Source organism: Chryseobacterium shigense (assembly GCF_014207845.1).
GTDB lineage: Bacteria > Bacteroidota > Bacteroidia > Flavobacteriales > Weeksellaceae > Chryseobacterium > Chryseobacterium shigense_A.
In genome coordinates this window covers 230,686-278,329 of the sequence record NZ_JACHLC010000004.1, presented here as the reverse complement: position 1 = coordinate 278,329, position 47,644 = coordinate 230,686, and the positions used below count along the sequence as shown (strand labels likewise).

Genomic DNA, 47,644 nt, shown 5'->3' with positions numbered 1-47,644 from the left:
TCCTTGTTGACATAACTTATTTGATGTTAAAATTAAACTTTTTTTTGCTAATTTCATATCTTAAATTACTGTCTTAATTTTGGGGAGTATTATAACTTACCTTTCTTCCTCATAGGATTTTTAGCCGCAGATATATATCTGGAATATAAAGACAGGATTAAAAACAGTTTATTCTTTGATGTTTTATGCGTTGTTTTCTTAATAGTGGCTTTCTTTATGTCAAATCCGGCATTGATATTATCGGGTAATTTTGTTTTGCTGGTTTTTTCTTCGAAATCATTATACTTTGTCAAGCTATTAGAAAAGAAGTTTTTATATATTATAGGAGGAATGTGCTACAGTATTTACATGCTGCATCAGAAAATCATTTACTACATTTCTCCATTGTTCTCCAAGTTGTTTTTTAATAATTATCTGCTGGATTTCTATTTAAAACTGTTTATTGCTCTTTTTGTTGTCCTTATCATTTCCGCACTGTTTTTTGTTTTTGTTGAAAGGCCAACCATGAAAAGAGAATGGTGGAAATATAAAAACTTAAAGAAGTTATTTTTTGAATAATCAAAGTAACCCTTAATAACGGCCTTGAATTCATCTTGTGCCTTATAATTGGGAAAAACATTAAAATATACTCAGAAATAGAAATTTAACTTTTATAGGATTTTATTTTTTTTTAAATGTAGTTGGAAAAAAATATTGGGAATTCTTTCTAAAAATCAGCACATTCCATTTGCTATTTCAAAAATATTTTATAATTTTGCAGTCCGAAAAGTAGATTTACTGTATGTGAGTCGGTAATCTGCTGAATAATAAATGCTTCCAAACTCATTAATTATTCAAACTAAAAAAATTAAAAATGGCTAAGAAAGTCTTTAAAATGGTAAAACTTCAGGTGAAAGGTGGCGCAGCTAACCCTTCTCCACCAGTAGGTCCGGCATTAGGTTCTGCAGGTGTGAACATCATGGAGTTTTGTAAGCAATTTAACGGGAGAACCCAAGATAAGCCAGGGCAAGTTTTACCTGTAGTAATTACAGTATACGAAGACAAATCTTTTGAATTCGTTATTAAAACTCCACCTGCAGCAATCCAGTTAATGGATGCGGCTAAGATCAAAGGAGGTTCCGGAGAACCAAACAGAAACAAAGTAGGTTCTGTATCTTGGGATCAGGTGAAGAAAATCGCTGAGGATAAAATGACTGACCTTAACTGCTTTACAATAGATTCTGCAGTTTCTATGGTTGCAGGTACTGCTAGATCTATGGGATTAAGAGTAACAGGAACTAAACCAACTTTTAACGCTTAAAACTATTAGAAATGGCAAAATTGACTAAAAAGCAAAAGGAAGCTTTAAGCAAAGTAGAAAAAGGAAGAATCTATAACCTTGAAGAAGGTTCTGCTCTTGTAAAAGAAGTAAACACTACAAAGTTTGATGCTTCTGTAGATATCGCTGTAAGATTGGGTGTAGATCCAAGAAAAGCAAACCAAATGGTAAGAGGTGTAGTATCTCTTCCTCACGGTACTGGTAAAGATGTTAAAGTTTTAGCACTTGTTACACCAGATAAAGAAGCTGAAGCAAAAGAAGCTGGAGCTGATTATGTAGGTCTTGACGAGTACCTGCAAAAAATAAAAGAAGGTTGGACAGATGTTGACGTTATCGTTACGATGCCGGCTGTTATGGGTAAATTAGGTCCGTTAGGTAGAGTATTAGGTCCAAGAGGTCTTATGCCTAACCCTAAATCAGGAACTGTAACGATGGAAATTGGTAAAGCAGTAGCTGAAGTAAAAGCAGGTAAAATTGACTTCAAAGTTGATAAATACGGTATTATCCACGCTGGTATTGGTAAAGTATCTTTCGATGCTGCTAAAATCAAGGAAAATGCTCAGGAATTGATCCAGACTTTGATCAAAATGAAACCAACTGCTGCTAAAGGTACTTATGTAAAAAGCATTTATTTGTCTTCTACAATGAGCCCGGGTATTGCAATTGATACTAAATCTGTTAACTAATATAAATCCTTAAGACAATGACAAAAGACCAAAAAGTTGTAGCAATACAAGAGATCAAAGATTTGCTTCAGGATGCTAAAGTAGTTTATGTAGCAGATCTGGAAGGTTTGAATGCTGCTAAATCTTCAGATTTCAGAAGACAGGCTTTCAAGCAGAATATCAAAGTGAAAGTGGTGAAAAATACACTTTTACAAAAAGCAATGGAGCAGATTGACGGAGTAGATTTCTCTGAAATGTTTGATACTTTCAAAGGAAACTCTGCTTTAATGATTGCTGAAACAGCTAATGCTCCTGCAAAATTAATCAAAGACTTTAGAAAGAAAGATGAAAAGCCGGCGTTGAAGTCTGCTTTCGTACAGGAAACTTTCTATGTTGGTGACAACAACCTTGATGCATTAGTAAGCATTAAGTCTAGAGAAGAAATGATAGGTGAAATCATCGGATTACTTCAGTCTCCAATTCAAAGAGTTGTTTCTGCTCTTCAAAACAAATCTGAAACAGGAGAAGCTAAAGCTGAAGAAGCTGCACCTGCTGTAGAAGAAACTCCTGCTGCTGAAGCTCCGGAAGCTCCTGTTGCAGAAAGCACTGACGAAACGCCAGCTGCTGAATAATTACTCTCAAAAAATTAAATAAATAATCAACAAAAACATTACAACAATGTCAGATTTAAAAAATTTAGCTGAAACGCTAGTAAACCTAACAGTAAAAGACGTAAATGAATTAGCTGCTATCCTTAAGGATGAGTACGGAATTGAGCCAGCTGCTGCTGCTGTAGTAGTTGCTGCAGGTGGTGCAGGAGGTGATGCTGCTGAAGAAAAGACTGAATTCGATGTAATTCTTAAGTCTGCAGGTGCTTCTAAATTGGCTATCGTTAAATTGGTAAAAGATTTAACTGGTGCTGGTCTTAAAGAAGCTAAAGATATCGTAGACGGTGCTCCTGCTCCAATCAAGCAAGGTGTATCTAAAGACGAAGCTGAAGCTCTTAAGAAGCAATTAGAAGAAGCTGGTGCTGAAGTAGAATTGAAATAATTCAATTTACTATAAAATAAGAAACCCGGACAGTAATGTTCGGGTTTTTTGTTTTTTATCAATTTTTTTCTATTTAAATTTTACAACATTATCCATATATGCTTGTGTAATGTTGTTTTATATTTAATTATTTTTATCTATTTGATAATTTTTTCGTAATTCATGTAACTATTATTTATAGTATAGTTTATTTTTCATTTAAATTTAATATTAAAAAGGTATTTTAATTGAAAATTTACTATATTTGTACCGAAAAAAAACACACATACATAAATTTGGAAAGAAGTTACTTTATCTTCTATGGCTTTGCTATAGCATGTTGTATTAATATGTTATTTGCGGGGCAGGTAGAAAATTACATTAATTCGTCACTAACAGTACAAAACCCTACTGTTGCACTCAACTGCTTTTATGAAACCTGCAGTTTTGATCTTAAAGCTGATGAATATTCAAAATACTCAGAAAAAGATAAAGTTCCTGCTGTTATTAATGTTTCTATGGAAATGGAAGAGTTGTTTGCTGATCTCAGAGAGATTCAGGATTCACTATGCGGAAATGTAGAAATTATTAAACAGCATAAACCCGATTCATATTATGTTGAAGACCCGAAAAGGTTGGGAGGTTTTGACTTTATAATTGAATTTCCGGATAAATTATCTTAATCATTTAAAGGCAGAAAGCTTCCATTTATCTTGACGAAAACTATTCCTTTCCACTTTCTTTTGGAAGTGAAAAAGGATTCCTATATCCTAAAAAAACAAAAAAACAACAAATATCTTATTAATGAAAAGCAAATTATTAACGATCGCGGCTATATCCTTTACCGGGTATCTGATGAACGCACAGGTTGGCTTTAATACAAATCAACCTCAGGCAACCATGGATGTTGTAGGATTTCCTACAGTTACAACTAAGCCTGATGGTATTATTGCGCCAAGACTTACGCTAAGTCAGTTGGCTGCTAAGACATATGCGGCAGCTCAAACAGGAGCTTTGGTATATGTTACAACAATCAATGCTACTCCAGCTGGTGTTACAATTAATGTAAATACCGCAGGATACTATTATTTTGATGGTACATTATGGCAAAAACAAACCGGGACAGAGTGGAAACTGAAAGGAAATGCAGATAATGAAATCAGTACTGCTGTAGCCCAGACTTTGGGTTCTGCTCCGGATGCAAATAATAATTATCTTGGAACTCAAGGAGCTACTGATGATTTAATTATTGTAACTGCCAATAAAACTCATGGAATTCTGAACAGTACAGGAACATTAGCAGGTGGGGGAGAGACAACATCCGGTTTATCATGGGGTAATACAAATACATTTAACACTGCACCGGGAGCTAATGCCAATAATTCAATTTTGTTAGGAGCAGGAAATAATGCAACCGGAAGTTATAATACCGTTGCAATAGGACAAAGTAATATTGTAAGTAACCCAAGAACAGGAAACCTTTTTGCCAACTATGCGATTGGTAGTGATAACCAGATAGCAGGAACAGCAGGAGGTGGAGCTAACTTTACTTTTGGAAAAGGAAACAGAGTAACAACCGGAGCTGTATTGGCTGCTAACTTTTTGATGGGTACCAATAATACATCCACTATAAGCTCAGCACTGATTTTTGGAGATGGAAATACAGTTTCAGCAGTAGGAGCAAGCCAGCCTATGATCTTTGGTGCTGGTAATAGCATGATAGGCCCTTCTAATCAGAGTTTAGGGAACCTTATTTTCGGATCTGGACTTACAACAGATGCTACAGGGGGTAATGTGAACAACAATGCACTTTTCGGGGCGGGATTTGTTTCCAATCATTCCAATAACGTATACCTTGGAGTTACTTCTCCAGGTGGTTCGGGTGTGATGGGTTCGCGCCAGGTAAATACATCAAACTATCAAAATTCAAATCATCTTTTTGTTGGTAATAATAATACAACTGTTAAACAGGGTACAAAGGTCTTTTTTGGAGGTACCTATACTCCTGAGACAGGGGCTGCTAACTGGAGTGTAATGAAATATCCTGAAATGGTAAATGTAGAAGGAGCTATTACCCTGGGAGATAGTCTTGGTGCTGTTTTAACAACTAATAACAACTCAAACTATCCGCAGGATTGTGGAGCAAACAATCAGGGTACTATAAGATACAGAGTAAACAGTACCGGAAAAGGAAATATAGAAGGATGTGTGAAGAACTCAGCCAGTCCGGTAAGTTACAGATGGGAAGTTCTGAACAATAGTGCTGCTATCACAAATTAAAAATTTCAAAACGCAAATAAATAAATAAAAAATGACACAAAAATTATTCGAGAAGTTGTCGTCAATGCTACTGGTATTCGTTATGTCAGCAGTAGCATTCGCACAACAAGGGTACGAGCCTATCAGAGGGATGGGGGTAGAAGCAAGACCTGTGAACAATTCAGGTATTTGTTTAGCATGTTATAATGGGAGCATGACTCCTGTTGTGGATGCCAATCTGGATAACAGTGTAAGCATGGGTAACTTTGCTTCTTTGGTAAGCGGAAACGGTATTTCTGTAAAGAACACAAACACTGTTTATCCGGCAGGATACATTACAGGTTTTAATATCGATTTAGGTACAAGCTTTATTACAGTAGACTTGTTAAGCTCATTGAGAATCAGTACTTATAAAAACGGAGTACTTCAGGAGTCTACTACAACCAGCACATTATTATCAGTGCCGGCATTTGGAGGAAGCAAAAACAGAATTTTCCTTCATTTCAAAACTACTAAAGACTTTAACGAGGTAAGATTGTATCAAACTAACGTATTGTCTATATTCAGTGCAATGAACGTATACTACGCGTTTGCATTTGATCCGGAAAAAATGCCGGTTGACAATAACGGAGCTTGTGATGATATTATTGCAGGAAGCGGTGTAGACGGTAATGTATCCGGAAGCAGCAGCTTTATTGCTCCTCTTTCTTATGTACAAAACAGAGAAAGAATTGGAGATGGAGATAAAAATTCTTACGGATCAATCGTATTGCCGGCAGGTCTTCTTGGATCATACTCAGTAGGAGTATTAGATAAAAACCAGGTATATCCTGCAGGAAACAGAGCTGGTTTTGTAATCTCTCCTGATGATGAAGGAAAACTTTTAAGTGCCGAGTTTTTAAAGAATATTACAATTGAAACTTACTTATATGGAAAACTTCAGGACTCCAGAGCATTATCTGATGGAGGAGGCTTGATTAACATAAAAGTTTTAGGTTTTGGAACCGGAAAACAAAAAGTAACAGTTGCTACAACAAAACCATTTAACGAAGTGCGTTTAAAAGTGACTCAGACTTTAGGAGTGAATTTAGGATCTTTAAAAGTGTATTATGCATTTGAAGAGCCAACAACATGTGAATGTGATGATAAAATTCAGACAAGCGGTTCTGCAATTCCGGGAAATATCGTAACAGGCGGAAGCTGGACATCTGGTCCTGGGTTATTTGGTCTTATTCTGGCTAAAATGACAAATCCTGAAGCCATTGTAGATACTAACAAAAATAACTATGCTACAGCAACTCTTCCGGTAGCATCATTCCTGAGTATTTTCTCATCGTATGCTACAGTAAGCACTAACTCTTTGCTTCCTGCAAATACATATGCCGGATTTACGTTGGAAAAAGCAGCTAACCTTATCGGAGTAAGCGTACTTGAAAATATTACAGTAACACTTTACAACGGAAATACTCAAACAGATTCTTTTACTAGTACAGGAAGTTTGATCAGTGGAAATTTCTTCACTACAGATTCAAACAAATTCTATGTAGGAGGTAAATCTACAAAACCTTTCAACCGTATTAAAGTTACTTTCTATAGCGGTACAGGAATACGTTTCCCTCAAAACTATAACATCTACAATGCTTTTGCCAGCAAAGATGATGATAATGACGGTGTACCAAACTGTTTCGACAGATGTCCTAACGGGGATGACAGCATTGACAATAATGGTAATGGTATTCCTGATTGTGCAGAAGGATGTTCAGCAGTGAATGACAAATCTCCAACTATTGATACAGACGGTGATGGTATTTCTGATGCTTGTGATTTTGACTCTGATAACGATGGTATTCCAGATGCGATTGAAGATCTTAACCACAATAATAAATTTGAAGATGATGATGTGGATGGAGTTACACCATTTGTTGAAGTGCCGGGAGACGGTATTGCAAACTACCTGGATCTGGATTCTGATAATGATGGTGTTTTAGACCTGTTTGAGTCTGGTATTCCAACTTCAATAATCAACCAGATCGATGCAGACCGTAACGGTATCATTGATAGCGGAGTTGCAGTAGGAGAAAATGGTTTAGCTGATATTTTAGAAACATCTCCTGATTCAGGAACTCTGAAATATACCCTTAAAAATACGGATGGTGACAATGAGCCTGACTTCATTGACATTACTTCCAACGGATCTGCTTATGATCTGCATGCAATTGGTAAAGACAATCTTGATGTATTAGGAGGTGGATTTATTTCTACAATTTCTGATAGCGATAGAGACGGTATCCAGGCTGTTGTAGATACAGATCTTGTGAAGAAAGGTGCGCCTAACTCTCCACTTTCACCTTACGCTGTATTTGCTAAAAATGGATCTGCAGCCAAAGGAATTGCTGATGCAGACATTACTTCAACTGCAACTGATATCAACGTATACCCTAACCCGGTAAAATCAGGTGAAAACCTTAACGTGAAATCTAAAGAAGAAGGAACTTATACATTGTTCTCTGCTCAGGGGCAATTGGTAAAATCTGGTAAATTCTCAGGTAATGCTGAAATCAATACAGCTTCACTACCGACAGGTGTTTATATTGTGAAAATAGAAACTAAGTCAACAGTGAAATCTTATAAGATCATTGTAAAATAATTTTTCAAGGTTCTATATAGCGGAAGGCCGTCCTTAGGGGCGGTCTTTTTTTATTTTGAATAATTTTAATAGTCTCAGAATGAAGAAGTTTTATTTGCTTGTGTGGATAGAATTTCGTACCTTTGTCCCTCTTTTGGCGCGAATAATTGTTTGTAAATCTATAAAATATTGAAAATCAGCTCTTTCATATGAGAAATGAAAGGGTCTTTCCGTATATAGATACTGCGGCAAATTCTGCCTTAAAAGTAAATAAAAATATTTTGCATTACGCTGTGAAAAGATATACCAGTGTTGCAGTTAGGAATAAGACTCTAAGAATAAAGAAAAAAGAATAAAGACTATTTCTAATAGCGCCAAACATTTGAAGTCTTTTATCTTTTCTCCATTTTCTTTCTTCTACTCCTGATATTTTTTAATAAATCAAAATATTTTTTAACCCTTTCTTAAAAGTTTTATGAGTAAAACAACAGCAACAACAAGGGGGAATCAGAGAATTAACTTCTCATCAGCTAAAGGAAAAATTATCACTCCTGACTTCCTGGACATCCAGCTTGAGTCTTTCAGAGATTTTTTCCAGCTTGATACCCTTCCAGAAGACAGAACAGACGAAGGTTTGTACAGAACCTTCCAGGAAAACTTTCCGATCACCGATTCCAGAAATCAGTTCGTATTGGAGTTTCTTGATTATCTGGTAGATTCTCCACGTTATTCAATTGACGAGTGTGTGGAAAGAGGATTGACGTATTCAGTGCCTCTTAAAGCAAGACTTAAATTGTATTGTACAGACCCTGAACACGAAGATTTCCAAACCGTAGTTCAGGATGTATATTTAGGCCCGGTTCCTTATATGACGCCTAGCGGATCTTTCATCATCAATGGTGCAGAGAGAGTTATTGTTACACAGTTACACCGTTCACCTGGTGTATTCTTCGGACAGACTTACCACGCAAACGGAACCAAACTGTACTATTCAAGAATCATCCCTTTCAAAGGATCTTGGATGGAATTTACAACCGATATCAACAGCGTAATGTACGCGTATATCGACCGTAAGAAAAAGTTACCGTTAACTACCCTTTTAAGAGCTATCGGTTACGAATCTGATAAAGATATCCTTCAGATCTTCGACCTTGCTGAAGAAGTGAAAGTTTCCAAAGCTGCCCTTAAAAAAGTAGAAGGAAGAACATTGGCTGCGAGAGTATTGAACACATGGTTTGAAGATTTCGTAGACGAAGATACAGGTGAAGTAGTTTCTATCGAAAGAAACGAAATCATCTTAGACAGAGAAACCATTCTTGAAAAAGAACACTTAGATCTTATTCTTGATGCTGGTGTGAAATCTATCCTGATTCACAAAGAAAACAGCAACGAATTCTCTATCATTCAGAATACATTACAGAAAGACCCTACCAACTCTGAAAAAGAAGCCGTAGAGTACATCTACCGTCAGTTAAGAAATGCAGATCCGCCAGATGAGGAAACAGCAAGAGGAATCATTGAAAAACTATTCTTCTCAGAGCAGAGATATTCATTGGGTGAAGTAGGACGTTACAGACTAAACAAAAAATTAGGACTTAACATCCCTACAACTACTGAAGTTCTTACAAAAGAAGATATCATTGCTATCGTAAGACACCTTATCGAGCTTGTAAACTCTAAGGCTGAGGTGGATGATATTGACCACTTATCAAACAGAAGAATTAAAACTGTTGGTGAGCAATTGGCAGGACAGTTCGGTGTAGGTCTTTCAAGAATTGCAAGAACAATCAAAGAAAGAATGAACGTTAGAGATAACGAAATCTTTACTCCGCTTGATCTTGTCAATGCTAAGACATTAACATCCGTAATTAACTCGTTCTTCGGTACCAACCAGCTTTCTCAGTTCATGGACCAGACCAACCCGTTATCAGAAATCACGCACAAGCGTAGACTTTCTGCACTAGGGCCTGGTGGTCTATCAAGAGAAAGAGCAGGTTTCGAGGTTCGTGACGTTCACCATACCCACTACGGAAGAATCTGTCCGATTGAAACTCCGGAAGGACCAAACATCGGTTTGATTTCATCTCTGGGTATCTATGCTAAGATCAATAGCCTTGGTTTCATCGAAACTCCATACAGAAAAGTAGAAGACAGTAAGATTGACCTTTCTGCCGATCCTATCTACCTGAATGCAGAAGATGAAGAAGACAAAGTAATTGCTCAGGCAAACGTAGAGCTGAACGATAACGGTGAATTCTTAACAGACAGGATTATTGCAAGATTGGATGGTGACTATCCGGTAGTTGAGCCTTCTCAGGTTAACCTTATCGACGTAGCGCCAAACCAGATTTCCGGTATCTCAGCTTCATTAATTCCGTTCCTGGAGCATGATGATGCGAACCGTGCATTGATGGGATCAAACATGATGCGTCAGGCCGTTCCTCTATTGAAGCCACAAGCTCCAATCGTGGGTACAGGTCTGGAACAGCAGGTGGCCAAAGATTCAAGAATCCTGATCAATGCTGAAGGAACAGGTGTTGTAGAATACGTAGATGCTGATAAGATCACTATCAAATATGAAAGAAGCGAAGACGAAGACTTAGTACAGTTCGAATCCGCTACTAAAACATATAACCTTACCAAATTCAGAAAAACCAACCAGAGTACTACCATTACCCTGAGACCAAACGTAAGGGTAGGTGAAACGGTACAGAAAGGACAGGTACTTTGCGACGGTTATGCTACTGAAAACGGAGAACTGGCATTGGGTAGAAACTTAGTGGTAGCGTTCATGCCTTGGAAAGGATACAATTTCGAGGATGCCATCGTAATCAACGAAAAAGTTGTACGTGAAGACTGGTTTACTTCAATCCACGTAGATGAATATTCATTGGAAGTTCGTGATACCAAACTAGGTATGGAAGAGCTTACAGCAGATATTCCAAACGTTTCTGAAGAAGCGACCAAAGATCTTGACGAGAACGGTATGATCAGAATCGGAGCTGAAGTGAAGCCTGGAGACATCATGATCGGTAAGATCACTCCAAAAGGTGAATCTGATCCAACTCCTGAAGAAAAACTTCTTAGAGCAATCTTCGGTGACAAAGCCGGTGATGTGAAAGATGCTTCATTGAAAGCAGACTCTTCACTAAGAGGTGTTGTGATCAACAAAAAATTGTTCTCAAGAAACATTAAAGATAAAAAGAAGAGAACTGAAGAAAAACTTAAACTTGAAGAAATTGAAAACACTTACAAGGCTAAGTTTGATGAGTTGAGAAACACTTTAATTGAAAAATTAAATACACTGGTAGGTGGTAAAACTTCTCAGGGAGTTACTAACGACCTTGATGAGGAAATCATCGGTAAAGGTGTGAAATTCACGCATAAATTACTGACTTCAGTTGAAGATTACGTTAACGTAAGCGGTGCAGACTGGACTGTAGATAACGATAAGAATGAATTGGTTAAACAATTGATTCACAACTATAAAATCAAGTTCAACGATATCCAGGGAGTTAAAAACCGTGAGAAATTTGCTATTTCAATCGGGGACGAGCTACCGGCAGGTATCATGAAATTGGCTAAAGTGTATATCGCTAAGAAACGTAAGCTGAATGTAGGAGATAAAATGGCAGGACGTCACGGTAACAAAGGTATCGTTTCAAGAATCGTTCGTGAAGAAGATATGCCATTCCTTGAAGACGGAACACCGGTAGATATCGTATTGAATCCACTTGGGGTACCTTCCCGTATGAACATCGGTCAGATCTATGAAACAGTTCTTGGATGGGCTGGTCAGAAATTAGGAATGAAGTTCGCCACGCCAATCTTTGACGGAGCAACTCTTGACCAAATTACTGAATATACAGAGAAAGCAGGTCTTCCTAAATTCGGTAACACTCACCTTTATGATGGTGGTACCGGGGAAAGATTTACCCAGCCGGCTACGGTAGGGGTAATCTACATGCTGAAACTGGGACACATGGTTGATGATAAGATGCACGCACGTTCTATCGGTCCTTACTCATTGATTACTCAGCAGCCGTTAGGAGGTAAAGCTCAGTTCGGAGGTCAGAGATTCGGAGAGATGGAGGTTTGGGCTCTTGAAGCATTTGGAGCATCCAACATCCTGAGAGAAATCCTGACTGTGAAGTCGGATGACGTGATTGGTAGAGCGAAAACTTATGAAGCAATTGCAAAAGGTGAATCTATGCCTGAACCAGGTATTCCGGAATCATTCAATGTATTACTTCATGAGCTGCAGGGTCTTGGATTAGACGTAAGACTAGAGGAATAATTTTAAATTTTAAATTATAAATGTTGAATGGCAGCATTCAAAAATTAATCTAAAATCTAAAATCTAAAATTTAAAATCTAACAAATGTCAAATAAAAATAAATCAAGTAGATTTAATAAAATAACCATCGGTTTAGCTTCACCCGAATCGATTCTTCAGGAATCAAGAGGGGAGGTTTTAAAGCCGGAAACTATTAACTACAGAACGCATAAGCCTGAAAGAGACGGTTTGTTCTGTGAAAAAATCTTTGGTCCGGTAAAGGATTACGAATGTGCTTGTGGTAAATACAAGAGAATTCGTTACAAAGGAATTGTTTGTGACCGTTGTGGAGTAGAAGTTACTGAGAAAAAAGTAAGAAGAGAGAGAATCGGGCACATCAATCTTGTAGTTCCTATCGCACACATCTGGTATTTCCGTTCATTACCGAACAAGATCGGTTACCTTTTAGGAATCCCTTCTAAGAAATTAGATATGATCATCTACTACGAAAGATATGTAGTGATTCAGCAGGGTATTGCTAAAAAATTAGACGGTTCCGACTTCGATGCTATGGAATTCTTAACAGAAGAAGAGTACCTTGATATCATGGAAACCCTTCCTGTGGAGAACCAGTATCTTGATGATTCCGATCCAAACAAATTCATCGCCAGAATGGGTGCTGAAGCAGTTGAAGATCTTTTAAAAAGAATCGATCTTGATGCATTGTCTTTCGATTTAAGACACAAAGCTCACAACGAAGGTTCAAAACAAAGAAGAACTGAAGCCCTTAAAAGATTGAATGTTGTAGAAGCCCTAAGAGGTGCTAATACAAGAATGATCAACAGACCGGAGTGGATGATCATGCGTGTACTTCCTGTTATTCCACCGGAACTGAGACCATTGGTTCCATTGGATGGAGGACGTTTCGCAACTTCTGACCTGAATGACCTTTACAGAAGAGTTATCATCAGAAACAACCGTCTGAAAAGACTATTGGAGATCAAAGCTCCTGAAGTAATCTTAAGAAACGAGAAGCGTATGCTTCAGGAATCAGTAGATTCATTATTCGATAATACAAGAAAATCTTCTGCCGTAAAATCTGAATCAAACAGACCATTGAAATCACTTTCAGATTCATTGAAAGGTAAACAAGGTCGTTTCCGTCAGAACTTACTAGGGAAAAGGGTAGATTACTCTGCACGTTCCGTAATTGTTGTAGGTCCGAACTTACAGCTTCACGAGTGTGGTATTCCTAAAGACATGGCAGCAGAACTTTACAAACCGTTCATCATCAGAAAACTGATTGAAAGAGGAATTGTAAAAACAGTAAAATCTGCAAAGAGAATCATCGACAGAAAAGAGCCTGTAGTGTATGATATCCTTGAAAACGTGATGAAAGGCCACCCGGTTCTTCTGAACAGGGCACCTACGCTTCACAGACTGGGTATCCAGGCATTCCAGCCTAAGATGATCGAAGGTAAAGCTATCCAGCTTCACCCGTTGGTAACGACAGCATTCAACGCCGACTTTGATGGTGACCAGATGGCGGTACACTTACCGTTAGGCCCAGAGGCAATCCTTGAAGCTCAGTTATTGATGCTGGGTTCTCAGAACATCCTGAACCCTGCAAACGGTTCTCCTATTACAGTACCATCTCAGGACATGGTTCTTGGTCTTTATTTCATGACTAAAGAATTAAGTTCTACAGATACCATGAAAGTAAAAGGAGAAGGTCTTGCATTCTATTCCCCTGAAGAAGCAGAAATTGCTTACGCAGAAGGAAGAGTATCATTAAATGCTAAAGTAAGATGTAGACTTCCTGTTAAAGAAGAAGGGGAGATCGTTACAAGACTGATCGAAACTTCTGTAGGTAGAATCCTGTTCAACCAGATTGTACCTAAGCAGGTAGGATATATTAATGAACTTCTTACCAAGAAATCATTAAGAAACGTTATCGGTAAGATCCTTGCTGATACAGACTTCCCTACAACAGTGAAGTTCCTTGATGCAATGAAAGACTTAGGATATTCAAACGCATTCAAAGGAGGGCTTTCCTTCTCATTGGGAGATATTGTAGTTCCTGTTGAGAAGAAAACAATGATTGCCCAGTCTATTGAATCTGTTGACGAAATCAGAGCCAACTATAACATGGGGCTTATTACCGATACAGAACGTTATAACCAGGTAATTGACGTTTGGACCAACACCAACGCCGGATTAACTGAAATGATCATGAGCAGAATGAAAACCGATCAAGGTGGATTCAACTCTGTATACATGATGCTTGATTCCGGAGCGAGGGGTTCAAAAGAACAGATCCGTCAGTTATCAGGGATGAGAGGTTTGATGGCAAAACCGCAAAAAGCCGGTTCTACCGGAGCGGAGATCATCGAAAACCCGATCCTTGCCAACTTTAAGGAAGGTCTTTCCATCCTGGAATACTTTATCTCTACCCACGGTGCCCGTAAAGGACTTGCAGATACCGCTCTTAAGACAGCCGATGCCGGTTACTTAACGAGAAGATTGGTAGACGTTGCTCAGGACGTTATCGTTACTGAGGACGACTGTGGTACTTTAAGAGGTACTGAAGTAACTGCACTTAAGAAAAATGACGAGATTGTTGAAAAAATCTCTGAAAGAATCTTAGGTAGAGTTTCCCTTCATAATATATATGATCCTGAAACAGATGAATTAATCACTGAAGCAGATCAGGTCATCAATGAAGCACTGGCGAAGAGAATCGAAGAAGCAGGTTTAGAATCTGTGGAAGTTCGTTCACCGCTTACCTGTGAAACTAAAAAAGGAATCTGTGCGAAATGTTACGGTAGAAACCTTGCAACCGGTAAGATGATCCATATGGGTGAAGCAGTAGGAGTTATTGCAGCACAGTCAATCGGAGAGCCGGGTACTCAGCTTACGTTGAGAACCTTCCACCAGGGGGGTACTGCAGGTAACGTATCAGAAAACCCATCTATCGTTGCAAGAAGAGACGGTATCGTTGAAATGGATGAAGTAAGAACAATTACTTCTGAAGATGAAAACGGTAAAACTGCTGAGGTAGTTGTTTCACGTTCAACAGAATTCAGATTGGTAGCGGATAACGAAGCCAGAACACCATTAATGGTAGCTAACGTACCTTACGGTTCCGAGTTGGCTGTGAAGCCTGGTGATAAAGTGAAGAAAGGAGATGTAATCTGTAAGTGGGATCCGTATAACGCGGTAATCATTGCAGAAACTGCCGGTAAGGTTGAATATGAAGACATTATCCAGGGTATCTCGTTCCAGCTTGAAATTGACGAACAAACAGGGTTCGAAGAAAAAGTAATCTCCGAATCAAGAAATAAGAAAGCCGTACCTACCCTGAAGGTGGTAGACTCTAAAGGAGTTGAGCAGAAAGCTTACAACTTACCGGTAGGAGCCCACTTAATGGTAAACGATGGTGAAAAAATTAAGGCAGGTAAAGTCTTAATCAAGATCCCTAGAAAATCTGCAAAAGCAGGGGATATCACCGGAGGTCTTCCGAGAGTTACCGAACTATTCGAAGCAAGAAACCCTTCAAACCCAGCGGTTGTTACTGAAATCGACGGGGTAGTTTCTTACGGAAAAATAAAGAGAGGTAACCGTGAACTTATTGTAGAAGCTAAAACAGGAGAAAGAAAAATTTACTTAGTGAAACTTTCCAACCAGATTCTGGTTCAGGAGAATGACTTCGTAAGAGCTGGATCTCCGCTTTCTGACGGTTCTATTACACCAGATGATATCTTAAGAATCAAAGGTCCAACTGCGGTTCAGGAATATCTGGTAAATGAAATCCAGGAAGTTTACCGTCTTCAGGGGGTAAAAATCGATGATAAGCACTTCGAAATCATCGTAAGACAGATGATGACGAAAGTATCTATCGTAGACGGAGGTGATACTCAGTTCCTTGAAGGTGCTTTAGAGCATAAATTTGACTTCCTGGAAGAAAACAACAGAGTATTCGGTCTTAAAGTTGTAGTTGAAGCTGGTGATTCCAAAGAATTCAAACCAGGTCAGATGATTACGGCAAGAGAATTAAGAGACGAAAACTCTAAATTGAAGCGTGAAGATCAGGCTTTAGTTGAAGTAAGAGAAGCACTTCCTGCTACAGCAACGCCTGTATTGCAAGGTATTACAAGAGCAGCTCTTCAGACTAAGTCATTCATGTCTGCAGCATCATTCCAGGAAACTACAAAAGTTCTTAACGAAGCAGCTGTTGCCGGTAAGATAGACTTCCTGAGCGGTCTTAAAGAAAATGTAATTGTAGGGCACAGAATCCCTGCAGGTACAGGTCTTAAAGAATACCAGAATGTAATTGTAGGTTCTAAGAAAGAATTCGAAGACCTTAACTAAAATTAATGATTTGAAATTTGAGATTTGGATTTATTTTTATATTTTCACAATCTCAAATTTCGAATTTAAAAAACATAATTTATAACAATGGACAACAATCAAAATCCACAAGACGGAAACATCAACATCGAATTAAACGAAATGGTAGCTGCTGGAGTATATGCTAACTTAGCGTTAGTAAACCACTCTCCATCTGAATTCGTTGTAGATTTCATCCAATTAATGCCGGGGGTACAACAAGCTAAAGTAAGATCAAGAATCATTCTTGCTCCGCTTCACGCTAAGAGAGTTCTTTCTGCTCTTCAACAGAACATCACTAACTATGAGCAGCAGTTTGGAGAAATCAAAGAAGTTGAGCCTTTCGTATTAGGTGGAAACAACGTACAAGCTTAAGATTTTTCTTACAATATAAAACCCGTTTCGTAATAAAACGAAACGGGTTTTTTTATAGATTTTTGAACCAGATGTAAAGATCTGTGTCTGAAGGAATATTAAGCTTTTTCCGTATACCGTTTTTCCGGTTTTGAACTGTTTTGGGTGATGTGAAAGTATATTCTGCAATGTCTTTGGTAGAAAAATTAAGAAATAGTAAAGCGCAAAATCTTAATTCACTGCTTATCAGACGTGGATTAATTTCCAGTATTGCAGAACACACTTGTGGGTACACCTCCTGAAATCTTATGAAAAACTCCGGGCTGTTATCTTTGGCAAGCTGTACAACCTCGTCAAAAGATTCATTTATTTTAAGCTTTAATTCGGTGGCTTCCATTTCTTTCTGCTGAATGATATCTCTTTCTTCTTTGAGTCTTAAAACTGAAATATTCTTTTTCCTTTTATGAAAGTAAACAGAAAATATAATGACAAGCAGAGTGATCAGTACTATGGTTGCGATGATCCAGTATAACCTTGATTCTTTTTCTCTAAAAACTTCATTTTTCTCTTTTATAACATTGTCTAATGTTGCCGCCCTTGCAGAATTTTTTACAGCATTGATTTTTTTTTCTATACTAAGTAATGAATCTCTGTATTCTGCATGTTTTTTCTTATTTCCGAGTATTTTATTTAATTCACTTAGTAAGTTGTAAACCTCAGATAGTCTGTAAATATCCTTTTTTTCTTCGAATATTGTTTTAGCTTTTTCCAGATGATATTCAGCTGTTTTATAGTCGTGAGAATGATAATATAAAACTCCGATTTCATGCTCCAATATGGCGCCTAACGTTATATCTTTTGCTTCATTATTATATAGAATTGCTTTATTAAAATAATATTTGCTTGAGTCTATCCGGTTATTGGTACTCCATATTTTTCCGAGATTAGTACAAATAGTAGCTCCAGTAGTTTTCTTTCTTTGTATTTGCTTATTCTTGGAATCATTTTCGAAATAGTAATAGGCTTTACTATAGTAATAATAAGCAGAGTCTTTTGAAGTTTTTAAAGTTTCGTGTACCTCTCCGATATTATCATAATTTTTTGCCTTTATATAATTAATGTCTTCAGAGGTCTCTCCAACTCTGATTGCTAACCGATATTTTTCTAATGCATCCTTATACAGGCTTTGCTGCAGGTAACAGTTCCCAATATTAGTAATGATTTCAGATTTTAAACTCAGGTCCGTTTGAGTATGCTTTTCCTTTAAAGCATTATTGAAAAAAAACAAAGCCTTGCCACAGTCTCCCAATCTTTGGTAGCATTTACCACTCAATAAGTATGACATCGCGATACCTTTGGAATAGTTTTTCTTTTGAGATTCTTTTAATATGATGTTTTGCCTGGCAAGAACTTTTTTTAACTCACCACTTCGGAGCTCGCTTTGAGAGGCTTCTAGTAAAGAGTCTATTGTATGGTCCTGTGATCTTAAATTTTTGAAAGAAAATAGGATCAGAACTATAAAAATACACTTAAATACAACCGCGTTTTTTATGGAATAAAATTGATGCATATAATGAAATTTTATTGATCCGTTATTAGCAATTATCCGCAGTTAAGATATGAAAAATATTAAATAATTGTTACGATATATTGAATAATTTGTATTTATAGAGTTGTGAATCGCAAATAATATTCGGTAGATTGGCACACCACAAATAATAAAAAATATCTCAGCCGGAGCAAAAATAGCTTAAGAACAAAATGAAAGATCTTTCGACTTTTTAGATTAACAGTTCTTTTTTTATCAATGATGATGTCATGATTTTCAATGTTTTTATTTGGATCAATGCAGGTTTTATATTGTAAACATTTTTTTCCACTTTGTTACCGTGTTTCTACTCAGCTTGAAATGTATGGCTAATTGGCTGTTATTTAATTTATATTCTTTTTGGTAATTCAGAATCTGTAAGATATCAGATTTCTCATAAGAATGTTGTCTTTGGTTGAACTTTTCGCTTTGTTGGTTTCCTGTTCCGAAAATCTTTTGGTTAAGCTCGATAATATCCAGAGCAGATAAGCTTTTTTTTTCAAGCAATTTTTCACATTCATCTTCTTTATTGGGACATTTTTTGGAGAGAATATCCAGATAGATTTGTTTGTAATTTGGTTTTAATTTTTGTATTTGTATATCCATTTATAAAGTGTGGTTTTTGGGATACTATATTCTTGAATAACCTGAGCTTTTGTTTTTTGCCCAGTTTCTATTAACTCTAAAATAAAATCTATTACTTCTTTAGTATAAATGTTTTTTCTAAACGTTGGAAGCGTAGATTTCGCGGTCTGTACTGCTTTATTAGTAGCTAATTGAGGGGAATATAAAATCAAATGCTGGGTATATAACCTGAAAAAATCGTATTCCAGAAGTTTGCTCCATTTTAAGATAATTTCAGCATCCAGGCTTTTAGACTGGTACATTTTTAATATTTCTTCTTCGCTACATTTCAGAAAATTGCAGATTCGTAATGTTTTCACCTTGCTTTCTGTAACTCGTTGGGCAATGAGAATCCCGATGTGAATATTCTTAAAGTTCATCTTGTGTTATTGCTATTGAATTAAATCTCCGATAGTATGAAATATGGATAATGAAAAAACACCTTTGCCGGAGAAAAAGCTGCCTAAGAACAAAATATAAAGATCTTTCGATATTGATTTTCAGCTTCTTTAGATCAATAGTTCTTTTTTTGATTAATTATAATTCAGTGATTTACACTGCTTAATATCCTTATTTTAAATAATTTTCTGCCGTAAAGTTATCCAGCCCTTGCGCAAGAGTTGAAAGCTTCTGCTTAAGAGTTGAGTAACTTCTGGACAGGTTTTTGTTAGTACTTACTTTGTTTTGTGGAAAGTAGCAGCTTAAGCGCATTTTTGATCCGCTTGTCTGGACCGTAATTTAACTTGGCTCCTTTTATTATGACTGCTGTCAGATTCGGCTTTTGCGGTAATACCTTCACTGCTGAGGCTGGGGTAGAAGCTTCCCGGCTTGTCCAGACGGATTATTTTGTCCGTTCTGTATCACATTTTCCAATGGGATAATAACACCTCGGATGTCTGTATCGGAAAGTAGTGCCGAAAATTTTTCTATCTACTTTACCAAATCATCTATAGAGGATTCTCCGTCATTGTTTATTACAGCATACCTTTTTTTGTATCGCTGCCAGCCAGGAGTGGCTGGCAGCGTACTATTACATTATATGGGCATATTGTGTTTTTGTTTGCTAATGATAAAACATATGAATTATGGTGTGCAGGGAGTGGAACTTCTGTAAATTCCTCCGGAAGAATTGATACAAGCGTAGGCATTTCCTGTACCTGTAAGTGCCTTGGTTTTCAGAATTCCATTGGCATCGGCAACTACGATCTTATCTGTGCTTACAGAACTTGTATAGGCAGCAGTATTAACTGCCCTGATTTTTACACCGCCAGATCCTACATCCAATGTTTCGGTTGGTTTGGCAGCTGCTTCTGTTCCTGTAATACCAATTCCGACTTTACCATTTCTCAAAATCGTCAATGCATTATTCCTTGTAGAGCTTCCGTTACCAACTTGAAAAAGCGGACTGTCGTCCATGCTAAGTACTAAATCACCTGACGCATGACTACTTGTAATAATGGCATTTTGATAACCTACAATAGTTTCCCAAGGCGTTGCTGCGTTATTGAAAATACCTGTGATTGTTGTTCCGTAGCCAATTGCTTGATTCTGTTGTCCAAAAGTTGTAGTGCTGGATTCAGAATTAATATTGCTATTTCCAAAGGATACTGAGAAATCTCCTGTTATATTATTCACTATTCCAAATGATGTTGAGCCAATACCAGAAACTGTATTTCTTGAACCAAAAGAAGTTGAGTTGATACCAGAAACTGTATTTCTTGAACCAAAAGCTGTAGAATTAATACCACTAGCTGTATTATTTGCCGCTCCTGCTACCGCATTGTTTATACCAAAAGCTGCAGAACCATCGCCAGAAGCCACGTTAACTGCTCCAAAAGCCACCGAATTGGCACCGGCAACACCAGTGTGTCCGTTACCGCCTCGCACTGCTCCTTGCACATCTAAAGCCACACCGCTGCCTACTACATTTTTTCCTATGGCAACACTTCCTGTTTGATAAATGTTATCCGTGTTTGAGGTTGATTCTGTAGTGGTTGTCTGTATTCTCCAGGGTTCTGTACTTCCTATTTTCACCCAGGATGATCCATCAAAATAATAATAACCGATTGCAGAGATATTCGCTCTTTGACCAACTACATCTCCTCCTGTAATATCTGTAATATAAACTAAAGCACCTTTTTGATTGACGGTATATAGAGTATTGCCCTTGGCTGTTAGTTCTGCTCTTGTCAATCTGGGAGCTTGTAAGCCTGTAATATCGGTTGGTAATAAATTTCCTAAAGAATCCTTCTTACCGTTGACATCTAATGAGGATTTTGGGTTGGCAGTATTGATACCTATCTGTGAATAGGTAAATGTAGATATAGACATAGCTGCTGCAAGTACAAATGATTTTGTAATGTTTTTTCTCATTTTTGTTGTTGTTTTTAATTTAATTTTTTTCTTAATAAAATTGAGTGCAATTCTACAATAATGAATCTTAACATAAAGAAAAGTAACATACCCATTAGCTACCTATTGTTTTTAATGCATTGATATATAGGTGTTTATTTGTGATTGTTGAAAAAAGTGTTGCAAACTGCGAGCAGCAATTCGGAGAAATCAAAGACGTTGAGCCTTTCGTATTAGGGGATAATATACAAGCTTAAGGTTTTTTTTAAATAAATCAGAATGCCTCAAATTTAATTAAGACATTTTATTGGATTTGTTCTGTGCTTTTTTAGGAGAAGGAAAGGCGAATTCTGATATGTCCGTAGCTGAAAAACTGAAGAAAAGCAAACCGCGAAACTTTTATACCATATCAATACGCCAATTTTATATATTTGCTTTGAAAATGATATAACAGATATGGTAAATAATCAACTGATTCTTGATAAATTTGGTTTTTTGGGAGAAGAATTTTTAAATGAATTTCATGCTAATGCGATTATTACTGATATAAAATCAAAAACAGAAATTATAAGAGAAGGGCAAAAGAATAAATATGTCCCGTTTCTTATGAAAGGCTCCATAAAAGTTTTTACTCTGAATGATGGGAGAGAGCTTATCTATTATTATATAAGGCCTAATGACAGCTGTCTTATGACCTTTTCTTCTATTTTTACTGATTATACAAGCAGAATCTATGCGGTTGCCGAAGAAGAATGTGAAGTTATCCTGATTCCGGTTTCTGTTATACATATTTGGCTGATCCGGTTTCCGGAGATCAACAGGATATTTTATCATGAATATGACAAACGCTTCTCAGATGTTATGCATATGGTAAATGATGCCGTATTTCACAGGCTTGATAAAAGAGTTTTAAACTATATTAAACAGCAGGTATCAGTTACAGGAAATAATCCTTTAAAAATTACCCATCGTGAAATTGCCAGTAACCTGGGGACCTCAAGGGAAGTTGTGAGCCGGGTGTTAAAAAAGATTGAAAATGAAGGCGAAATTATCCAGACCAAAGAAGGAATTAAAATCCCTGTAAATGAAAATGTTAGACTAATCTAATATATGATGTTTTAATTATTTTGTATTTATCATTGATAAAAACAATTTTTATGGTGACTTTTATCACGTACTTATGAATCTATAACTCAATAAGTTTGTCATATCGTAATTTAATTCAAATTGTATATGACAAAAACTCTCTTATTTTTGTCGGTACTGGCTTCAGGTCTTGCTTCAGCGCAGGAAGATCTGCTGAAAGATATTGACACCCTCAAAACAACTACAGAAAATTCACAGCCCGCCTTTAAAGCCTTACAGATTGTTACGGGACAATCCACAAAACTCTCTGCTAAAAATGAGTGGTATATTGTTGTGGCCCACCGTTTCGGAGATATAAGCACCGGGTTTAAAAACTTTTTCGGGCTAGATGATGCTTCCACCAAATTAGGGGTCATTTATGGTGTTACGGACAATGTTTCAGTCAGCCTTTCCAGGGAAACCAATATGAAAACATTCGAAGGTGCTGTAAAATACAAGTTCGTAAAGCAAACAGAAAATTTTCCGGCAGATATTGTAGGCTATAACGTAATGGCTTTAAATACAGACCTGGATAAAGACAATTATCCGCACCTTAAATTTGGCGACAGGCTTTCTTATCTTACCCAGGCTTTAATCTCCAGGAGGTTCAATGATAAGTTTTCTTTGCAGCTGTCTCCTTCATACATCCATAAAAACCTTTATGATCCGGCTATTGAAGATAAAAACCAATTTCTGACCGGCTTAGGAGGCCGCTATAAAATTTCCAGAAGAATTTCTGTAAATGCAGAATATTTTGTGAATTTCGATAATCACAGTTTCTATAAAAATCCTCTTTCATTGGGGATGGATATAGAAACCGGAGGACATGTTTTCCAGCTTTTATTCACGAATTCCCAGATCAATTCAGACATAGGATATCTCTCCAATGCGGTAGGAAAATGGGGAAAAGGACAGATTTTCTTTGGGTTTAACCTTTACAGAGTTTTTTAAGATGAAAAAGATAATATGCATATTAACAGGCTTTGTCCTTCTTATTTCCTGTGAAAGCAGAACCTATGAAGAAATTTCAGACCATACACCCATTACAGAACAGGTAAAATATACGAAGGATATAAAACCTATTATTGATGCCAATTGCATTGTATGCCATTCTCCCGGAGGAGCTGCTTCTTTCCAGCCGTGGACAAACTATAATCAGGTAAAAAATAATATAGATAATATCCTGGACAGAATTCAGAGAGCCAATGGAGATCCGGAAAAAATGCCCCAGGGCGGAGCATTATCCCAGGCACAGATTAACACCTTCCTCAAATGGAAAGCCGATGGGCTTGCCGAAAATTAAAAAATATCCGATATGAAAAAATTAGTATTAATAAGTAGTATACTGTTTTTCGCAGGCTCTGTTTCAGCCCAGAAATACAGTTCCAAAACAGGCAGCGTATCTTTCGAGGCATCCGTACCGCTGTTCGAAGATGTGTATGCTAAAGATGATAGTAATGTTGTTGTTCTGAATACGGATAACGGTGAGATGGCTTCAGTTTCTGTAGTGAAGAACTTTCATTTTAAAACCAAATTAATGGAAGAACACTTCAATGAAAGTTATGCGGAAACAGCAAAATATCCTAAGGCGACCTTTAAAGGTAAGATCGTCAATTTTGACAAAACAAAACTTACAGCCTCACCGCAGAAATATACCGTTCAGGGAACCCTTAATTTCCACGGAGTAGATAAGGCTGTTTCTTCCGCAGCTGCCGTTTATACCAAAGACGGAAAAATCTATATGCAGGGAAGCTTTGTGGCAAAACCTGCCGATCACAAAGTAACCATACCGAAAATGGTAACCAAAAAGATCGCGGAAAGTGTAAATGTAGAATACAACTATGTAATGACAAAGCAATGAAAAAGATCATCTTCATCATAAGTATTTTCCTGTGCCTTTCTACTATGCATGCACAGGAAAAAGTAAAATCAATATTTGATATTGCCAGAAGCGGAACCGTAACCGAAGTAAAAGATCTTATGAAACAGGACCCGGATATCATCAACAAAACCAATGAAAATGGCTTTTCACCCCTCATCCTTTCATGTTACAGAGGAAATACAGAAGTGGCTGATTTTTTGATGGATAAAGTAAAAGACATCAATTATAATTCTTCAATGGGAACTGCGCTTATGGCAGTTGTTTATAAAGGTGATTTAAAGCTGGCTCAGGAGCTGTTGGATCATCAGTCAGATATCAACACAGCAGATTCTCAGGGAACCACACCGCTTATTTTTGCTTCCAAACTGGGAAATATAGAAATGGTTAAGCTTCTTGTGAAATATAAAGCCAATAAAAGCTTAAAAGACAAACAGGGAAATACAGCTTTCGAATATGCTGTTTTATCAAAAAATTCAGAACTGATCAACCAACTAAAAAATTAACATATGAAAAACATTGTACTCTTTTCTTTTTTATTAACAGGCTTTTTGGGCATTTCGCAGCAAAAAACCACAGGTGACGTACCATTATCCCCCAATAACGGGATCACTGCAAATTTTACTCTGGATAATGCAACATCTAAAGTAACTTTGGTTTTAAAAGGTCCGTCTGACAGATGGTTTGGTCTAGGGATTGGCGTTAGCGCAGGATTTAGCATGTCAGCAGGAGATGCTGTAGTTTATTCTGCCGTTACCACCCCAAAACTAACGGACAGGAATTTTACAGGAACAATGCAGCCTCCATTAGACAGTTCACAGGACTGGACTATAGTGAGTGATGCTGTTGCCGGTTCCATAAGAACACTTACTTTAACGAGAGCTTTGACGAATTCAGATACTAATGATTATCAAATGCCTTATGCCACCACGAATTCCATCAGTTTTGCCGGACCAAGACCGGCTACTGCAACCACAACAGTAGCCCCTCATGGAGGAACCGCTAATGTAGGATATGCTACTGCATCTTTTACCACAGTATTGGGAGTGAATGAGACGGAGGCAGCAAGTAAGAAAGTTGTTCTTTATCCAAATCCTGCCAAAGAAACCGTAAGCATAAAAAATATGGATAAGGTAAAAGCCATTGATATTTATGAATCTGCCGGAAGAAAAGTAAGATCCGTAAAACCTGAAGGAGAAAACATCAATGTCAGAGATCTGAAGCCTGGAATTTATTATTTTGAGATCACTCTGAAAGACGGAAACCTGTCTTATGAAAAACTGATCAAAGAATAATAGGATATAAATATTATAAAATAGTCTTTTAAATACCTCTGATGTCAGAGGTATTTTTTTATGTATGAATTTAAAGCCTGACTAGAAAGGATATTCTAAAAATTGATCTGTTTTAATATACTTTTAATCTCATAAACTTTTACGTGAATAATATAGGCCGTAACTTTGCCAAAAAATTGAAAATGAAGCGAGGAATACAAATTTTGCTGCTGTTTTTTTCTTTGGCCATCTGTGCCCAGCAGACAAATATTGATACAGCTCAGGTAGTCATTTCAGGCCGTACGAATAATACGGAAGCCCAGACGAAACCTTATGTGATTATGATATCTACAGATGGGTTCCGTTACGACTATGCTAAAAAATACAATGCAGAAAATCTTTTGAGACTGGCGGCAGGAGGAGTTCAGGCGCAAGCTATGATCCCAAGTTATCCAAGTATTACTTTTCCCAATCACTGGAGCCTGATTACCGGACTTTACCCATCCCATCACGGGCTGATCGATAATTTTTTCTACGACTATAAAAGAAAAGAGGCCTATGCCATGAACAATAAGAAGAATGCTGAAGAGGGAACCTGGTACGGTGGAACTCCGCTTTGGGCTCTGGCTGAAAAGCAGGGGGTAGTTTCAGCTTCCCTGATGTGGGTAGGTTCTGCAAGCAATGCGGGAGGAATGAGACCTTCCTATTATTATCCGTACCATGAAAAATTTAAGCCCTCCGAAAAAGTAGAGAAAGTTATTAACTGGCTTAAACTGCCTGAAGAAAAAAGACCGCATTTTATATCCCTGTACTTCCCGGAAGTGGATGGAAGCGGACATCATTACGGACCGGACAGCCCGGAAACGGAAAATGCAGTTCATTTGGTTGATAATGCAATTGGAGAACTTGTTCAGAAAGTCAATGACCTTGGACTGAAAAATGTAAACTTTATTTTTGTTTCCGATCATGGAATGATAAAGGTAGATGGAGGAGCGCCGCTGGAAATTCCTGCCATGCTTTTGGATAAAAACAGGTTTGATTTTTACAATTCCCAGACCCTGCTCAGAGTATATGTTAAAAATCCGGCTGAGGTTAAAGCTGTTTATAAAGAGCTGAAATCCAATAAAACAAATGATTACGAAGTATATCTGGATAAAAAACTGCCTAAATATCTGCATTTTGCGACAAGAGATGACCGATATGACAGGATCGGGCAAATCCTTCTTATTCCAAAAGCTCCGAAAATATTTCTGGAAAAGGATAAGAAAACATCCGTAGGAAAACACGGCTATAACCCGAAAATAGTTCCCGAAATGAAAGCCACATTCTATGCCTGGGGACCTGAATTCAAAAACAATCTGGTTATAGATGAATTTGCTAACATTAACGTTTATCCTCTGGTTGCTGAAATCTTAGGGTTGAAAATCGATCAGCCCATTGATGGAAAACTGAAGGTTTTAAAAGAAACTTTGAAGGAGAAAAAATAAATTTGGTTTAAAAATAAAATGTTTCGGCGCACCGCAGGTGCGCCGAAACATTTTTATAATAGAAGGATCAAATGCATTAAGATTGGAATACATTAGAAAACTCCTTGGCAAAATCCTCTAATTTAGTTTTACCGTCAACCGGAGATCCGTGCTCAATAAAATCCTTCTGAACAACACCGGTTCTCATTCCTCTTCCCATTTCAACATAAAGTTCAGCCATTTCTTTTGGAAGACCGGCCTGTGACATTCCCTCAAAAGATTGCTCATCTGTAAATTCCACCCACGGCAATCCCGGGTTCCCCGTAGCGTTGCCTAAAACTTTTGCAAAATCTGCAGGTGTACGCGAATCGCTTACAATATAACGGATATTTTTACCTGTTGTGGTTTTTACCAGCTCTTCAGCAGCAGCTTTGGCAATATCAACCGGATGTACTAATGGAATATGTATATTGTCAGGGTAATTTCCTCCAAGAATTCCTGAATTTTTAATTAGCGGAATATCATTGAAGAAATTGATGTAGAAATAACCTGCCCTTAAAAAAGTTACCGAAGTATTTTCAAGCTCACCATACAGTTTTTCAATATGATGCAGTCCTTTGATCGGACCGTTTTCAACAGGAGAGTCAGCTCCTACACTGCTTAACATAACAACTCTTTTTACGTTTGCCTTTGCAATAGCTTCAGCGTAATTTTTCCCTGCATTAGCTGTATTCTCAACAATATTGGTTTCGCCCATAATTGGCGGTGTCATTGCAAATACCGCATCTGAACCTTCAAATGTATTAGTTAAAAAATTGACATCAGTAATAGAACCGATAGCAGCCTTTGCCCCCAGAGATTCAATCTCACTTTTTCTGGTTTCACTGCTGCTGATAACCGTAATATCATGGCCTTCTGCAATTAATTGTTCTGCTAACGGCTTTGCTGTATTCCCTAAAGAACCTGTTACAATAATTTTCATAGTAAATGTTGTTTATTTCCTGATACAAAGTTATATTTGCACTTACTTTTATACAAGTACTTACCCTAAAGTATGTATTATGACAGCCATTAAAGAAACTTCCACCATCCAGCAAAACAGGAAAAGCATATTAGAGCAGTGCCCTGTAATGTATGTAATGGAAAAAATAGGTGGTTTTTGGAAGCCCATTATCCTGTTTAATCTTTCAACAGGAGAGAAAAGGTACAGCGAATTGAAAAGAGCCATCCCGGAAGTAACGGAAAAAATGCTCATCCAGCATCTTAAGCAATTGGAAGCGGATGGGTTGATTATCAGGACTGCAAAACCCGTGGTTCCGCCACATGTTACTTATGAACTGAGTAAAGCAGGCCTCAAATTAGCTCCGGTAATTGATGCAATGGCAGAGTGGGCCTTTCAGGATATGAAAAAAATGTATTAATATAAAAAAGACTGCCCGAAAGAGCAGCCTTTATGTTTTAAAATGTACAGAGAATTACAAAGACTGCATATCTATAACGAAACGGTATTTTACATCGCTCTTAAGCATTCTTTCATAAGCATGGTTGATATCTCCCATTTTGATCAGTTCAATATCTGAAACAATATTATGCTTTCCGCAGAAATCCAGTAATTCCTGTGTTTCGGCAATACCACCAATTAGAGATCCTGCAACAGAACGGCGCTGGAAGATCATTGGTCTTGTACTTACCTCAGTTTCCTGGAACTCACCTACAAATCCTACAAGAACTAAAGTCCCGTTCAGGGTAAGCGTCTGCATATAAGGATTGATATCGTGCTCATAAGGAACCGTATCAATGATAAGATCAAATTTTCCTTTTACATGATCCATCTGTGAATCATCGGTAGAAATAACAACGTGATCCGCGCCAAGCTGTTTGGCATCATCCGTTTTTCCCGGAGTTCTTGAGAATAAAGTCACTTCTGCGCCTAATCCTTTTGCTAATTTGATCGCCATATGTCCTAATCCGCCTAATCCTACAACTGCAACTTTGGAATCTGGCCCTACATTCCAGTGTCTCAATGGAGACCATGTAGTAATACCTGCACACAGAAGTGGTGCTACTGCAGCCAGATCCAGGTTTTCAGGTACGCTTAAAACAAAATGTTCATCCACAACTACCTTCTGGGAATATCCACCAAAAGTATGACCGCCTAAATGTTTATCTTGCCCGTTATAGGTTCCTGTAAACCCATTCAGGCAGTATTGCTCCAGATCTTCTTTACAGCTGTTGCAATGCCCGCATGAATCTACCATACATCCCACAGCGGCAAGATCACCCACTTTAAATTTGGAAACTTCACTTCCCACATTGGTAATTCTTCCTACAATTTCATGCCCCGGAACTACAGGATACAAAGATCCGCCCCAGTCATTTCTTGCCGTATGAAGATCAGAGTGGCAGACTCCGCAGTATAGGATTTCAATTTCCACATCTTTTGAAGTTACTTCTCTTCTTTCAATACTTATTTCTTTCAGGTCTGCCGTGGTAGACTCAGCCCCGTAGGCTTTTACTGTGATTGTGCTCATTGGTTTATTTAATTTAATTAAGTTCAGTTATAAATTGCTGTATTCTTCATCACTTACAGGCTCCAGCCATTCCACAATACCGTTTTGAGTATTCGGATTAATGGCAATATGCGTGAATTCACTATCGGCAGATGCTCCATGCCAGTGGATAACACCCGGAAGGATATTCACCACATCTCCCGGACGTAAAACCTGTGCAGGTTTTCCTTTCTCCTGATAAACTCCCGTCCCTGAAGTTACGATTAAAATCTGGCCACCTCCATGAAAGTGCCAGTTATTTCTGCAGCCAGGTTCAAAAATAACATTTCCGATCTGGTAGTTCAGCTCATCCTCGTTAGATTTCAAAATCTGAACCCAGGCTGTTCCTCCGGAAAAATAAGCTTCAGGAGCTTTTTCCCCTTTTGAAAAAATAGGTGTATTCCATGTTTCCATAATGATTACAAAAGTCGATACTTTTAAATAAACACCACTTATACAGATTACCGAAATACTTACCAATTTTACAGACACTATAAAAAAGGTCGCAGGAAAATGGTAATTTTGAATAAGCTTAAAAAGACAGTCAATGGAAGATCAGGAAGTTGAAAAAGTAAACAGCGTTTCAGATTACAATAAAATGGTGAATCATGAAACCCTGCATCCGCTGGTAAGTGTGGTAGATTTTGCAAAATCTGATCCCATCTGCCAATATAAAAGAACCTATACCTTTTATACCGTTTTTCTGAAAGATGTGATCTGCGGTGATATGCATTACGGAAAACACAGCTACGACTATCAGGAAGGAACGCTGGTTTTTATTGCTCCCGGACAGGTAAGCGGAGTGACGAACGACGGAAAGTTTGTGCAGCCGGGCGGATATGCTTTGCTTTTTCATCCGGATCTTATCAAAGGAACCAATCTTGGCAAAAATATCAAAGATTACAGCTTCTTTTCCTATGACGTACACGAGGCATTGCACCTTTCGGAAAAAGAAAGAGAAATTGTACTGGAATGTTTTAAGAATATAAAGCTTGAACTTGAACAGTCTATCGATAAACACAGCAAATCGCTAATTGTAAACAATATTGAATTGTTTTTAAATTACTGTATGCGTTTCTACGACCGTCAGTTTATTACAAGAGACCATGTAAATCAGGGCGTTATCGGGAAATTTGAAAATCTGGTGGATGATTATTTAAAATCTGACAACCCCAAAAATATTGGTTTCCCGATGGTTAACTATTTTGCAGAAAAACTGAACCTGTCTGCCAATTATTTCGGTGATTTGATCAAAAAAGAATTAGGAGTTTCCGCTCAGGAATTTATTCATAATAAGCTGATTGATGTTGCCAAAGAACAGATCCTGAATCCGTCAAAATCAATCAGTGAGATTTCCTATGACCTTGGGTTTAAATATCCCCAGCATTTTACAAGATTATTCAAAACTAAAGTAGGAGTTTCCCCGAGCGAATATAAAACTCTAAACTGATCATTTAAAAACACAAATAATACTAATGTTCTTCACAAATATCACAACTTTTTATTTGTGAAAATTAGTGTTAAAAATTAGTGACATTCGTGTTTAAACTTACTGTATTTTTAGCAAAGAAAATTTCCTTATTTCAAAAAACTGAATTAATTTTAATAGATAAAATTTTTCAAAGTTTTTAAAATGACTGTTGAGCAGACCACAACCCACATTTTTCAGACTTCTTTCGGGAAAGTTATTGCACTAAAAAACAGAGGCGTTATTAAAGCCCAAAGTATCCGGTATGCCCGTTCTGAAAGATTTCAGAAACCTGTTGCAGAACAGCCTTCTTCAGAAATTATTTTCCCGGATAAAATTCCTGTTTGCCCGCAGGCTATCAGTCCGCTGGCTGAAAAAATGATTGGTCCCACTCATATTGAAAATTTTGAACCGGATGAATCAACACAATATCTCTCGGTTTTCCGTCCTGACAGCTTTACAGAAAATGAAAAGCTTCCAGTTGTAGTCTGGATTCACGGTGGTTCCCATGAGATAGGATGTGGTGACCTTCCTACCTCTGATCCCAGCGACTGGGTAAGGGAACAACAGATTATTGTGGTTGCTGTATCTTACAGGCTTGGACTTTTCGGTTTTCTGGGAGGCGGTGAAATACCACCAAATTTAGGACTGTTTGATATAATAGAGGCATTAAAATGGATCAGGAATTATATTTCAGAATTTGGAGGTGATGCAGGGAATATTATCCTTTTAGGCCAGTCTTCGGGTGGTGATGCCATTGCCCATCTTATGATTTCCGAAGGTGTTGAGGGCTTGTTTCAAAGAGTGATTATCCAGAGTGCGCCATTAGGATTACGTCATAAAAGGCAGAAAATGTCTGCGGAATTTCTCAAAAAAACAGAGGGGCTTAAAACCGAAACCGATGTTTTTAAAATGATGGAGGAATACAAAAAATATGTGCCGTCTGTCATAAAATATGGTTTGAAAGCTGCCATGCCTTTTGGTATTCAGTATGGCTATCCACCTTTATGCAGGGAAGAAGAATCTATAGAAAAATGGAAGGGAAATGCCAAAAAATATGATGTACTGATCGGACTTAATAATAATGAAACAGCATTCTATCTTAAAACCTCAGACGCATTGAATAAATATTTTGGAAAAGGTCTTGGATTAAAAATCATGGATAAAACAGTTGAAAAAACTACGGAGCTCATCTATGGAATTCCTGCAAAAATTTTCGCTGAAAATTATGCAAAAGCAGGAGGAAATGTTTATCTGTTCAGAATTCATTCAGGATCAGAAAGCAGCCGTATCGGGGCACCGCATTGTATTGATCTTCCTTTGATTTTCGGAAATGAATCTGCCTGGAAATCCTCAGAGATGCTGAAAGATATTCCGTGGGAATATATCAATGAAAATGGAAAGAAATTAAGAGCAATCTGGGCCGAATTTGCCAGAACAGGAAATATTTCTGATGATTCGGAAAAGCCGGACATTTTAAAAATCCGGAAAATAAGCTTTTAAAAAGCAGATGCCCAAAATATAGAAAGTTATTCAGGAATCCAGACGCTTACATTTCCTGCAGGAACCGGAAAATTTCCCCAGCCGTTTTCATCAATCATTACAGTTTCCTCAAACCTTTTAAGTAAATCTTTAAAATTTTTGCCAGCATGCTGTTTCCCCATTTCCATAGGCTTGTTGTAAGCCTCTTTATTGCTTAAAACCACAGCGCATCCGGAATGCGCATCATCTCCTTCACGTGTCCAGCCTAAGCAGTTGGCATCTTCAAAATAATCCCGCTGGTTTCCGTAAGCATGATCTTTTCTGGCTTTAAGGAGTTCTTCAATGCCATCCACCTTCTCAAGGAAAATTTCCTGATCATTTCCATCTCCGCCTTTATCAACATACCGGGCACCATACAGATCCGGGTAAAATACACATGGATAACCATTTTCACGGAGCAAAATAAGTGCATATGCCAGCGGTTTAAACCATAATTCTACCGGAGCTTCAAGATCCTGGAGAGGCTGCGTATCATGGTTGTCTACAAGGCTTACGGAATGCATTGGATCAGCCTGGGTAAGAGTCTGGTCAAAAATTCTCCGGAGATCATAGGAATCTCCCTCCCTTGAAGCAGTATGGAAATTATTCTGCAACGAGCTGTCAAAAAGACTCATGCATCCTTCCGTAACCTCAATATATTTCTGAAGAAGATTCAGCTGTCCGGGAGCCCAGTATTCTCCCACCGCAAAAATGTTTTTTCCTGAATTGGAACGGAGCATGGTGAGCCATTCCTTATAAAAATCAAATGAGATATGCTTTAAGGCATCGAGCCTTACTCCATCAAAATCGCTCAGGCTGAAATACCATTCTGCCCAGCTGTTTAATTCTTCCCGTACAAAAGGGTTACGGTGCTCAATGTCGTTATACATCAGGTAATCATAATTCCCTTTTTCATCATCAATCATTTCTTCCCAGTCGTTTCCGTATTCGGACTGGATCTTAAAAATGTGTGAATCCATTCCTTCAGCATAATCCACGCCGCTGAAACAGGTGAAATTCCATTCAAAATCAGAATATTTTTTTTCTCTTCCGGGAAATGTGAATTGGGTATAGGATTCTATCTCAATGACATCGGAAATCACTTTTTCCCTGTTGTTTTCGTCTACTTTTACAGCTTTAAACTTTTCCAGTTCGTCACCGCCTGCCTTATGTCCCAAAACAATGTCCACTATAACTTCAATATTCTGTTTTTTTAAAGCTTTAATGGTATTTAAGTAATCATCCTTACTCCCGTATTTGGTAGGAATACTTCCTTTCTGGTCAAATTCTCCGAGATCGTACAGATCATAAGCATCGTAACCTACCGAGTAACCGCCATTTGCCCCTTTATAAGCAGGAGGAAACCATACCGAAGTGATTCCTAATTCTGCCAGGTGGGCAGCCTCCTTTTCTGCTTCTTTCCATAGTGTTCCGTTTCCTTCAGAATACCAGTGGAAAAATTGAATCATCGTTGCATTCATAGGCTGTAATTTGGTTGATTTTCTACAAGATAGTGAAAATTTTCCACCCGTCAGCGTTCAAATTCTTCAAACGGAATTTTTAGTTGAATGGAAACCTGTTTTTTTTCTTCGGTGTTGAGGTGGGAGAGAGAAAGTCCCAATAATCTTACAGGTTTGTCAAAAGGCCTGAGTTCCCAAAGTCTTTTCCCGGTATTGAAGTACTGTTCGGCGGAAGTAAAGTATTCTTCCTTTGTGAAGCTTCTGGTATAAAGAGAAAAATCTTTATATTTAATTTTTAAGGTTAAAGCCCTGCCCAGAATATTATTCTTTTGTAATCTCTGATGAAGTTCTTTGCTCAGGTGTTCCAGTTTTTCGTTGATTGCCTGGTCATCAAAAAGATCCTCAAAGAAAGTTCTTTCCACAGCAACACTCTTCTGGATCCGGTGAGGTTTTACCTCAGAATTATGAATACCGCGAACAACATGGTAATAATAGCTCCCGGACTTTCCAAAAAGCCTTACAAGTTCTTCAATGGTCTTTTTCTTTAAATCTTTTCCTTTATAAATTCCTAAACTAAACATTTTGTTAGCCGTAACTTTTCCTACACCGTAAAATTTTTCAACCGGAAGCTCTTCAAGAAAGCCTTCAATTCTGTCAGGGTGAATGGTTTTCTGGCCATTTGGTTTATTGATATCGGAAGCTACTTTTGCCAGGAATTTATTTACTGAAATCCCTGCAGAAGCAGTTAATCCGGTTTGCTCAAATATTTTCTGACGGATTTCTTTGGCAATCTGGTTGGCAGATTCTATGTCTTTCTTATTTTCGGTAACGTCAAGATAAGCTTCGTCTAAAGAAAGAGGTTCTACAAGATCAGTGTATTCGTGAAAAATTTCACGGATCTGTCTTGATATTTCTTTATACCGGGCAAAGCGGGGCGGAACAAAAATAATATGCGGGCATTTTTCCTTAGCTGTTTTACTGGGCATTGCCGAACGTACGCCATATTTTCTTGCTTCATAGCTTGCTGCCGAAACCACACCCCGGTGTTCTCCTCCTACAGCAATGGGTTTCCCCTTAAGCGAGGGATTGTCATGCTGTTCCACAGAAGCGTAAAACGCATCCATATCAACATGAATAATCTTGCGGATGGGAAAAGAAGAATCCATACCGCAAAGATATGGATTCCTTTATTTTGAATTGAATTCTGATTATGTTTTCATTCTCATGGTAACGAGTAAGGATTCAAATCCTGCTTTTTCATAAGCTTTTACAGCAGATTCATTTTGAGCATAAACATCGAGTCTTATTTCGGAAATATCTCTGGACTTTGCCCAGCTGATTAATCCATCAAGGATCAGTTTATTGATTCCTTTTCCTCTGTGCTCAGGTTTTACATACATAAATCCCAGATAAGCATACTGCTCAAAATTGGAATAGTTATTTGCCGGTTTTCTGATGAGTGCATAACCGGAAGCTATGATTTCGTTATTTTCTTCAACGACAAGTACGAAGGCTTCGTCAGATTTTATCAGGTGAAGCAGATCATAGTAATGAATTTCTCCGGCTATAAGAGTGCTGTTAAATGGTCTTTCAGCAGAAACAATTCCCTGTTCAAATTCTAAAAGAACTTTATGATCTTGTTCTGTAGCTTCCCGGACAATCATTATTGTAAAAGACGGTTGATGGTTTCCTGGATTTCCGGGTCCTCAGGGGAGATTGCATAATATTTTGCAATAGAGGATTTCTGGTCTATGACCATATATCTTGGAATCCAGTTGAGGTCGATATAGTTGTTGAAATCATTTTTCCAGCCGGAAGCAAACCAGTAATTATCCTTATCCTTCATATTGAATCTGTCAAGACTCTTGTCAAAACCTTCTTTGGATCTTTCCAGTGAGAGGAATACGAAATCTATATTCGGATTGTTTTTTTCAAGTTCTTCGGCTTTTGGAAGGGCTTTTAAACAGTCTCTGCACCATCCTGCCCAGAAATCGATCACCAGAACTTTTCCTTTGTGGGAATCAAGAATCTGCTGAATGGTAACGTTCTTTCCTTCTTCATCTTCCAGTTTCTGCGTCAAAGCTTCTTTGGAGAAACTTGTTTTGAGTACTTTCGGCTGCTGTTGTGAATAGCCCAGTCCGAAAACACTTATCATAAAAATTAATGCTAACTTTTTCATTTTTTCAATTTCATAGATACAAATCTAAACAATGAAACGCAATTTATAATTGATTTCTTATGAATTAGGAAAAATTTATGAGATTGAAAATTTCTATAAATGCCTACTGATAGTTTTTGACCAGGCCTTTTACTACGGCAATGACATTCGGCATGGCTTTATTCGCAGCATTCAGAACTTCTTCATGGGAAACGGAAAGTGCAATATCCGGTCCGCCAAGGTCTGTGATAACGGAAATGCAGAAAACATCCATATTCATATGTCTGGCAACAATAACTTCAGGAACAGTGCTCATTCCTACCATATCACCACCAATGGCTTTAATCATGCCATATTCTGCTGGCGTTTCAAAAGTTGGGCCCTGTAAAGCCACATAAACTCCCTGGTAAATGTTAATATTGTTCTCAGCGGCAGCCTTCTCGGCGGTTTCGATCATTTTTTTGTTATAAGGTTCACTCATATCCACAAAACGCGGTCCGAATGATTCAATATTTTTACCCCGAAGCGGATGTTCAGGCATCATATTGATATGATCTTTTAAAATAATAATATCTGCAATACCGTAAGTTTGATTTATACCACCAGAAGCATTGGAAAGGATAAGATTTTTAATTCCCAGAAGATGAAAAACCCTGATCGGGAAAGTTACCGTTTCCATGGAATGGCCTTCATAATAATGAAAACGCCCGCTCATCATCAGAACTTTTTTACCCTCCAGAATTCCGTAAATTAATTTTCCTCCATGCCCGACAACAGTGGTCTGGGGAAAATTAGGAATTTCAGAATATTCCAAAACATGAATAGCTTCCACTTCATCCTGCAGTTTTCCCAGGCCGGAGCCTAAAACAACGGCAAAATCCGGAACTTCTTTGATGGTATTTTTGATGAAATCAGCAGTCTGCTTAATTTTTTCTAACATAATCTAAGATGATTTGGTTGAATTCTTCCTTTTTATCAATGATAACATTAATAGGCCAGTAGTAAACAATTTCTCTAAGATAGTCAAAAGTTTTCAGACGTACATAATCTTTCTCTGTGGTAAGAATCAGCTTATATTCGCCTAGTTTTTTATATTCAGCAGTGATTTTTTTAATGTCGTCATCTGTAAAATTATGATGATCCCTGAATTTTAAATGCTTAACCCGTTGTGAAAATTTTGCCAGATGCTCAAGAAGCGGTTTAGGGTTGGCAATTCCTGTGATGAGAAGGATGTCGTAATAGTTCAGGTTATTGTCCGGAAGCATCTTGTCTTTTCCGTACACGTTTTCATCATAACCGATGGATGAAAAGAATACTTTCTGGTTATGGGACGGCCTGATCCTTGAAATATAGTAGCGTTTGGTTTCTTCGGTAAGTTCATCAGGGCATTTGCTGACCATGATGATATTGGCTCTTTTGGAGCCGTTTCTGGATTCTCTTAAATCTCCGGCAGGCAGAAGGTGATCTTTAAAATAAGGATCATTAAAATCCGTCATCAGAATATTGAATCCTGCTTTGATGGCTCTGTGCTGCAGGGCATCATCCAAAACAAGAACATCAAGATCCATATCTTCAATCACTTTTTTGGCTCCGGGAACTCTTTCTTCTGAAACGGCAATAACGAAACGGTTTTTGAAGCGCTCAAAAAGCTGCATGGCTTCATCACCTACAATTTTATAGTTGCTTTCATAATTCGTTACTTCGTAGCCTTTCGTCAACCTTCCGTAACCGCGTGAAAGAACTCCCGTCCTGTAATGTTTGGACAGGTATTGGGCAAGATACATCACCATTGGTGATTTTCCGCTTCCGCCCACAGAAAGGTTACCGACATTGATTATCGGAGTCTTGAACTTTGTCGTTTTAAAAACGCCCAGATCATACATTGTGTTCCGGATACCCGTTACCAAATGATAACCGAGGGAAAAAGGATAAAGGTACCATCTTTTCATACGTTTGCAAAAATAGGAATTTTCACAAGGATTCTGAGCAATATTCTCAAAGACTTTTCAACAAATATTTCATTAAATTAAAGTATTTTTGTAGAGTTATTTATCATACATTGAGATACTTTATTGAATTTTCTTACAACGGGAAAAATTATTTCGGTTATCAGATACAGCCGGATGCCATTTCTGTGCAGGAAGAGCTGGAAAAAGCCCTTTCTACTATACTGAGGGAAGAAATTAAAACAACAGGAGCCGGAAGAACGGATACAGGCGTTCATGCCAGAAAAATATTTGCCCATTTCGATACGGAGCATGCTGTGGCGGAAATGAATTTAGCTTATAAATTGAATAGTTTCCTGCCACCTGATATTGCTGTAAAAAGGATCTTTCCAGTGAAAGAGGATTTTCATGCCCGTTTTGATGCTACCTACAGAACGTACGAGTATTATATTTCCCTGGCGAAAAACCCTTTCACTCAGGAATCGGCATGGCAGCACTGGAAAAGACCGCTGGATATCAGCAGGATGAATGAAGCCTGTAAAATTTTATTTGAATATGAAGATTTTACAAGTTTTGCCAAATTAAAAACCGATAATAAAACCAATATCTGCAAAATCTACAAAGCAGAGTGGGAGCAGGATGGAACAGAACTTAAGTTTACGGTTTCAGCCAACCGATTTCTCAGAAATATGGTCCGCGCTATTGTAGGGACTATGGTTGAAATCGGAAGTGGTAAAATAAAACCTGAAGATCTTCGCAAAATTATTGAAGACAAGCATCGTAATGCGGCAGGAACTTCAGCTCCGGGCCATGGATTGTTTCTTGTGGATGTAGGGTACGAATTTTAAAATTTCAGTGATTTTACGGATATCCTTTTGTTTTACAGCATTGAAAAAAATACTATTTTAGCGATCGATGACTATTCCATGAAAATTATTGCATTATTTTTCATAAAATAGGATAGTCTGGAAATGTTAAATATATAAAACACGAATTATGTTATCAATTTTTATTCTTATTGGTGCTTACAGATATTATGCGCAGCTGGCGGAAAGGTTTGGAAAAACAAAGTGGCATTATGGGATTTTAGCGATTGGTGTGTATCTTGGAACCCAACTGTTCTTTGGCTTTTCTTATGGGATTTATCAGGGACTTACAGATCCTGCTGCTGCAGAAAATGTAAATTATACAGGATTTTCCATGATTAATATTATCAGCTGGATCATTTCCATTGCGGCTGTATACGGTGTTTATCAGCTTCTTGAGAAGAAATTTGTGAAAGAACACGTCAATAAACCTTCTCTGGAAATTGAAAAAATAGGAGATAAAGATTTGTAACGGACGTCACGGTGACTGAGGCTCTCGAAGTCACCCACTTTCCCGGCCCCATCATAAAAAACTATGTGTCATGACTGAAACCGAAAAATTAGCTTTTGCCCTGAATCAGTTTGCCGGTCTTTCGGAAGATGAATTTAAACAGTCTGAAGATTTCTGGATGCCCAGAACTTATAAAAAAGGAGAATTCTATAATCTCCGCGGAACAGTCTGTACTTATTTCGGATTTATTATTGACGGTGTTTTCCGTTCTTACACTATCGAAGAAAAAACAGGTGAGGAAAAAAATGTTTTCCTGTATTCTGCGAACGGTTTTGTAGTTTCCTTTAAAAGTTTTATCAATCAGATTCCGTGTGATTATCATACCCAGGCATTGACGGATGCTTCCATTATTTATATCCGGTATACAGATTTGCTCTCACTGTACCGGAACTCGCATCAATGGGAAAAATTCGGGAGGCTTCTGGCTCAGGAGGCCTTCAATGTTACCATGACAAGAATTGAGGGTTTTCTGCTGAAATCCCCTGAAGAACGGTATTTAGACCTGATCAGGCAGCATCCTGATATTTTCAATAATGTTCCTTTATACCATATTTCTTCTTATTTAGGAATCCAGGGACCATCTCTGAGCAGAATAAGAAAAAGAATTTCAGGAAAGTAGTACGATTTTAACCGAGGTTAAAATAATCTTCATTTTATCTGCGGAACTTTGCCTCATAATTTAAAACCATAAAGATTATGAAAACAAAAACTATCGTACTGATTCATGGATTATTTGTGAATAATACAAGCTGGAAAGAATGGAAAACTTATTTTGAAGCTCAGGGATATATTGTTCACACCCCTTCCAATCCCGGACATGAAGGAGATCCGGGAAAGCTGAAAATAAATATCCCGTCAGAATTGAAAAATGTAAGTTTTGATGATACCGTCGATCGTTTAGTGAAATTTATTGATACACTTCCTGAGAAACCTGTCGTTATCGGACATTCATTTGGAGGACTGATGGTTCAGAAGCTTATTGATATGGGAAAAGCCAGTGCCGGCGTAAGCATTGATGGTGCGCCTCCAAAAAATGTAATGGCTCCTTTTTCTACTGTAAAAATAGTATGGCCTGTTGTGAATTTTTTTAAAGGAAACAGCCCGTATTTAGGAACTAAAGAATGGTACCATAAAGCTTTTTTCAATAATTATTCAAAAGCAGAAAGTGATAAGTTATATGAAACTGTTGCCGTTCCTGAAAGCCGTAAACTGGCAAGAGACCCGCTTTTCAAGTCTTCAGCAACGTTAGATTTAAAGAAACCTCATGAGCCGCTGCTTTTCATTGCCGGTTCCGACGACCATATTTTTCCTGCAGCTTTTTCAAAAAAGATAGCATCCGCTTACAAAGATGAAAACAGTATTGTGGATTTTAAGGAATTTGAAGGCAGAAGCCATTTCATCTGTGGTGAGAGAGAATGGGAAGAAGTAGCGGGATATATTCTGAACTGGCTGAAAAACCTGGCTTAATATATTCATACTATAAATGATCCTTATCTGAAATTTTCTATGACGATTTGACGAACTTCTACAGGCTGTCAAATTTTAAAGTCTTATTTTTGCATGGAATTTTAAATTCTTTCTTCAACTCGTACAATGAAAAAACAAGATACCTGGGGGATTGTTAAAAGGCTGTTCTTTATAGGAATGAAATTCCGGTCCTGGTTCATCCTTACTTTAATCATTTCCGTCTTACTGTCCATAGTTTCTACCTTTAGACCTTATCTTACCATGGAGGTGGTGGATAATGATATCACCAGGCTTAAAGATAAAGCCTTGATGATGAAGCATATCTATATGCTGGTAGGTTTGGTTTTTGCGGAAACTGTTTTAAACTTTTTCCTGGTTTACTTCTCGAATTATATTTCGCAGAACGTTATCCGCGACATCAGGGAAAGGCTGTACGCAAAGCTGATCTATTTCAGAACATCATTTTTCGACAAAACTCCTATCGGGCAGCTTGTAACCCGTGCTGTAGGAGATGTGGAAACTATTGCCACGGTTTATACGGATGGTTTCCTTATGGTTTTCGGGGATATTCTCAGAATTGTATTTGTTTTGATCATGATGTTCAGCACCAATGTACATTTGAGTTATATTACATTGGCTATCCTTCCTTTGATGGTTCTGATTACCAGGTTTTTCCAGAAAAGGCTGAAAAAAGCTTTCGGAGATGAAAGAACATGGACGGCCAACCAGAATTCTTTTGTTCAGGAAAGGCTTGCGGGAATGTCCATCATTCAGGTATTCAACAGGCAGGAAGCTGAATTTAAAAAATTTGACGATATTAATATTACCCTGAAGGGCGCTTTATTGAGAACAGTTTTTATTTTCTCTCTGTTCTTTCCCGTAGTAGAGCTTATATCTTCTTTATTTATAGGGTTTATCCTGTTCTATGGAGGATATATTACCATAAGTGCCGGGGTTGTTATTGCATTTATCCAGTATATTTCGATGCTGATCCGTCCGTTGAGACAGATTGCAGACCGTTTCAATAATATCCAGAGAGGTATTGTAGGAGCAGAAAGAGTTTTGGGTGTGATGGATGAAGATTATGCCATGCCAAATACAGGAACCGTGAAAAAGGACCATTTTGATGGCAAAATCGAATTTGAGAAGGTACATTTTGCTTACGATGATAAACAGGAAGTCCTGAAAGGAATTGATTTTAAAGTAAATCCGGGAGAAACAGTCGCTATTGTGGGGGCAACCGGTGCAGGGAAGTCTACCATTATCAGTTTGATCACAAGACTTTATGATATTAACTCAGGGAATATCAGAATCGATGATGTTGACTTAAAAGACTATGAGCTTTATAACCTGAGAAGTCATATCGGAGTGGTTCTACAGGATGTATTCCTTTTCCACGGCAGTATTTTTGAAAATCTCGCCTTTGGGGATGAAAGCATTACTCTGGAAAAAATAAAAGCAGGTGCAAAAGAAATTGAAGTAGACCAGTTTATAGAGCAGCTTCCGGGAGGGTATGATTTTGTGGTGAGCGAAAGAGGCTCTTCTATTTCTCTGGGACAGAGACAGCTGTTGTCTTTCCTGAGAGCTTATTTGTCAGATCCTAAAATCCTCATTCTGGATGAAGCCACTTCTTCCATAGACCATGAAAGTGAGAAGCTGATCCAGAGAGCCACCGAAAAAATTACGAGAAACAGAACCTCAATTATTATTGCCCACAGGCTTTCCACCATTGAAAAAGCAGATAAAATTATTGTTATGGAGCATGGAAAGATTGTAGAAGAAGGAAAACACCTGGAGCTTCTTGACAAAAATGGATATTACGCAACACTTTATAAGGCCCAGCTGAGACATGAAGTGGAGCTGGAAGAGGAAAAACAGAAATAAAGATACAGTAAAAAGAGAGCTTTGGAAATGGAGCTCTCTTTTTATTGGATTAAGTCTTTTTAAAGCCGCAGAAAACAAAATTCTGAACTGTTCCGAAAGGAGTGATGTGATCCTGAGTGAAGCACTTTATTTTCGTAAAATCTGATCTGAATGTTTCAGACAATGTAACTTCGTCGTATTGTAGGATATCCAGTCCGCTGCACTTTTTCGGGCCGTCTTTTGAAAAAGTTCCCAGAATCATGAACCCGGTTACCCATTTTCCTGCCGTACTGATGTATTTTGAAACCTGTTCCGGGGCAGTCAGGAAATGAAAGGCGGCTCTGTCATGCCAGATATCATACGTTTCTGAAGGTTCGAATGCTGTCATGTCTGAAACAATCCACTTCACCTGATCAGCTTTTTTGCCCAGCCTTTCCTTTGCTTTTTCCAGAGCTTTGGCAGAAATATCAAGGACGGTAATGTTTTCATAACCTTCTTCAAGAAGAAAATCAACAAGATTGCTGTCTCCACCACCAATATCAATGATTTTGGACTCTTTTCCCAATCCAAAAGAGCGGATGAAGTCAAGCGATGTTTCAGGCTTTTCCTGTGTCCAGCTCACCTCGTCAGGATTTTTAGTTTCATATACGTTTTCCCAGTGTTTTCTGTTGGTGTCGTTCATTGGTAGATTTAATCTTTCAAATGTATCAATTAATCAGTTAGTTTTGCCGGATTTTTTTAGCGGTTTCGGCTTCATATAAAACCAATTGAAAGTATGTTCGCGAATTCCTGCATAGCAGTATGACGGATAAGAATAATTGATTTTTCTATATAAGCAGTATCAAAAAAACAACTTGTTTCAGAGCATCATATACAGTTTCTTAAAAAAAAAACAATCATTTTTCCTGAATTAGCAGGTCTTTCAAGCCATTTTTCAGGGAAATTCTGGGCTCTTGGAATTGCTTGATAATGATGAAAAAATGCAAAATCCTTATGAAATCTTGAAATTGAGTAAAAAAATAGTATTTACCTGATGATTATATTGGAAAATTCACTAATTTTATTACAAATTTAGAATGTGCCCCGTTTTACTGAAGGGTATAAAGTGTAAAGTTGATTTTTTTAACTAAAATCCAAAAATATAAAATGAGCGATATACAAGATGAATTTAAAGTCTTTAAAGACGAGCTGAAAAAACTGAATATTGATGTACAGAAAGTAGTGAAAGTAGGGAACGGAAGCATGGATTTTCATGAGGTTTTTTACAAATCACCAAGGTATCAGGAAGTGAAGAGTGTGTATGTCCAGCGTCATAATCTGGACAGTATGGTGGAGAAATTTAAAAAGGCTTACCATTAAAATATAAACCGGGCGCCGCAGAGAATCTGCGGCGCCTGGCTTTTAAACGTATTAATTAATCTTTATCCAGTGCTGAATTGTTCTTTGTGTCCTTCATTCCGGCATAAACGATCAGTGAAAATAAAATACATCCGGTAATATACCAGTAGAAATATTGTTCTGTTCCGGTCTGTTTAAACCAAAGTGCTATATATTCGGCAGTTCCTCCAAAAATAGCAACGGTAAGGGCATATGGAAGTCCCACTCCCAGAGCCCTGATCTCTGAAGGGAAAAGCTCCGCCTTTACAACTGCGTTAATGGATGTATAGCCACTGACGATAATCAAGGCTGCCATAATGAGGAAAAATGCTGTCCACATTGAAGTGGTCGTGCTTAAAGCTGTAAGCAGAGGAACTGTAAACAATGTGCCGAGAATTCCAAAACCTAAAAGCAGAGGCCTCCTTCCGATTCTGTCTGATAATGCTCCGAATACAGGCTGCAGGCAGGCAAATATAAACAATGAGATAAAAGAGATCAGGGTAGATTGCTCTTTGGTAAGATGAACAGTATTCACTAAAAATTTCTGCATATACGTGGTGTATGTATAAAATGCCAGAGTTCCTCCCAAAGTCAGCCCTACAACGGTAAGCAATGCTTTAGGGTGCTTAAGGAGCTCCTTTACTGTTCCTTTCTTCTTTTCACTGACTTCCTTTTTATTTTCGAAAGCTTCAGTCTCGTGAAGATTGGCTCTTAAATATAAGGCGATTACTGAAAGCAGTGCCCCGATTACAAAAGGAATTCTCCATCCCCATTCTTCGAGCTGAGCTTCTGTTAAAAGCAGTTTTTGCAGAATCAACTGAATTCCCAATGCAATCAGCTGGCCGCCAATCAGCGTTACATATTGAAAGCTTGAATAAAACCCCCTGCGGTTTTCTGATGCCATTTCACTGAGATAAGTGGCAGAAACGCCATATTCTCCGCCAACACTTAACCCTTGCAGCAACCTTGCGATAAGCAGTAAAACAGGTGCCAGAATTCCTATAGTTTTATAAGTTGGAGTAAGCGCAATAAGAAGCGAACCGAAAGACATCAGCAGTACCGAAAGAGTCATTGCCTTTTTTCTCCCAATCTTATCAGCAATACTTCCGAATATCCATCCTCCGATTGGCCTCATCAAAAAACCTACGGCAAAGATACCCGCTGTATTCATCAGCTGGGCATTAAGATCCGAATCCGGAAAAAATGAATTGGAAAAATAAATGGCAAAGGCGGCATACGCATACCAGTCATACCATTCAACGAGATTTCCGATAGATCCGCCTACAATGGCTTTGATTCTTTGGGCAGTGGTTATAGGTGATGAATTCATAGATTTAGCTTGTAAATAATAGGAGATATAAAAAGCCAAGATACAAATTTCATCAAAAAAATAAACCGCTCTGAAAAGAACGGTTTGATCTTATGTATGGATAATTATTAAAATCTGTAACCAATAGAAAGTCCGCTTCTGAAGCCGGCCCACGGCCCGTCTACTTTTACTTTTGCACCATTGGCATTTGTTTCCACCGTATAATCTACAAAAGGGATGTCCAGATTTTCTATTTCTTTTTTAAGCTGTGCCTGCATTTCCGGTGTCAAAACATAATCGCTGGTCATCGTAAAATCACCTTTTCCACTTCCGTAATGAGCGCCTGCGATCCAGAAATCAAGGACAAGATTTTGGCTTCGGGTTAAAAAAAACTGTGCGCCGACCATCAGTCCGCCGCTGTTTCCGCTCGTGCTTCCCTGGCCTTTGAGTGGAATCTGATAAGTATTTCCGTCCACAGCATCATAATCGTAATAGAAATCGAAGCTATTGGAAGAAACATCCGAGTACCTGTAATAAGGGGCGAAATAGAATCCTTTGCCATAGCCTTTTCCAATGTAAAACCTGGGTTCAATAGTAAAGTTTGTTGCTTTTACTCTAAGGTTCTGGAATCTTTTTTCATCTTCATCTTTTAAAAATGCATTAATGAAAGGAACTTTTCCTTGTGTCATTGTTCCGAAACCGATATTGAGGGAGAACCATTGGGTAATTGCCCTTTCGTAAGACAGGTTGATATTCCTGAATGCATAAGCGGTTACATTGGTTTTAATAATATTCATTTTCTCTGAAGGAACAGCCTGAAGTTCCTGGGCATCTATTTCTGAGAGCAGAAAACAGGGAATTAAAATGAGAAACTTTTTCATGATTTTATATTTTGTGATGTAAAATATTATCAGCAAAAATTGTACAATAAATTAATTGTATTTAAATATGATTGTATTTTAATCTTAAAATAAATGATTTTTTTATTGTTTATTCTGTGTATTTGCAGTGATGTGAAAAGATAATGAAAGTGTAATAGAAGGAAAATCCTCCCCAATACCTCATTTTCCACTTTTATTTTTGGGAAAACCTGACAGATATGTAACAAATATCAGATCTTGTATGTCTTATTTACATCAATACAATTTTATTTCTAATATGAAAAAAGTTCTGTATCCTGTATTTTTTCTTTTGGGTATTTCAGTGTTTTCGCAGGAAAAGATGAAAAATGATACGATAGGGAAGGAAACTGCGAAAGAAATCCAGGAAGTGATTCTGAAATCTCAACGAAAAAAACAGTTTGCGGATAAATCTGTTTATACCTTTGATAAAGAGGCACTGGAGAAAGCAAGATATGCAAAAGACCTGCTTCAGACGTTGCCGGAATTACAGCTTGATCCCGTTTCCAATACCATCACAAGTACGAAAGGCGGAACCACACTGTTTCTTATTAATGGAATAGAAGCTACAGATATGCAGATCCGCAGTGTTCCACCCAGTGAAGTGGTAAAAGTGGAATATTATGATATACCACCGGCAAGATGGGCATCAAGGGCAGAAACCGTGATTAACCTTATTACCAGATCCAATGAAACAGGATATGTTTTCGGGGTTGATGCTATGTCGGGACTTACTACTGGATTTATAAATGCTTCTGCGTATGCTAATTTTACGAAAGGGAAAAATAATTTTGGGTTAGAATATTCATTGAATCTAAGGGATTATGATGACAGGAATGTTCAGAGTATCTATGATTACCGGTTAAACGGAGAACATTACCGTTCGGATGAGATGAGGAAAGATCATTTCGGATATACCTCCCAGAATATTGCTTTACGTTATACACGGATGGTTCCCGATAATTATGCTTTTCAGGCTAAACTGAATATGGATATTGTCAGCAGGTTTTCAAAAGGAACCGGTGA

The 47,644-nt window shown here is 37.8% G+C and carries 43 protein-coding genes (1 of these 43 cut by a window edge); 27 read left to right on the top strand and 16 right to left on the bottom strand.

All coding sequences use genetic code 11. The annotated features are described in order from the left end of the window. Positions 1-853: 853 nt before the first annotated feature. The 10 genes from rplK (at position 854) to HNP36_RS16055 (ending at position 16,937) form a co-directional block, all read left to right on the top strand. Positions 854-1,300 (top strand): 50S ribosomal protein L11, encoded by a 447-nt coding sequence (gene rplK, locus HNP36_RS16100; RefSeq protein WP_034723381.1) that lies wholly within the window; start codon positions 854-856, stop codon positions 1,298-1,300. A gap of 11 nt (positions 1,301-1,311) precedes the next feature. Beyond that, positions 1,312-2,004, top strand: coding sequence for a 50S ribosomal protein L1 (gene rplA, locus HNP36_RS16095; protein WP_184165930.1), 693 nt, complete (start codon positions 1,312-1,314; stop codon positions 2,002-2,004). 17 nt (positions 2,005-2,021) lie between these two features. After that, positions 2,022-2,615 carry a 50S ribosomal protein L10 gene (gene rplJ, locus HNP36_RS16090; RefSeq protein WP_184165927.1) on the top strand — a complete coding sequence of 198 codons (594 nt, stop codon included), beginning with the start codon at positions 2,022-2,024 and terminating at the stop codon, positions 2,613-2,615. A gap of 46 nt (positions 2,616-2,661) precedes the next feature. Continuing rightward, positions 2,662-3,033, top strand: a complete 372-nt coding sequence (gene rplL, locus HNP36_RS16085; RefSeq protein WP_184165924.1) for a 50S ribosomal protein L7/L12 — start codon at positions 2,662-2,664, stop codon at positions 3,031-3,033. 275 nt (positions 3,034-3,308) lie between these two features. Then, positions 3,309-3,695, top strand: a complete 387-nt coding sequence (locus HNP36_RS16080) for a hypothetical protein (protein ID WP_184429284.1) — start codon at positions 3,309-3,311, stop codon at positions 3,693-3,695. Between the two features lie 121 nt (positions 3,696-3,816). After that, positions 3,817-5,292 carry a hypothetical protein gene (locus HNP36_RS16075; protein WP_184165918.1) on the top strand — a complete coding sequence of 492 codons (1,476 nt, stop codon included), beginning with the start codon at positions 3,817-3,819 and terminating at the stop codon, positions 5,290-5,292. A gap of 31 nt (positions 5,293-5,323) precedes the next feature. Continuing rightward, positions 5,324-7,918 carry a T9SS type A sorting domain-containing protein gene (locus HNP36_RS16070; RefSeq protein ID WP_184165915.1) on the top strand — a complete coding sequence of 865 codons (2,595 nt, stop codon included), beginning with the start codon at positions 5,324-5,326 and terminating at the stop codon, positions 7,916-7,918. Positions 7,919-8,372: 454 nt separating this feature from the next. Further along, positions 8,373-12,194 carry a DNA-directed RNA polymerase subunit beta gene (gene rpoB, locus HNP36_RS16065; RefSeq protein ID WP_184165911.1) on the top strand — a complete coding sequence of 1,274 codons (3,822 nt, stop codon included), beginning with the start codon at positions 8,373-8,375 and terminating at the stop codon, positions 12,192-12,194. Between the two features lie 84 nt (positions 12,195-12,278). After that, entirely contained in the window at positions 12,279-16,544 is a 4,266-nt protein-coding gene (gene rpoC, locus HNP36_RS16060) for a DNA-directed RNA polymerase subunit beta' (RefSeq protein WP_184165908.1), read from the top strand. Positions 16,545-16,631: 87 nt separating this feature from the next. After that, positions 16,632-16,937 carry a DUF3467 domain-containing protein gene (locus HNP36_RS16055; RefSeq protein ID WP_034702050.1) on the top strand — a complete coding sequence of 102 codons (306 nt, stop codon included), beginning with the start codon at positions 16,632-16,634 and terminating at the stop codon, positions 16,935-16,937. Positions 16,938-16,989: 52 nt separating this feature from the next. Here the strand turns inward: HNP36_RS16055 and HNP36_RS16050 are convergent, their stop codons facing one another. From HNP36_RS16050 to HNP36_RS16035, 4 genes are all read right to left on the bottom strand, one after another. Further along, a complete protein-coding gene (locus tag HNP36_RS16050; protein ID WP_184165904.1) occupies positions 16,990-18,486 on the bottom strand; it encodes a LuxR C-terminal-related transcriptional regulator in 1,497 nt (498 codons plus the stop codon). A 285-nt stretch (positions 18,487-18,771) separates the two neighbouring features. Continuing rightward, positions 18,772-19,110, bottom strand: coding sequence for a helix-turn-helix domain-containing protein (locus HNP36_RS16045; protein ID WP_184165901.1), 339 nt, complete (start codon positions 19,108-19,110; stop codon positions 18,772-18,774). Continuing rightward, complete coding sequence (locus tag HNP36_RS16040) at positions 19,086-19,508, bottom strand: transposase (RefSeq protein WP_184165897.1); 423 nt, start codon at positions 19,506-19,508, stop codon at positions 19,086-19,088. Before HNP36_RS16040 ends, HNP36_RS16045 begins: the two co-directional genes overlap by 25 nt. A 703-nt stretch (positions 19,509-20,211) precedes the next feature. After that, positions 20,212-21,501, bottom strand: coding sequence for a hypothetical protein (locus tag HNP36_RS16035; RefSeq protein WP_184165894.1), 1,290 nt, complete (start codon positions 21,499-21,501; stop codon positions 20,212-20,214). Between the two features lie 435 nt (positions 21,502-21,936). Here HNP36_RS16035 and HNP36_RS16030 point away from each other — a divergent pair, with 435 nt between their 5' ends. From HNP36_RS16030 to HNP36_RS16000, 7 genes are all read left to right on the top strand, one after another. Next, positions 21,937-22,587 (top strand): Crp/Fnr family transcriptional regulator, encoded by a 651-nt coding sequence (locus tag HNP36_RS16030; RefSeq protein WP_184165891.1) that lies wholly within the window; start codon positions 21,937-21,939, stop codon positions 22,585-22,587. A gap of 126 nt (positions 22,588-22,713) precedes the next feature. Then, complete coding sequence (locus HNP36_RS16025) at positions 22,714-23,556, top strand: DUF5777 family beta-barrel protein (RefSeq protein WP_184165888.1); 843 nt, start codon at positions 22,714-22,716, stop codon at positions 23,554-23,556. Position 23,557: 1 nt separating this feature from the next. Then, on the top strand, positions 23,558-23,908 hold the full coding sequence (locus tag HNP36_RS16020) for a hypothetical protein (RefSeq protein WP_184165885.1): 351 nt from the start codon (positions 23,558-23,560) through the stop codon (positions 23,906-23,908). A gap of 12 nt (positions 23,909-23,920) precedes the next feature. Further along, positions 23,921-24,466 (top strand): YceI family protein, encoded by a 546-nt coding sequence (locus HNP36_RS16015; RefSeq protein ID WP_184165882.1) that lies wholly within the window; start codon positions 23,921-23,923, stop codon positions 24,464-24,466. Continuing rightward, positions 24,463-24,990: an ankyrin repeat domain-containing protein gene (locus HNP36_RS16010; RefSeq protein ID WP_184165879.1), complete on the top strand. Its 528-nt coding sequence runs from the start codon at positions 24,463-24,465 to the stop codon at positions 24,988-24,990. Before HNP36_RS16015 ends, HNP36_RS16010 begins: the two co-directional genes overlap by 4 nt. A 3-nt stretch (positions 24,991-24,993) precedes the next feature. After that, positions 24,994-25,779, top strand: a complete 786-nt coding sequence (locus tag HNP36_RS16005; protein ID WP_184165876.1) for a T9SS type A sorting domain-containing protein — start codon at positions 24,994-24,996, stop codon at positions 25,777-25,779. A 182-nt stretch (positions 25,780-25,961) separates the two neighbouring features. Next, the gene (locus HNP36_RS16000) at positions 25,962-27,245 is read left to right on the top strand and encodes an ectonucleotide pyrophosphatase/phosphodiesterase (RefSeq protein WP_184165873.1); all 1,284 of its coding nucleotides are present in this window, start codon (positions 25,962-25,964) and stop codon (positions 27,243-27,245) included. Between the two features lie 76 nt (positions 27,246-27,321). Here the strand turns inward: HNP36_RS16000 and HNP36_RS15995 are convergent, their stop codons facing one another. Then, positions 27,322-28,206: an NAD(P)H-binding protein gene (locus HNP36_RS15995; protein ID WP_184165870.1), complete on the bottom strand. Its 885-nt coding sequence runs from the start codon at positions 28,204-28,206 to the stop codon at positions 27,322-27,324. A 79-nt stretch (positions 28,207-28,285) separates the two neighbouring features. Here HNP36_RS15995 and HNP36_RS15990 point away from each other — a divergent pair, with 79 nt between their 5' ends. Then, on the top strand, positions 28,286-28,645 hold the full coding sequence (locus HNP36_RS15990) for a winged helix-turn-helix transcriptional regulator (RefSeq protein ID WP_184165867.1): 360 nt from the start codon (positions 28,286-28,288) through the stop codon (positions 28,643-28,645). Positions 28,646-28,699: 54 nt separating this feature from the next. Here the strand turns inward: HNP36_RS15990 and HNP36_RS15985 are convergent, their stop codons facing one another. Both HNP36_RS15985 and HNP36_RS15980 read right to left on the bottom strand, forming a co-directional pair. Next, positions 28,700-29,755, bottom strand: coding sequence for an NAD(P)-dependent alcohol dehydrogenase (locus HNP36_RS15985; protein WP_194304148.1), 1,056 nt, complete (start codon positions 29,753-29,755; stop codon positions 28,700-28,702). Between the two features lie 27 nt (positions 29,756-29,782). After that, a complete protein-coding gene (locus HNP36_RS15980; RefSeq protein WP_184165966.1) occupies positions 29,783-30,187 on the bottom strand; it encodes a cupin domain-containing protein in 405 nt (134 codons plus the stop codon). Positions 30,188-30,320: 133 nt separating this feature from the next. Between HNP36_RS15980 and HNP36_RS15975 the strand changes: the two genes are divergently transcribed. Together HNP36_RS15975 and HNP36_RS15970 are read left to right on the top strand one after the other, a co-directional pair. Then, entirely contained in the window at positions 30,321-31,223 is a 903-nt protein-coding gene (locus tag HNP36_RS15975) for a helix-turn-helix domain-containing protein (protein WP_184165863.1), read from the top strand. A gap of 183 nt (positions 31,224-31,406) precedes the next feature. Continuing rightward, positions 31,407-32,744 (top strand): carboxylesterase family protein, encoded by a 1,338-nt coding sequence (locus HNP36_RS15970; RefSeq protein ID WP_184165860.1) that lies wholly within the window; start codon positions 31,407-31,409, stop codon positions 32,742-32,744. Positions 32,745-32,770: 26 nt separating this feature from the next. Here the strand turns inward: HNP36_RS15970 and HNP36_RS15965 are convergent, their stop codons facing one another. The 6 genes from HNP36_RS15965 to lpxK form a co-directional block, all read right to left on the bottom strand. Beyond that, positions 32,771-34,243, bottom strand: a complete 1,473-nt coding sequence (locus HNP36_RS15965; protein ID WP_184165857.1) for an alpha-amylase — start codon at positions 34,241-34,243, stop codon at positions 32,771-32,773. 50 nt (positions 34,244-34,293) lie between these two features. After that, the gene (gene dinB, locus HNP36_RS15960) at positions 34,294-35,388 is read right to left on the bottom strand and encodes a DNA polymerase IV (protein WP_184165854.1); all 1,095 of its coding nucleotides are present in this window, start codon (positions 35,386-35,388) and stop codon (positions 34,294-34,296) included. 42 nt (positions 35,389-35,430) lie between these two features. Further along, positions 35,431-35,886: a GNAT family N-acetyltransferase gene (locus HNP36_RS15955; RefSeq protein WP_184165836.1), complete on the bottom strand. Its 456-nt coding sequence runs from the start codon at positions 35,884-35,886 to the stop codon at positions 35,431-35,433. Further along, on the bottom strand, positions 35,886-36,401 hold the full coding sequence (locus tag HNP36_RS15950) for a TlpA family protein disulfide reductase (RefSeq protein ID WP_184165833.1): 516 nt from the start codon (positions 36,399-36,401) through the stop codon (positions 35,886-35,888). The genes HNP36_RS15955 and HNP36_RS15950 overlap by 1 nt, the downstream gene beginning before the upstream one ends. Positions 36,402-36,504: 103 nt before the next feature. Next, positions 36,505-37,320: a purine-nucleoside phosphorylase gene (locus tag HNP36_RS15945; RefSeq protein WP_184165829.1), complete on the bottom strand. Its 816-nt coding sequence runs from the start codon at positions 37,318-37,320 to the stop codon at positions 36,505-36,507. Further along, positions 37,304-38,329 carry a tetraacyldisaccharide 4'-kinase gene (gene lpxK / locus HNP36_RS15940; RefSeq protein WP_184165826.1) on the bottom strand — a complete coding sequence of 342 codons (1,026 nt, stop codon included), beginning with the start codon at positions 38,327-38,329 and terminating at the stop codon, positions 37,304-37,306. Before lpxK ends, HNP36_RS15945 begins: the two co-directional genes overlap by 17 nt. A 110-nt stretch (positions 38,330-38,439) precedes the next feature. On the opposite strand from lpxK, the gene truA reads away from it, so the two are divergent. From truA to HNP36_RS15915, 5 genes are all read left to right on the top strand, one after another. Then, positions 38,440-39,174, top strand: a complete 735-nt coding sequence (gene truA, locus HNP36_RS15935; protein WP_184165823.1) for a tRNA pseudouridine(38-40) synthase TruA — start codon at positions 38,440-38,442, stop codon at positions 39,172-39,174. A gap of 148 nt (positions 39,175-39,322) precedes the next feature. Beyond that, positions 39,323-39,664 carry a hypothetical protein gene (locus tag HNP36_RS15930; protein ID WP_184165820.1) on the top strand — a complete coding sequence of 114 codons (342 nt, stop codon included), beginning with the start codon at positions 39,323-39,325 and terminating at the stop codon, positions 39,662-39,664. A gap of 70 nt (positions 39,665-39,734) precedes the next feature. Beyond that, positions 39,735-40,322: a Crp/Fnr family transcriptional regulator gene (locus HNP36_RS15925; protein WP_184165817.1), complete on the top strand. Its 588-nt coding sequence runs from the start codon at positions 39,735-39,737 to the stop codon at positions 40,320-40,322. 77 nt (positions 40,323-40,399) lie between these two features. Next, positions 40,400-41,170, top strand: coding sequence for an alpha/beta hydrolase (locus HNP36_RS15920; RefSeq protein ID WP_184165815.1), 771 nt, complete (start codon positions 40,400-40,402; stop codon positions 41,168-41,170). Positions 41,171-41,296: 126 nt separating this feature from the next. Beyond that, positions 41,297-43,054, top strand: a complete 1,758-nt coding sequence (locus HNP36_RS15915; protein ID WP_184165812.1) for an ABC transporter ATP-binding protein — start codon at positions 41,297-41,299, stop codon at positions 43,052-43,054. Between the two features lie 49 nt (positions 43,055-43,103). On the opposite strand, the gene HNP36_RS15910 is transcribed toward HNP36_RS15915, so the two are convergent. Continuing rightward, complete coding sequence (locus HNP36_RS15910; protein ID WP_184165810.1) at positions 43,104-43,715, bottom strand: class I SAM-dependent methyltransferase; 612 nt, start codon at positions 43,713-43,715, stop codon at positions 43,104-43,106. A 464-nt stretch (positions 43,716-44,179) separates the two neighbouring features. On the opposite strand from HNP36_RS15910, the gene HNP36_RS15905 reads away from it, so the two are divergent. Further along, positions 44,180-44,392 (top strand): hypothetical protein, encoded by a 213-nt coding sequence (locus HNP36_RS15905; RefSeq protein ID WP_184165808.1) that lies wholly within the window; start codon positions 44,180-44,182, stop codon positions 44,390-44,392. A 55-nt stretch (positions 44,393-44,447) separates the two neighbouring features. Here HNP36_RS15905 and HNP36_RS15900 read toward each other — a convergent pair whose 3' ends face one another. Together HNP36_RS15900 and HNP36_RS15895 are read right to left on the bottom strand one after the other, a co-directional pair. Continuing rightward, positions 44,448-45,740: an MFS transporter gene (locus tag HNP36_RS15900; protein WP_184165807.1), complete on the bottom strand. Its 1,293-nt coding sequence runs from the start codon at positions 45,738-45,740 to the stop codon at positions 44,448-44,450. Between the two features lie 107 nt (positions 45,741-45,847). Further along, positions 45,848-46,600, bottom strand: a complete 753-nt coding sequence (locus HNP36_RS15895) for a DUF3575 domain-containing protein (protein WP_184165794.1) — start codon at positions 46,598-46,600, stop codon at positions 45,848-45,850. Positions 46,601-46,877: 277 nt separating this feature from the next. Between HNP36_RS15895 and HNP36_RS15890 the strand changes: the two genes are divergently transcribed. Further along, positions 46,878-47,644, top strand: the 5' portion of a protein-coding gene (locus tag HNP36_RS15890; protein ID WP_184165792.1) for a TonB-dependent receptor plug domain-containing protein. It continues 1,321 nt past the right edge of the window; 767 of the gene's 2,088 nt are visible here — the first part of the coding sequence; its start codon is at positions 46,878-46,880; its stop codon lies off the right edge, out of view.

Excerpts from the sequence above, each read along its gene's own strand:
- rplK (WP_034723381.1), top strand. The coding sequence starts at position 854 with ATGGCTAAGAAAGTCTTTAAAATGGTAAAACTTCAGGTGAAAGGTGGC.
- rplA (WP_184165930.1), top strand. The coding sequence starts at position 1,312 with ATGGCAAAATTGACTAAAAAGCAAAAGGAAGCTTTAAGCAAAGTAGAA.
- rplJ (WP_184165927.1), top strand. The coding sequence starts at position 2,022 with ATGACAAAAGACCAAAAAGTTGTAGCAATACAAGAGATCAAAGATTTG.
- rplL (WP_184165924.1), top strand. The coding sequence starts at position 2,662 with ATGTCAGATTTAAAAAATTTAGCTGAAACGCTAGTAAACCTAACAGTA.
- HNP36_RS16075 (WP_184165918.1), top strand. The coding sequence starts at position 3,817 with ATGAAAAGCAAATTATTAACGATCGCGGCTATATCCTTTACCGGGTAT.
- HNP36_RS16070 (WP_184165915.1), top strand. The coding sequence starts at position 5,324 with ATGACACAAAAATTATTCGAGAAGTTGTCGTCAATGCTACTGGTATTC.
- rpoB (WP_184165911.1), top strand. The coding sequence starts at position 8,373 with ATGAGTAAAACAACAGCAACAACAAGGGGGAATCAGAGAATTAACTTC.
- rpoC (WP_184165908.1), top strand. The coding sequence starts at position 12,279 with ATGTCAAATAAAAATAAATCAAGTAGATTTAATAAAATAACCATCGGT.
- HNP36_RS16055 (WP_034702050.1), top strand. The coding sequence starts at position 16,632 with ATGGACAACAATCAAAATCCACAAGACGGAAACATCAACATCGAATTA.
- HNP36_RS16050 (WP_184165904.1), bottom strand. The coding sequence starts at position 18,486 with ATGCATCAATTTTATTCCATAAAAAACGCGGTTGTATTTAAGTGTATT.
- HNP36_RS16045 (WP_184165901.1), bottom strand. The coding sequence starts at position 19,110 with ATGGATATACAAATACAAAAATTAAAACCAAATTACAAACAAATCTAT.
- HNP36_RS16040 (WP_184165897.1), bottom strand. The coding sequence starts at position 19,508 with ATGAACTTTAAGAATATTCACATCGGGATTCTCATTGCCCAACGAGTT.
- HNP36_RS16035 (WP_184165894.1), bottom strand. The coding sequence starts at position 21,501 with ATGAGAAAAAACATTACAAAATCATTTGTACTTGCAGCAGCTATGTCT.
- HNP36_RS16030 (WP_184165891.1), top strand. The coding sequence starts at position 21,937 with ATGGTAAATAATCAACTGATTCTTGATAAATTTGGTTTTTTGGGAGAA.
- HNP36_RS16025 (WP_184165888.1), top strand. The coding sequence starts at position 22,714 with ATGACAAAAACTCTCTTATTTTTGTCGGTACTGGCTTCAGGTCTTGCT.
- HNP36_RS16020 (WP_184165885.1), top strand. The coding sequence starts at position 23,558 with ATGAAAAAGATAATATGCATATTAACAGGCTTTGTCCTTCTTATTTCC.
- HNP36_RS16015 (WP_184165882.1), top strand. The coding sequence starts at position 23,921 with ATGAAAAAATTAGTATTAATAAGTAGTATACTGTTTTTCGCAGGCTCT.
- HNP36_RS16010 (WP_184165879.1), top strand. The coding sequence starts at position 24,463 with ATGAAAAAGATCATCTTCATCATAAGTATTTTCCTGTGCCTTTCTACT.
- HNP36_RS16005 (WP_184165876.1), top strand. The coding sequence starts at position 24,994 with ATGAAAAACATTGTACTCTTTTCTTTTTTATTAACAGGCTTTTTGGGC.
- HNP36_RS16000 (WP_184165873.1), top strand. The coding sequence starts at position 25,962 with ATGAAGCGAGGAATACAAATTTTGCTGCTGTTTTTTTCTTTGGCCATC.
- HNP36_RS15995 (WP_184165870.1), bottom strand. The coding sequence starts at position 28,206 with ATGAAAATTATTGTAACAGGTTCTTTAGGGAATACAGCAAAGCCGTTA.
- HNP36_RS15990 (WP_184165867.1), top strand. The coding sequence starts at position 28,286 with ATGACAGCCATTAAAGAAACTTCCACCATCCAGCAAAACAGGAAAAGC.
- HNP36_RS15985 (WP_194304148.1), bottom strand. The coding sequence starts at position 29,755 with ATGAGCACAATCACAGTAAAAGCCTACGGGGCTGAGTCTACCACGGCA.
- HNP36_RS15980 (WP_184165966.1), bottom strand. The coding sequence starts at position 30,187 with ATGGAAACATGGAATACACCTATTTTTTCAAAAGGGGAAAAAGCTCCT.
- HNP36_RS15975 (WP_184165863.1), top strand. The coding sequence starts at position 30,321 with ATGGAAGATCAGGAAGTTGAAAAAGTAAACAGCGTTTCAGATTACAAT.
- HNP36_RS15970 (WP_184165860.1), top strand. The coding sequence starts at position 31,407 with ATGACTGTTGAGCAGACCACAACCCACATTTTTCAGACTTCTTTCGGG.
- HNP36_RS15965 (WP_184165857.1), bottom strand. The coding sequence starts at position 34,243 with ATGAATGCAACGATGATTCAATTTTTCCACTGGTATTCTGAAGGAAAC.
- dinB (WP_184165854.1), bottom strand. The coding sequence starts at position 35,388 with ATGGATTCTTCTTTTCCCATCCGCAAGATTATTCATGTTGATATGGAT.
- HNP36_RS15955 (WP_184165836.1), bottom strand. The coding sequence starts at position 35,886 with ATGATTGTCCGGGAAGCTACAGAACAAGATCATAAAGTTCTTTTAGAA.
- HNP36_RS15950 (WP_184165833.1), bottom strand. The coding sequence starts at position 36,401 with ATGAAAAAGTTAGCATTAATTTTTATGATAAGTGTTTTCGGACTGGGC.
- HNP36_RS15945 (WP_184165829.1), bottom strand. The coding sequence starts at position 37,320 with ATGTTAGAAAAAATTAAGCAGACTGCTGATTTCATCAAAAATACCATC.
- lpxK (WP_184165826.1), bottom strand. The coding sequence starts at position 38,329 with ATGAAAAGATGGTACCTTTATCCTTTTTCCCTCGGTTATCATTTGGTA.
- HNP36_RS15930 (WP_184165820.1), top strand. The coding sequence starts at position 39,323 with ATGTTATCAATTTTTATTCTTATTGGTGCTTACAGATATTATGCGCAG.
- HNP36_RS15925 (WP_184165817.1), top strand. The coding sequence starts at position 39,735 with ATGACTGAAACCGAAAAATTAGCTTTTGCCCTGAATCAGTTTGCCGGT.
- HNP36_RS15920 (WP_184165815.1), top strand. The coding sequence starts at position 40,400 with ATGAAAACAAAAACTATCGTACTGATTCATGGATTATTTGTGAATAAT.
- HNP36_RS15915 (WP_184165812.1), top strand. The coding sequence starts at position 41,297 with ATGAAAAAACAAGATACCTGGGGGATTGTTAAAAGGCTGTTCTTTATA.
- HNP36_RS15910 (WP_184165810.1), bottom strand. The coding sequence starts at position 43,715 with ATGAACGACACCAACAGAAAACACTGGGAAAACGTATATGAAACTAAA.
- HNP36_RS15905 (WP_184165808.1), top strand. The coding sequence starts at position 44,180 with ATGAGCGATATACAAGATGAATTTAAAGTCTTTAAAGACGAGCTGAAA.
- HNP36_RS15900 (WP_184165807.1), bottom strand. The coding sequence starts at position 45,740 with ATGAATTCATCACCTATAACCACTGCCCAAAGAATCAAAGCCATTGTA.
- HNP36_RS15895 (WP_184165794.1), bottom strand. The coding sequence starts at position 46,600 with ATGAAAAAGTTTCTCATTTTAATTCCCTGTTTTCTGCTCTCAGAAATA.